We start from the raw sequence: 57,671 nt of genomic DNA on the forward strand, positions 1-57,671 counted from the left end.
GGTGGTGCACTTGATTCAAAAGAAGGCGAACCAGGACCACTTTATATACAAGGTGACCATGGACCGATTGAATTTAGAAAAATTACGATTACGGAAGGGGTTAAATAGTATTTAGTATTTAGTATTAAGTATTTAGTATTTAGTATTTAGTATTTAGTATTTAGTATTTAGTATTTAGTATTTAGTATTTAGTATTTAGTATTTAGACCTATGTCTTTTACATGGTCTGAAAATATAATAATGAAGGAGCTTGCTAGCAATGGCAGGCTCCTTTTTTGCTTTATGGTTCTTGGATAGAATTTTGGCTGAAAAATCTTTGAAATCGGGGAGATTTTGGGATTATTTATGGGGTCTTATTCGAGACTCATTCGAGGCATATTCGGAAAATTCCAGCCTGGCTAAAATTTTATTCAGGTCATATTCGAATGATCCTCGAACCATTCTCGAATATGCCTCGAATGAAGCCCATTAAAATGCTTGGAAAAATTGGGTTCTGCTGGATAGAATTATTACGTTCATAAGTGAATTGCTCAAACAGTATTTTGTATCTTTTGTTGTTAATATAGGCATAGCACATGTTTGCCTTAAATTCGAATAATGATGAATACTATCCCTTTATATATCATAATAGCTGTTACCTCAATATTTAATGCTATGGCCCAAAAACAAGATCCTAATCTGCAGGTGGTAGCTTCCTTTGGGAAATCGCAACCCATCGGTGTCTCTGTTTCTTCTGATAACCGAGTATTTGTTTCCTTTCCACATAAGGATCCCTATCTATTTGGATTGACCGAGATCGTCAATGGCGAACGCAAAGCCTTTCCAAATGCAGAATGGAATGCTGTGGAAGGCGACTATAAGGAGCATTTTGTCAATGTGCAAGATATCTATGTGGATACCGATGATCAATTGTGGGTTTTAGATTCCAAACCTGCTCCTTCAGGTTCCATCTTTGGAAAAGAGGGGGGAAGCGATAAGAAAGAAGGACAGTTTAAGCTGGTTCAGATAGATTTGAAGAGCAATCAGGTAAAGCAAGTATTTACGTTTGAAGATTTGGACAAGAGCAAATCGGGCTTAAATGATGTTCGTGTTGATACAGATAAAAAATTGGCTTACCTATCCGACCCTGGTCAGGCATCTGTAATCGTTCTAGATCTCCAGACCGGGAAAAGTAGAAAGCTCTTGAGCAATAGTAGCTTTACCTTGGCAAAACCAGATGTGGTTCTAGCTTATCATGGAAAGGAGATGCGGGATAAGGATGGTAATCCATTCAGATCAAATGTCAATGGTATTGCACTGACTAAGGACAATAAGTGGTTTTATTTTAAACCGATCAATGCGATGAACCTGTATAGGATTGAAACCAAGTACCTGGCGGATGCAAATCTGACTGATGAAGCCCTAAAATCCAAGGTGGAAGATATGGGTGAAGTCGGGATTACGCATGGTCTTGTCGCTGATCAGGAAGGAAACATCTATCTGACGACTTCCCTTGATTATTCCGTTCGTCGGTTGACTCCAGAAGGTAAATTGGAAATCGTGGTTCAGGATCCGCGCCTGCTTTGGCCAGATTCCTTAGGAGTTGGGTCGGATGGCTACCTGTATTTCTCATGTGCGCAAATGCAGTTGTTGCCGCAATGGAATGGAGGGAAGGATTTGGTACAATATCCTTATGAGGTCTATCGGGTAAAGGTCTTATAGCCCGATTACCACCACTACAATATCTTCATTGGCATAGGAGGGATGGAAATGACTGATGGCATTGGATTGCTTGTAGATCTTTAATTCCTCGTAAACTGCGTTTTTAAGGGCTCCTTTACCTTTTCCATGGATAAACTTGATTTCCGGATATCCCCAATAAATCGCAGCGTCTAGCTGTTCCCTAAGGTAATCTATCGTTTCTGCCAATAGTTCATCCAGTTCATAACTGTCCAAATCGGCCAAGAATGCTTCGGCATGCAGGTCGACAGTTTTGGGGGGCTTGGATAGGGACATTAAAGAGTATTTAGTATTTAGTATTTAGTATTTAGACATGAGATGTGAGATATGAGATTTGAGAAATATCCATTGTCCATCCCTAATTAGAGTTGACCGTTTTAATACTTATCACTTATTTCTTATCTCTTATTTCTTATGGGGCAAAGTTAAGGATTAATTGATGGATCTGCCGATTAAACTTGGTAACATGGCTTTGGCTTCGTCGATTTTTTGTTCCTGAAGGAGGGCAATGTAGGGTTCCAGTTTTTTGTAGGTGGCAGAGTTGGGTGAAAAATCCTTGAGATAGCTGTATGCTTCCTGGAAGTAGGGGGAGATCTGCTGACTTTCGATGGCCGGGGTATTGTCCATCCCGATGGTTAGCGTCGTGAAGTATTTCTCGTATTCTTTCTGTGCTTTTTCGCCGGCGATAGTACCTTTTGTCTTATTGGCGAAATCCTCATACCATACAGTTCGCTGTACCAATGATTGGAAAGGGATCGCAATGGCCGCATCGTCTGCATAGCCTTCCATATTATCACGGCCGATCTGTTGCAATAAGATTTCTAGGTCAGAAGTGATATAAGGGTAGAAGTTTTCCTGGAAATAGATTGGGTTAGCTTCTAGGTCGAACATCCCTTCTGTTTCGCGGACACGGAATCCGTTGCGGTTGATCTTGTCGTACGCTTGTTCCAGATCACTTGGAACGGCCGCTTTGCCGCCATCGAATTCAATGTTGACCAATGGGCGGTAGTTTGTTTCATCATCAAAAGCCGAGCGGTGCGCATACATGGATACCTTGTCGATATAGTCCATGATCAGGGCTACCCCTTTATCATTTTCTGGGCTTTCCTTCTTTTCAAAAAGTTCCTTGAATTTAGAGGTTGCTTTTCCCACGCTTTCAATGTCTGTGGAGTCGAGAGCCAAGATATAATCCTCCAAGGCCTCCGCTTTGGTCAGGTTGTATTCTTCGGGATTCTCCACCGTGGTACTGTCGGAGTTTTGTTGTTCCTTATTGTTGGAGACACAGGCCGTCAGGCATAGGGAGAAGATCAAGCAATTTCTAAAAATTTTTGTCATAATTTTTTTGATAATTATGTGTGATGGAAGATGAATTCCACCCCAAATATCGTATTTAAATCCTATTTATAAGTATAAACGTTCAAATGTGGGATAATGTGTCGAGGAATTTTTATTTTATTGGCATAATAATCAATTGGTTAATTTAATGTTGCTTTTATCATTTGGAATAATGTGGGGAAAGATTGTATATTTGTGCCACACAAGAAAAAAGGTGATACCTTCTGGCGGGGTGTAGCGTAGCCCGGTATCGCGCCACATTTGGGATGTGGAGGTCGTAGGTTCGAATCCTGCCACCCCGACTTCACGGGACAAAACAGAAATTTCTGCTTTTGTCCCGTTTTTTTTCGCACTCAACTTCCTGTTAATCAGATTGATGTATTGAATAAATTCATTACGTCTAGCGGTTCGAACTTGTCCATCAATAAAAACAATATTTTCAGGGAAAATTGAACCAATTTCTTTTCGTACTTCACCCAGACAATCATTATTTAAAGCTTTATTTATTTCATTAATCTTTATAATACCTTGTTTTATAATGTTTTGAATATCGTCAGTATCATAATTTACCCTTGTCAATTGTGCTTCTAGAACAGAAATTTTTGATGTATATGTTGATTTCATAACTCTATAATCATCAGCATCAATTTGACGTGTAGCTAAAAGGTCTCTCGTATGAGATATTCTTTCCTCATAATCCTTAATTTCTAACAGGATTTGTTTTTTTTCTGAGTGAACTTCGTTTGTCTGCTCCAAATAATTCTTAACAATAATCTCTTGATAAAATGCTGGGTCAGCTATTTTTGGTATGGAGTTTTTTAATTCTCCCAAAATTAGATCATTTACCTTTTCAGCATTAACCCGATGTGTACATCCACCTACACAATGATAATAAGCGTAATATTTATTACGACCTTTTGATTTACTACCTGTAAGGAGTTTTTCGCATTCTGGACATATCAAAAAGCCTCTCATCGGAAACTCATCATGAGTGGTGATTTTTGGACGATAGTTTCTACCTCTACCATCCAATATTTCTTGAACTTCATAGTAAAGGGATTCCGAGATTATTGCTTTGTGTTGGCCTTCTACAAACTTACTTTCTTCATCTTTAAATTGTGGAACAAAGATTTTTCCACAATACAATGGATTTCTAATTACTTGCCAAAATGCATTTTTACTGCATCTTAATCCTTTTTCTTTCGACATTTTCCAAACCTGCTCAGTATTATATGTTCCTTTTGAAATCTCCTGAAATGCCCATTTTAAAGTTGTTGCATCTGGTTCTTTTGGTGCAATATATTTTTTTCCGTTCTCCTCTGATTTATTCTCATAGGCTACGGGAGCTAATCCCATATATCGCCCTTCTTTTTTTGCTCGTCTCATACCATAAAAAACATTTAGGGCACGACGATCGTTCTCCACCTCTGGAGCTGCTAGGTAAAACGCCAGCATCATTTTGTTTTCTGGAATTGAAAGATCCAACGGCTGTTCGATGGCTTGAGGCTCAACCCCCAAAGCTCGAAGAACGTTAATCATTTGGTAAGCATCACCAGCATTCCGGCTAAATCGATCCCATTTGGTAAAAAGTATAAGATTAACATTGTTTTTTTTCTTTTTTAAAGTCAATACAATATTTTTCCATGCCGGTCTGTTAAAAGATTTCGCTGAGTGATCCTCGTAAATAACATTGCGAATCTGTATAGACTGATTGTTACAGTATTTTCGCAACATCTCTTCCTGATTTCTTTGTGAATATCCTTTGTCCGCTTGTTCATCGGTACTTACACGAATATATAAGTCTGCTATGTATGCCATCTTTTCAAGAAATTAACTCTTTAAACATTATCAAATTAAACCAATGTGACCTTCAATTTTAAATTTGTAATTGAGATGTATCTTGAAAATGTATCTCCATTATTCCACTTGTCTCTTGATGGCTGTATTTGGCTTTTAATGGCACTAATTTACAGCTTTGAATGATATAAAACCTTATAATTCAGTAATATTAGCTTGTTTTTTGAAAAAAAAAGAACAAAAAAAACTCCTAGCTTGTAGGAGTTTAATCTGTGACAATCCTGTCAGAAAAATTTATTTTTTTAGTCTTTTTTGACCCTATTTTTAGCTACAAATAGTTACAGTCTTAATCATTGTAATAATAGCTTAATTTTAATATGTTGTTTAGTTTAGAATACTCTATTCCATTTTCAAAAGGTTTAATTTTTTCAGGGAATAGCATATTAACTATTGCTCTGAAATCTTCGCTATTTCCATCTTTTAATACCTTGTCTAATTGTAAAAAAGTCTCTATACCCTGGTGTAATAACTTGTTGATATCTGGAACCTTTCCACCAAGGATAACTAATTTTTCATTCAATTGCTCTATTGATCCTTTATATTGCGCTTTTATATCATGATAGTCAGAAGCGTCTATTTTATCTGTAGCCAATAAATCCCTGATATGCGACATTCTATTTTCAAATTCTTTAATCTGTACTAGCGTCTGCTTTTTAGAAATCTGTATATCCTTGGTCAATTCGTAATAAGTTTCCTCCAGTATACTACTGTAAATGGTTATTATTTCTTTTTTAGGGGCATATTTGCGTAGTTCCAACTCAAAAAAGTGCATCAGCTTCTCTGTATTAATTCTGTACGAGCATCCTTGAAAACAATGATAATAAGTATAATATTTATGCCTGCCTTTTGATTTGCTACCGGTAAGCAATTTTCCACATTGAGGACAGATTACAAAACCTCTTAATGGAAAATCATTTCGACTTTCTATTTTTGGTCTGTACTTTCTACCACGACCATCTAAAATTTCCTGTACCTGTTCAAAAATATTGTCCGTGATAATAGCATCATGTTGCCCTTCAACAAAACAGCTTTCTTCATCCTTAAACGCCGGAATGAAGATTTTACCGCAGTAGATAGGATTTCTTATCACTTGCCAAAATGCATTTTTACTACATTTTAATCCTTTTTCTCTTGATTTTTTCCAGATTTGTTCTGTATTAAATACTCCTTTTGCTAGTTGTTCAAATGCCCACGCAAGGATTGTCGCATCAGGTTCTTTCGGGACAATATATTTATTGCCACTATCATCTACGCGATTTAAATATCCAACTGGAGCCAATCCCATATAACGTCCTTCTTTTTTTGCTCTCCTCATTCCATAAAAGACATTCAATGCCCTTCGGTCATTTTCAACTTCTGGAGCGGCCAAATAAAAGGCAAGCATCATTTTATTTTCTGGAATGGAAAGATCTAACGGTTGTTCAATTGCTTGTGGTTCTGCATTAAGATCACGTAGTTGATTTATCATTTGATAAGCGTCCCCAGCATTTCTACTAAACCGATCCCATTTTGTAAAAAGTATAAGGTCAATTTGGTTCTTACTCTTTTTTAAATTTTGAAGCAGTTTCTTCCATTCGGGTCTATTAAATGATTTAGCTGAATGATCTTCATAGATTACATTTCGTATTTCTATAGAGTGGTTATCACAGTATTTACGCAGCATTTCCTCCTGGTTGCGCTGCGAGTAACCTTTATCCGCCTGCTCATCTGTACTCACACGAACATATAAATCTGCTAACGGATCTCTACTACCATTCATATCTCCAGATATTTTCTAACAACAACACGAGCCAGCTTTCTTAGAAAAAACAATACCTGCGCGGCCTCATCTCTTTCCAATTCATTTTTACCATTTTTTAAAACTTTTGCAAGCTTTTCGGGAGTCACTTTTGTATTTTGAATGCTCTCTTTCATCTCCAAAAAATTTGATAATCATAGAAAGCTAAACTATCGAAGATTTACATGACATCTCTTTCAGTTGCTTCTATTGGCTTTCAAAGGTTGTTCTTGTCGTAATTGTACTTACTTAATGTTCCAATTCTGCTCATTTTTTTTATCTTTAATACATCATCTAAAAAAACTAAAAATGCCTATATGTAGATTATGTCAGGAACGGGAAGCAAATAAAAAAAACACACATTACCTTACCGATGCGATCATTCGTACCTGCCTAAATCTAGGTGGTGTAAATGATCGTGAAAAGGGATTGTATTTTGCCTTAGATAATTCTAATCCTTTTATAGATTTCAATTTCCAGCGACTGGATGAACTAACCCTTGAAAATACCATTGGAAGGAAACCAACGGAAGATGAAATAGAAAATGCAAAGTCGATTCCATTTTCTGTAGATTATATATTCTGTGGTCAATGCGAAAAGCTCTTTACCGACATTGAAAATCCCTTCATCAATAACATACTGCCACATTTTCGAAAAAATGATATCACTGGGCACGACAGATTGAACGAAGCAGATCTCATCACCATCAGGAATTTCTTCTATATACAGATTTACCGCAGTGCAGTTTGCGAAAATATACTGGATTTCCCTGAAGAGTTCGTTGAAAAACTGCGAACAATCATACTTGCTGAAGATGGGGATTCATCTATTCCATTATCGATTACATACCTGCAAACCTTGGGAGGCGATGCGAACTATACCCAGAATTACATCGGTTTTACCAGCGATAGAAATCCCTACATAATATTCATGAACGATTTTGTTATACAGGTCTATGAGAATACAGACAGTATCAAATTTTTGCCCTTTTATGGTTTAAATGAAGAAGAAAGCTACCAATCTTTTATTAACTATAAAGAAGAACACTTCACCTTCCATATATTCGATGATGCCAAAAGGAAAACTTTTCTGAACAATGTTATTGTGCATGAAAAAGTGCGTAAGACCATACAGCAGTACCGCGATATGTTCGATATGTTCTGGAGGAAACTTTTCGGAGTAGACGCACCTGTACAGCAAAAGGATCGATATATACAGAGCCTGATAAATGGCGACGAAAATAATCTGATTAAGTACACCAAAGACCAAGTCTTTAATTTTACTGTTAAATATATGGCGGTGCTGTTCAATGTCAAAGAATAATTATGTCCCAGCATAAATTAAAAAGATGAGTATATCAAAAAGGCATCATTACATTCCGCAATTTCTTATCAAACGTTTTGCCGATACAGAAAACATGCTCTATCTGTACGATAAAGAGAAAGGTGCATTTTCCAAGGAAAAAAGAAGTCCAAAATCAGTGTTTTTCGAGATGAATCGTAATACACTTGAAATAGCAGGAATACCGAATGACAACCTTGAAAAACTGTATGCAGAACTCGATGCTAAATTCGCAGCTGACCTTACGGCAATGGCACAGGAAGGCAGTATTACCATCGAAAGACTCACTTCACTACTTGTATTCGTATCCTCGCTTAAATGGCGCTTACCTGCTAACGACAGTCTTTTTGAAAAAGAAGATCAGAAACATTTATATGAAGAGCTTCCAATCACCATCACTGTGAAAAACCATGATGGCTCGGATAACACTGAGGCCATCCGACATCTGATAGAATCAGATACTTTCAAGCAGACAAAGCGCATCATATTTCCATTCCTGCCCTTTTATCAGGGAAAGGATTTGAGTCCTGAAAAAATATTACAAGTTCACAAAAACAGTTTTATAAATTCTAATGATCGTATAATATCCATCTTGGGAGATGCCCCCTTGATCGAAGATAGTAAATCAGCTATTGACAATTTTGGAAACTTTATATTGCCGTTGGGTAATGCTGAAACATTTATCTGTACAGACTCTCCACTTAAAAGGGTCAATAGTGTTGCGTTTTATGCCAGTAAGGATCTTGCTGTGTTCCACAATGCTCAAAAATACGTTGTATGCAGCAGTAAAGACCATCTGGTTGCTATAATAGAGACCTACAAAGAATTGGAACGGAACCACCAGACACATCTGATTACAGAACACATCTTTAAGTTCGTATAAATAGATTTTTAATTCTTCATACAAGCTAGGTCCAACCTAATAGCTTTTTTTATGCCTTTTCTTATCTTCTAAAGCACATTTTCCTGACTCCTTCCACAACAATAAAAGAGCTTTAGTCGACCCTCACTACAAAGAGTATAGCAAAATACCCTCAATTTCATTTCCTATCCTTTTCTATACCCTTTATCGGGCTATTGGAGCCCATTACAATAAGAAGTATAGCTTTAAAAATTCTGCACTGAAGGTGCATGTATTATGATCACACTGCACATTTCCTCAATGCTTTTCCATTGGCTTCCACATAGGTTTTATTCAAGAACCGGTATGCTGTTTTTGTTCCATTTCAAGAGCAAAGGTATGATCGTGTTCTTAACCCAGAAACAAGGTCATGCCCTTCGGGTTTGCCAAAAAATCTCCACCCATGCGGGTTGTATTTATTTGGCAAAACCTTGTTCCTGCTAAACACTAACCTTTTATGCTCGTGAAACGAAACAAAGCATACTCCGGCTCTTTAGACGAATAAAAAAAATGTCAGTAATTGAAAAATATAGCATTGGAAATGGAAAAAGTGAAACGAAACTTCAGCACCTCCTCTCATTGCCGAATAAATCTAAAAAAATCAAATCAGAAAAAAATTCATAACGCAAAAAAGTAGAAATCATGAACATCACAGGAAGATTGACAAGGGATGCGGAAGTACGCACAACGTCACAGGAAAAACAAGTAGTAAACTTTTCAGTAGCAACCAATGACAGCTACCGTAACAAACAGGGCGAACGCATAGAGCAGACAACCTATTTCGACTGCTCATACTGGATAAGTCCGAACGTAGCCAAGATACTCACCAAGGGTACTTTGGTGGAACTCACAGGCAGGGTAAGTGCAAGGGCGTGGACAGGAAATGACGGAGAAGCACACGCAGGACTGAATTTCCATACCTCAAACATCAAACTGCACGGCGGTGGCAAAAAATCAGAAACCGTACAGGCTACTGCACAAACAGGAAGCAACAGCACAGCAGGAAAAGGCACTGAGGACGACCTCCCATTTTAACAACTATTATTCAATCATTTTTTAACATCAAAATTTTATCAAAATGGCACATAATATCAATTTCAACGAGAGAACAGGACGTTATTCATTTTTTAGCGTACAGCAAAAAGCGTGGCACGGTTTAGGGCAAATCGTAGAGCAATATCCAACGAGTGAGGAAGCCATCAAACACGCAGGGTTAGATTACGAAGTCGTAAAATCCCCTCTGTTTACCAAAGGTTCGGGCATTATCGAAACCACAAAAGGTATAGAGATAGGCAGTAGCGAATTGGCAGTGCCCAACTATTTCGCCAACATACGCACCGACAACAATACTGTATTAGGTGTAGTCGGTAAGGATTACCATATCGTACAAAACCGTGAAGCCTTTAATTTCTTTGATGCGATTGTAGGCGGTGGCGAGGGTATTCTATACGAAACCGCAGGAGCATTGGGCAACGGAGAACGCATTTTTATCACAGCCAAACTGCCCGACTATATCCGTGTAGGCAATGGCGATGATGTAACGGAAAAATATATTTTCCTGACCACTTCGCACGATGGTAGCGGAAGCATCACAGCCGCATTTACCCCCGTGAGGATTGTATGCCAAAACACGCTGAATGCTTCGCTACGCAATATGACCAATGTAGTTCGCATCAAACATACTTCGGGAGCAAAACAGCGTATAGAGAACGCACACAAGATTATGGGACTTGCCAATACTTTGAGCAACCAATTAGAGGGCATTTTCAACGAATGGACAAAGGTAAAAGTATCAGACCAAGAGGTTAAAAAGCTAATCCAATTGGCACTTTGCCCGAACAAGGAAACGCTTGACCTTATCAAAAAAGGTGCGGAAGATGAAATTTCTACCGTATTTAAAAATACCGTAGAAGATGCCTTTGCCTACGCTATGATAAGCGATACACAGCAGATGGAAACCACGAAAGGCACATTGTTCGGAGCGTACAACGCTGTTACAGGCTACTATCAGAACGTAAGAAATTACAAGAATGATGAAGCCAAATTGCAGAGCATTGTATTGGGTGGTACTGCCCAAATCAAAACTCAAAAGGCTTTTGAATTATGTACCTCATTTGCTTTGGACGGTACGGAAATCCTCAACCTTAATTAGATAACAATAGGCTACCGCCTTAATCGGTGGTAGCCTACTATAAAACAAGGGATATGAAACCAACTACCATAGAGGAAGCCAAGAGCATGGCAAATGCCAAGAGTCTTGAGGAGCAATACAAAAATGAAGCGATATATATCATCTATTGTAACAGAACCAAACAATACTATGTAGATACCGACAGCCTTATACGGCTTTGGGAACTGCTTATAGGCTACTATGAAAATGGAGTTTTTACTGCTGAAAAATCACATACGTAGAATAATGAAAATAACGGATTTGCACGGTTGCGAAATTGAAGTAACCGACTTAAAGGAAGCTATCAAAATAGCTAAAAGGAACACAGGATACAGCCACGAAAACAAAAGTTTTTCCGACTTCGACAAAAGGCAAAAAGCCTATTGGACGGACATACACGAGAAACCGATGGTAATAAAAAAAGGATTAGACAACAATTAAAATTTCAGAGCGATGAATACCAATTTTTTCAATCAGATACAGCAGTTGGACTTTATAGGAGTATTGCAACTGAACATTTCAAAAGGAGCAGAAAGCAACCTAATCGTATCGGTACTGCTTAACAACGAGCAATGCGGAGATAATGCCAAAAACCTTATACCACCATTGACATTCAATGCCACGCCCCAAGAGTTTGACGAGGGATTTTTTCAGCAGATAACCGCACCAATCCAAACCATTTCGGGTGTAATGGTAGATATGGAAAAATTCGTAAAACAAATGGAAATTGTCAAACAGCAATCGGCAATGGAAAAAGAAAAAACAGAGAAAGCCAAAAAGGAAAAAGAAGCCAAAGACAAGAAGTTTAAAGACGGTATGGCAAAGGCTGACGAACTCGAAAAAGAGGGCAAATTCCGTGAAGCGTGGATGAAAGTTCCCGACATAACCGAGTTTCCCGAAAAAGCGGACGAGATACGAAAACGTAAAATGGAATTGTCAAACAAGTTCGTCACACCGAGCCTTTTCGGAGCGATGGAAGAACCGCAAGCCGAACCGACAAAAGTGGAAGAAGTTAGCGAAGATTATCCCATTGATGAAGCGGACGAAGAAGAATAAAGCGTTAATGCCAAAATCGACAAGTTATGTTATTAGCAACGCAATTAGAACGAGTGTTTATACTCAAAGATAAAGGACAAGACATCAGACTGACCGACCCCGAACCACGTTGGAGCGTGGAAGCCGTAATGAATTTTTACGCCAATATGTACCCGATACTCACAACGGCAAAAGCATCTGCACCACAGATAAAAGATGATGCAGTAGAGTACAAATTCGAGAGTGTAATGGGTACAAAAGGTTAAACCAAATACTTAAAGCAATGAACTATGCACAAACATATCCTATCGGGAACTATCAGCATTCCCGAACAGCAACGACAACGGCAATTGCACCGACAATTGAACGAGTTCGCCAATTGGATGCAAAAGCCAAAAGATGCAAACGAAGTGCGGAAAGACAAACGCAAATCAGTACCGATAGCAATGCTACCAATGGTTTTCTAAAGTGTACGTTTCTGCCAAAACTGAAAGAAACCAAAACCGTACAGGCTTGCAGGAAATCGGATAAAACGGAAAGGGATTTTTTTCAGTCCCTTTCTAAACTTGCCGAGCATTACCAAATTGAACCGATGCAGAGTAAACAATTTCCATATCCTTACAATATGGCATTGGCTATGTCGGATATGGAAGAAAAATTGAAACAAAAGGTTTTGGATTGGGAAGAAATTCGTTTGGTACAGGATAGTAAGAAAACTTATTTCGTAAGTGAGGAACGTTACAATACAAGCTCAACACTTTTTTATATTCCTATTGCTTCCTTATACCGAATGTTGCACAATCGCAAACAGAAAAGAAACGCCCATTTACTATTGTCCGTTTGTGCTTATTTGTATCATATAGCCGACATTCCATATTACAGACAACAGGACAGCTATTTGTATTGGATGTACGAAATGATGAACGATTGGGTTGAAATGGACGACCAAACCGAGCAAACAACCGTTTATCTTGCCGAGATAAAGCAAGCCGAATATATTGGGGATTTTATGGAACAGCGGATTTACAACCGCACTAATCTGACTGTATTTGAACAGCGTATCAATAGTTTTAAAGCCAAAGACGATTTTGATAATGAGTGCTTGACCGTAGCAAAAGAAGCCTTTGCCCTTTATCAGACCTATCCGAATGAAAATGTATTCCGTAATGCGAAACCCAACGGAGAAGCATCGGAAGAAGATATGGAGAACATTATCGGAATGGAAAAGTATATTTCATTCTATGCTGACCACAAAGGTTGGCTTAATGAAACACTTATAGAGTCGGTTAACAATGAAATGCAGGAGTACGGACAAATGGAAGAACCCATTATCCAAAAAATGTTTGACGGCAGAGATATAACCGCCAACAACCTTTGTTTTGAAAACCGACTGTTTACACTACTTCACAGTTTAAGCGACATTTTACATACCTTTTAAAATTGGAAATTATGGAAACGATTAACGACATAACACAGGACTTCGGTACATTGTACCACCCAAAATCGGCTTTGGTATTCTATGAAACCAAAGGAAGCAATACCGATGTATATGTAGAGCATTTTGATATGAACAAAAACGGTAATCCTATCAATGCCCACCCTTTGACGGTAAAAGAAGCAAATGTATTGGCAAAAGCACTCAATACCGAACAGGAAAAGAACAAAGCCTTTTTGAAGTCAAACGGAATTTTGCCGACCAACATTTTGCACATCAATCCCAATGCGGAAAAAGGCTCGGTTATTTGGTACACCAAAACACAGCAACGGCAAATGTATTTTGTGGACAGTTTGCAAATTCCAAACGGAATAGCACCAATACCGCCAATGCTTTGGAAAGCGAGTAAAAACGGTTTGAGCGTGTTTGCCCTTGCAAGCGACAAAAGACCAACAGAAAAGACAAAACTATACTATACGCCTTATTTCAATATCTATGAAGACGGCAAAGTCTGTATGGGTACGGTAAGCGTTGATATTAAAAACTCCGCTTCGGTAGAAGAATTTATACAGGCTTGGGAGTATTACTTTTTCAATTCCTATTTCAGCCATTTGTTAGGCAATCATAACCCGATAAAAGGCAATTGCGTAAACCTATGGAAAGACCTTGTAAACACAGATAAACCTTTTCCAAAAGAAGTATTGAAACCGAATAACAAAACCCTTAAAAATCTATTGTAATGGAAACAGTAAAAACAGCAGTTCATTTTACGGACAACTATTTGATAAGCCCGACCAACCCGATTGTAATCAATTTGATTGGTGCAGGTGGCACAGGCTCAAAAGTGCTGACCGCCTTAATGGAAATGAGCCACAGCCTAACAGAATTGGAACACGCAGGGTTGCAGGTGCGTTTATGGGACGATGATGTTATCACGGAAGCCAATTTGGGCAGACAGCGTTTTGCACCAAGTGAAACAGGCTTGTCCAAATCGGTAGCCTTGATAAACCGCGTTAATCGGTTTATGGGTACCAATTGGAAAGCCGAAACCCAAAAGTTTGAACGCAATAATTTTGGTGGATTGCCCGAAAATGCAAAAGCAACCATTTACATAACCTGCGTGGATAATGTACAAGCAAGGTTTGATATTGCCGAAATGCTCAAAGCGATGAGCAAACGCAGAGTTAACCGTGATGAACCAAAGTATTGGTTAGATTTTGGGAACAGCCAACAAACAGGACAAGTGATACTATCTACTATTGGAGAGATTAAACAACCCAACTCCGAAAAATTCCAAACGGTGGCAAGCCTGCCAATGGTTACGGATGAATTTGGCGAACTGCTAAAACAGTCCGAACAAACGGACGACACGCCAAGTTGCAGTTTAGCGGAAGCATTGGAAAAGCAGGATTTGTATATCAATGCAACATTGGCACAAATGGGTTGCTCTTTACTTTGGTCTATGTTACGCTATGGTATGACCGAAAACAGAGGTTTCTTTCTTAATCTGAAGAACTTCCAAACCCAACCCCTAAAAGTCGCCTGACAGCCAAAGTCGGGCGGCGAAAAGACGCATCCTTCCGTTGGTCGGAACCGCCTTTTCGCATTTAAAATCGGTGCAACCCCTTAGCCAAAATGTACCGTTTCATAAATTCCACTTTTTACATTTTATCAAACAGGTTGCGACACCATTGCACGGGATATTTAGTATCCCTTTCGTTGTTTTAGAGAACTTCTTTTCTTTTCACACAGCGACTAAAGAAAAGAAGCAAAAGAACGTCGCAGAATTAGTAGCTGAAGATTTTGATTTTGTGAAGGTCGAAGCATCACTTAAATTTGTTAAATTTGATACCGAGTAAATAGTGTATTTAAATTCTATCTATTTGAAATCCAATTATTATAAATCAGAACTACTGAAATGAATATTAACCACATTGATAATAAAACATTAAGTAAACTGCCCTGTGGTTCAGGTTGCGATATCAATTGCCTTCACATAAAAATTAATGATTTCATACCTATTGTTAAAGAGATAGAAACTAATATTTCTGATACAAGTTGGATAAATGATTTGGATGAAATTTCTAAAAAGGTTTTTAAAGCCAATGCTGAAAAAACCATAAATAAAATAGTAAATGAAATAATTGCGAAAGTATCAACTACGGTTAATACAGATATTGGTGAATACATTGTATCATATTCAGCCCAGCATGCATTAGAAGTCAATTTTTCTCACAAAAAAATTCCACTTGCAGAACTTTTGAAGGAAAAAATATCTGGTAATCCTGGTTTTGATTTCCACAGTATAAGCTCCGCTAATTTATTGATTTTTGGAGAAGCAAAGTTTAGTATTAATGATACCCCTAGACCTGAAGCATTAGTACAGATAAAGAAATTTATTAACGATCGAGATAATGGTGAGTTGCTTTGGTTACAACCTTTTTTAGACGAAACGACAAAAGCAAATATTATTAAAGATGAAAAGGGATATGCGGCGGCATTCTCTTTTAATAGTGAAAACATCATCACAATATTGAATAATGCTCTTGATTCCGATCCAATTAAAGAGATAATTAAACACAAAGAACTATATTTAATTGCAGTCGAATTATGTTAAGCAATATCTTATTCCAACAAAAAGTTGATGAACTAACTATCAAAGAAATTCTTTTTGACTTTCATAAAAATGGACCTGTAAATAACAGTCATTTGGAATCGCTTTCATATTTAAAAAAATATATACCGGAAGATTTTAGAAAATATGAAGGAAAACTGATGTTTCTTATGGGACTTTTCTACAAAACAAGCTCACCCAGTACCTTCATTGAAACAATATACAATGTATATGCTGAATCAATAATTGAGGAAACTGGACACAATTTCACACCTGTTCAAGCTGATGCATACAATTCAATAAAAAAATACACGAATTTTTCTTTTTCTGCTCCAACAAGTGCAGGAAAATCTTTTCTTTTTCAAGAATTGATAAAAGAATCTAAAGGAGATATCATCATTATACTCCCGTCAAGAGCATTGCTTTCAGAATACTTAATAAAAGTTAAAAAGCTGGTTCCTAAAGAAACATTAGTACTTCAATTCATCGAAATTGTTAATACAAAACGTACAAAGAATAGAATTTATATTATTACTCCCGAAAGAGGTGAAGAGATTTTTAGAAATATAAATAATCTAAATTTAGAACTCATACTATTAGACGAAGCACAAATTTCTGAAGAGGGAATTAGGGGAATGAAATTTGACTCATTAGTAAGAAGAATAGATAAAAAGCTAAATAATATCAAAAAAGTTTTTACTCATCCATTTGTTCTCAATCCGGACGCACAATTTAAAAAGCATAATATTACAAATAACATAGATTCAGAAATATACAATCAAAAGACAGTAGGGAAAATATACATTGAGCATTCTGATAATGTTTTTAAATATTTTTCGCCTTTCGATGATAGAATAAAAGGAAAAGTCATAGATGATAATATTGTTAAAGAAATCATTAAAGATAATGGAACAGCTTTAATATATATATCTAAGTCAAAAATATACGACGGAAGTTTTATTGAGACTTTTGCAGAATATATTGAATTATGTCCAGAAGTTACAGATGAAAAGAGTTTATTTTACATTACTAAACTTGAAGAATTTTTAGGGACAAAAGATGATAGAGAAAAAAACTCAATATTAATATACTTGATGAAAAGAGGTATAGTTATTCATCATGGTTCAATACCTCTGAAAGCACGGTTAATAATAGAAGAATTTGTAAATGGTCATCACGCAAAAATTTGCTTTTCAACGTCAACTTTGATTCAGGGTATCAACATGCCGTTTGATATTGTTTGGATTAATAATTTTTCGTTTACAGGCAACGAAGATCAAAAGACACTTAATCTCAAAAATTTAATAGGTAGAGCAGGCAGAACAACCTTAGAAAATGATCATTTCGATTATGGATATGTAATAATTGAAAAGAAAAATAAAAAACTTTTTATAGAAAGGCTTAATAAAGAATCAACATTAACAACTACTTCTAATTTAGATAACCCAACAGACCCTCATAACGAAGATTTTATAGACATTGTGGATGCAATTAAAAACGACACTTTTAATGCTGACTTACAGCTTACAGAAAGCCAGATTGATAGAATACAAAGTGCTAATCTCGATGATGAAATATCTTTTATTTTAGATAATTTTCTAAATAAACAATTAGAGCCATTGACTGTAAAAGAGTATTATGCGTTAAAAAATGATCGAAGAAAAAGAATCAAATTGTCATTTGAGAATATATACAAGGCACACCTTCGGCGTACAGAATTATCTAATGGAGAGAAGAATGTACTTAGTACCTCAATACCTATATTATTATGGCAGATTCAGGGTAAGTCCTTTGCAGAAATTATTTCATTGAGACATGCTTTCCTTTCTGAAAAGGATTACAGAAGAAAACTTAGAAGGCAATTATTAAAAAAAGAAATAACTCCAAAAGAATTTAGGCTACTATTATCAAAGAAAAAGGTAAGATTTTCTTGCATTGCAGAACCCTTACCAAACAAATCATTTAAACGCCCAGTCCCATTATTTTCACAGGACACCAGTATAGTTGATATTGATTTTGATAAGATAATTTACGATACATATGACTATATAGATAAAGTATTGTCGTTATCCATAAAAGATCCAGTGTCAAGTGCTTTTATACTCTATTACCAAAAAACTAATGACATTAGAGCTAAAGTATTAAGTAATTACGTGAAATATGGCACAAACAATGAAACTGAAATTTGGCTAATTAAATACGGATTTAGTTTCGATGAGATTGAAGAACTTCTCCAACACATTGAAAAAATAGATGAAACGGAAATTGTGTTTAAGGATAGTATAAACGAATATATTCAGGATACTGATAATTTTAAGCTAATTGAAAGATACTTATAATAGTTATTATCTACCCATTATAGAACGATTAATAATTCTTTTAAAATCATCAACATCACTACCTACCAGTAAACAACTAGAAAAACCAATATCTAAAAGAGCTTTGCCTACTTTCTCATTGTCAATATCACTATGAGAAAGTAGTTTGACTGTAGGATATTCTAATCTTAATTTTTGAAGTTGTGACAATATTTTATGCTCGTAAAAATCAAGGTCAACAATGCAAACTTTAGGATATTCTTTCGCAGTAGATAATTGATACAATCCATCTTCGATAGTTTCGGATCGAAATGTGATTTCAAATCCTAAAGCTGTGAGACTATCACATACTAAATCCAATATCGGACTTTTCTCATTGATAAAAGCGAGTGTTATTTTTTGTTGTGCTGTACCAGTTTCCATATCTATATGTGTATAAAATTAATGGAGTGCCTGCACAAAAAAGAAGCGTAGGCCACTACAACTTACCGCACATTGAGGTACTGGTATACCCGACAACGAATAAGCGAGCGCCCACGCCTATAGCATGAGCGTTCTTCCTTATCGTCCCGTTGTCTAAAAATTACCAGTTTTCAATGTGGAACTTAAAGTAAAAACACTTTAAGATTTTCTATATTTTACTAAGCAAATATACTAAAGTCGTTTTGATAGAACAGCAAATTCTTTCTGAAATTGACTATAACTTTTTAGAATAGGCACTCACGTAATTCTGTTCTAAGACATTCATTAAATCCGTTTCCTTGTAAATTATCTTACCTCCAATCTGTATGTAGGGCAAAATTTGGTCATCCCTGTATTGCTGTAAAGTCCGTTTACTGATGTGAAGCAATTTGCATACTTCTTCTCCGGAAAGATAGATTTCACCATTCATCACAGGGCGATAATTTTTCAGTATTTCTTCAATCCGATTTCTTAGTTGTGTTATCATTTCCTGATGAACAATGATTTCTTCGGCTTCATTCGTTAGTAAATTCATCACTATCTGTTTTATGGGTTTGTTCCGCTTCAAGCAAAGCCCTTACATCTGAAAGTTTAAAGTAGTTTTTACGATTTAGTCTGGAATACGGCAACAAACCTTTACTCTTGTAGGTTTGCAAAGTCCGTTTAGTAATATTCATCATCAAACACACTTCCTGATTATCGAGCCATTGTTCCTCTTTAAAGATTGGACTATATTTCTGTACAGCACTTTCGGTCAGTTCCAAAAGTTCTTTTAAATCACCTTTCATTCCGTCCAATACGGATTTTTGTATTGCAATAACTTCCATTTTTACTCATTTTTTCTGTGGAAGTTTAAGTTAAAAAGGCTTTTAATGGAATTACTTGATGTTGTAGTTGTTGGCTTTGAAAGGTACTATTTGGCAGTTTACTTTTATCTAAATAAAAAATCGGATAACCTTTTGGACTATCCGATTTGCTTTTAAATTTTATTTTTAAATGATTGTTAGGATTGGGTAGGTTGCTCTGTTTTGATCTCGTCTTTTTCCATATCTTTTTTCTCACGAGAATAAACCCATAACGACAAAAGTCCGAAAATTATCAGTCCGTAAGCTACCCATTTACCAACCCTTTCAATCAATTTAATGAAAACCGAACTTTCATAAGATGAGAAACCCTCTGCTCCCATAGGTCCACGCCTATAAAACTTTCTACGGTTAATCCAGTAACGAAGCCCTAAGCCTGAAAACAAAAATATTATACCGATGACTAATGATGCAACCATATCACAGCTACTTAAATATGAACTTTATGAATTTACAAAAAATATTCTCTCGAACTATCAAAAAAATGAAGTCCTGCTATTCAAAACAGGACTTCTTTCTCTTTAATCGCTACTATTGAACTGAAAGCTCAATTGCTTTTCATTACCGAAGTTGTCCGAAATCCAGACCTCAAAGGATTGAGATACCGTTGATGTCGAAGTATAGTACAATCGAAACTGCTCTCCTTTTAATTGGTACAGATCATTGGGTAAGTACGGAGGTTCATCGTAATACTTTAATGTTCCTGTACCGTCAAATTGGAAATAACGAATGTAATACTGCGTATTGCTGTAATTACCTGCGGTTCGCTGTATAGCTATCCTGATTTCTACCGTCTGTCCATTGGATACATCTTTAGGCACAGGCATTACATTTACCTCAAAAGGAAAATCATTTTGTATCTCGAGTTCATCATCTTTGCTGCAAGACACCAGAGTAACAGAAACTGTAAGGATTGCTATAAGTACATAAATTGGCAATAGTCCTATTCTGAATTTATTAAAAATTGCTGTCATCGTTTTTACATTTTAAAAGTTAAACCTTAATCCCAACCCTGCGGATGGACGGAACTGTTCCAGATCGGTACCCCACAAAACCTTTGTACGTCCTTGCAGAACTAATACAAAGCGGTCTGAGAGATATGTTTCAAAAGTCAATCGTCCGCCAGCTCCATAGAGGAAGTTGTCCTCGCTCAGTATCTTTGCTCCGTCATACAACATCGCTTCACCACGGTTGATGGTTTCGTAACCAACCACACCTGTTATTCCGAAGTTTAGTGTGATGTTCTTACGAGTATCGCCCAACAGGAAGAAACTATAACCACCTTCGGCTGTATAGGTTTCCTGCGGAATGCGGATAGTTTTGTAGTCGTGGAATTGGTGTGTATATTCCAATGCCCAAAGTTGGTAGTTTCCGTTTTTGCCATTCACGGTCATACCGATATTGATGTAGTAGTCATTCCCAATTTTATCATCGGATAATATACCAACATTTACTTCCAATCCTTTCTGCTTAGGCAACATTCGCTGTGCCTGACTGGTGGTGATGCCCAACATTATGAGCATCACGGTATAGATATACTTTTTCATTTTATTGCTATATTTAAAAGTGTTATTAAAATTTCAGGTGCATATCGTTAATCAAACGAGCTTTGATCAAATCCGAATTTTCCACCTGAAGCGTTTGCTGTCTACCACCGTTTTTCTCAAAAATTTCAATCAGTAAAACCTTGTCATCGGTAATGGTAAACTGGTCTAACAGGAACACATTTTGTTCGGTGGTCTGTCCTGAAATTTCCGTAAGCGGTTTGTAGGTACGAAGTGGTATCATCGGGCGTTCCTGTACTACGGTACGTTTGGCAACCTTTTTATCAACCACTTTGAAATTGACAAAATCAATCTGAAAGGGCACATTGGTACGGTTTCTTAATTCCGTATGGAAATAGTATTTACCATTGTGTATATAAATTCCTTTAAGAATAAACTGTATGCCGAAGCTCTTAGCCCCGATATGCTTTACAATTCGCTTGTCTTTCTTGTAAATTGTTTCTAACAGCAAGCCTGCCAATGAAGGGGAATTGTTGCCCAATTCTTCAAAAAGCACATCATTTCCATTGGCTTTATCTACTGCTTTTTGCATCGTAAGTAAATCGTAACTTAATGCCTCCGGGTAAGAGCTGTAATACACATTGAAGCTGTAAAAACGACCGTCATTTGTGATAACCGAAAAATTGGTTTCCGGCTCAAAATCCCTTACTGATGCTTTTACACGTAATACGTTTTCCGCATCTTCTGCTTTTCCAGCAATGAGGTATTCACTTCCCAAATCCACATAACGAATGGCGGTCGGAAATATCAAATGCGAAGTTTTATCGTAGGTGACCTCCATTTTATAAGGTTCTATCTTACCCAATTCAAGTTTTGTTCTTACACTATCCTGTGCATAAGATTGTACAGCAAAGCCGAGTATCAGGGCAAATGCCCAAAAAGTTTTTAAATGATTTTTCATCTTATTTAATATTATTGTTAATGGAGATGAAGCTTGTCCTAAAGGACAGGTTTCATTGTCTTATTTATTTGATTTCAACATTATTTTTTAGATACGAGGAAGACCTGATGACCCGTTTTTAGGGTAACTTTTGGTGTTCTTACTTTTTTGGCGAAATAGCCAGAAATTCCCTGTACCACGCCACGGCTTAAATCAGCTGCCACCTGCTGTCCGGCATTTTGCGTGAGCATCAGACTGGTTCCACCTGTCTGGCTCATATTGCCAGCCATTTCGGTAAGGGCGTTTATTTCGGGCGAATACGGAACGTATAAACCTTGCTGTCCGTCCAGATCATAAATGGTTATATCTACCGGAATGATATTGCCTTCTAATTCGATAGAGGTAATCTTCAACTGTAAACGTCCCCCTTGAAATTTGCCGTTAGCGGTTACAATCGTTCCTTTTGGAATGGTACGGCTGGGTGTCTGAGCAGGTTCCAATAAACGCAAGCGAACACCAGTTTCACCTATAACCGTCTGTGTTTCGTGTACGCTGGCTTTGATACTGTTTTTTGGTTGTACCACCTGCTCCGTAGAACCTGCGGTATAAAACCCACGGTTTCTGGTCTGGCTCCAATTGTCTAAAAATTCTGCATCGGAAGGCTCACGGTACAAAGCAGAAACGGTACTTTTTCTTGCAGGCGTAAATGCCACAAAATGCTCTTTTTGATTAACAGCAGAAGTATTGGATGCAGTATTGTTATTGGCAGCAGGAGCAGCTTCTCCTGTACTTGTGGTACCTTGTGGAAGATACTTTGCCGCCATCTGATAAGATTTCTCCATCAATGCCAATTGATCATCTACTGTTGTAGCACGAGGCACATCTTTTTCGGCCAATTGCTCTTTTAGCTCATCCAGTTGCCTGCGGAGTTCCATTGTTTCCGAATTATTATCCTGATAGAATGAACCCAACGTACTTTGTGCGTTACGGTAGCTGTTTAAGGTAGAGTTTCCCGATCTACCCGAATTTCTTCCGGAACCATACCCATAGCTTGCTTCTTCTTCAGGTACTTCATCATCTATACTTTGTGAGGTGTCCGTATTCCAGTAATCTGAAAGTGTTGTCAGGCTATTACGTTTTTCCCGATCCTTCTGTTCTAACATCTCCTGTTCGTATGCCTTTTGCTTGTCTGATTGCAATCCTGCTTCCGTAGCCTGTGGAACAGCATCGTTCAATCCAATGTTTTCCATCTCATTTTTATCTTCAGATGGTTTAAATATGAGGTACATACACCCCACGAAGACAATGCCCATCAAGCCGAATATGAGTGGCTTTTTAAGCCTTTCGGCTTTTGTTTGTGTACTGTCCTGCAGCACATCAGCAGTTTCTTTCGGATTACCTTCCGTTACCCGAACAACCGTCTTTTTATTCTCATTTTCTTTCATAAATCTTATTTTTTAAAATGGTTGATATACTGTCCTGCAAGCTTGCAGGACTTTCCTTTTTTTTGAGGACAGGGTTTTCGATGTGCTCAATTTTTAGATTGTTTTCAGACTTTCCTGTATCGTACCAAACCTTGGCAATGACCCCTGCGGTAAGCATCAGATAACCCATAAAAAAGTAGAGGGTATATTTATGCTGCTTGCGTATAGGAAGCTCCCGCCAGCGATCGTCCAATTGGTCAAAGTACCTGTCCATCTTTGCTCTTAATTTTTTCATACTTTAATGATTATCGGTTATCGCATTCTGAACCGTCTATTTTGGTTAGACAACTGCTCCTTAGGCTTTTCGGATACTTGTGCAATGGCTTCTTTTCTTGTCGGAACCGAATTTATAGAGAGGTCTGTCAATTTCGATTGCTTCAATATTTGCCCATACTGATCTATTCTGTCAATGTTCATTTTCTGAACATCGAAAAGACCGTTTTCAAACTTTACCCACATATTGCATTCAACCTTTGGCTTATCATCGCCATTCCATTCCAGATAGGTTTTTAGCATCATAATGTTAGACAACATCGGTTTGTCAGTTCCGTTATTACAAGCCTCCAAAAACCTGCTGATGCTATCTTTTAGCTTGTCGGCATAAGACGCTTCTGTTTGGAAATAACCGTCATATCCTTTATCCGTTAAGGTTTTTGCGAATGTGTCTAAATCAAGTAACTGTTTCATAATTTCTGTTTTTAGCGTTCAATCACTTCGATATCCCTGTTTTCCGTTACTGCAAACTTTTCAATGTTAAACCCTTGTGGATTGTTGTCTGAACGGACGGAGTTAACCAGGTAACAGGAGGTAATCAGGTTACGACGGGTGACGTTGCTCGAACGGATAATGAACTGTTTGGCGTAGGTTTTTACCGAATACGGATAAGTGTCGAAATTGCAGACCACACTATCCACTTCAATACGTTGCTGTACATTACCTGATATGATACGATTGTAATAGCCCTTTTCCGAAAGGTCTTTGTAATAATCAAAAGCACTTTTGTCAGCCAGATTAAATGCCCGTTTCATATTGCTTTCAATTGCATTTTTATCGGGAGCCAATGTGAAGAACAGTTCGTGAAAACGACGAATGTGTTCTCTTGCTTCCACAGGTCGGTTAATACTGGCATCCTGTGAAAGAGCCAGCATTAATGATTTTCCATTGTCCAGCACATAAACCTTTTGTCGTTGTTCTTCTGCAAAGCGGTAGGACTGCCACACAGCATATCCCACCACGCTGATGCAGAGAACCGCAAATGCAATGGCATATAATCTTATCTGCTTAAAGCTGTTTTCTATATTTCTTAGCGTTTTAAATTCCATTTTTTAGATGATTTGATTGTTTATTTTCCCATTAATTTTCCACCGATATTCCCAACAGTTGAACCTGCGCCAGCTCCAGCAATGTTTCCGGCTTTCATAGCCGTTGAGTTTACATTTCGAGTAAAGTTTCCTGCGCCACCTGCCTGAATGATCCATCCTGTTACCGTTGGTATGGTAAAGTATCCTACAATACCAATAATCATAAAAATGATATACACCGTATTTGAGGTATCAGGGATGTAATTTGGATCGGATAACATTTCAATGTCCTTTTCCAGTATCAATGATTGTATCCTTGCTAACATGGAACTGAACAAATCTGAAACAGGTAGCCAGAGGTAAACACTAACATACCTTGTGAGCCATTGGGTAAGGGTGGATTGAAAACCATCCCAGACGGATATAGCAAAAGCAATTGGCCCGAGTATGGATAGGACAATCAGAAAAAAAGTACGTATGGTATCAATGACCAAAGCCGCTGCCTGAAAGAGTATTTCCAATAGATTGCGAAACCAGTCTTTTATAGCTTTTTCGATTTGATAAGCACCTCTGTCCATATACATTCCTGCCATTGTTCCAATGTCGGAGGGCGACCAGCCTAATTCTTCCAATTTTTTATCAAATTCCTCATCGGATACCATATAAGCGGTTTCGGGATTTCTGACCATTGCCTCATATTCCAATTGGTCTTTCTGCTGTTGAAGTTTATTCAAATCAAGCACCTGGTCCTCAAGTATGCTATGTGTTCCCGTAACTACAGGACTTAACACCCCATTAATAGTTCCCAATACAATGGTTGGAAAAAACATAATACAAAGTCCTAAAGCGAACGGACGTAAGAGCGGAAACACATCAATAGGTTCGGCACGACTTAATGCCTGCCAAACCTTTAATGCTACATAGAACAAGGCTCCCAATCCTGCCAGACCTTTTGCTACTGCTGCCATATCGCCTGCAAGCGGCATCATATCATCGTACAGCGAGCGTAAAACTTCATGAAGATTATTCCATTCCATTGTTACCAGTATTTTTGATTAGAAGTTCCATAGAGATCAAGCACTCTTTTGGCATCGTTTTTCTTTTTCGCTCTCAGGTAGCTTACAGAAATGTTCTTATTCGTGTAATAGCGAACTAGACTGTGGTAGTCTTTTACTTCTTTATACACGCGGTCGATGATGTCCATACGCTCTTTGTCATTCAGCGAAAGACTGGATGAGGTTACGATTTGCTTTAATTCCTTCAACAGTTCGGTACTTTCGTTTAGTAAGGCTGAATAGCCATTGCCAATGGCGACCAATTCTTGTGGAGTGAAATTTGGATCGTTCATCATTTTACTAAAATTCTGTACGTACATTTCAGAAACATCACCCACCAACAAAACAGTCTGTTGTACTTTGCGGGCATCTTTTACCAAATTGTTGATGGCTTTCAGCTTGTCGTAATACTCTTTCCCTTGCTTATAGACTTTTTCAACCTCTTTGAAATTCTTGACCACATTGCTTACTGTGGAAGAAGTTTGGACGATTTCATTAGCAGAATTAAGAATACCCGATGCGAGATTTGCTGGATCGGTTACGACAAATTGTGCTTTTGCAGACGGTGCTACGGCAAGCATCAATGCCGTACACACCATAAAAAGGATCTTTTTCATTTTTTTGAAATTTTTAAATGATTAATAATTATTGATTGGCGTTATCACGCCTTTGCATGGCGATGTGCTTAATGGCGAGTTCGACGTTCCCATCGAGTTCTGATGCGAGTTGCATCACTTCCATTTTTTCGGTTTCTTCCGTGGTATAAGCGAGATATTCCTCCAAACTCACTTCGGTGGCATAGACTGCCGAGTGCGTACCACCTAAGCCAATCCAAACTTCTTTGTACAATCGGTTTGGGTCGTTGTTCATATTGATGGATAATACTTGTCCTTTCTCTTTGTCCGTGAGACCTAGCATCGCCTGTATATCATCAAACTTGTTCATATACTTGCGCTGGTCTAAGAGTATCTTGCAATCGGAGTTATTGATGATACTTTCCTTTACAATAGGTGATTGAATGATGTCATCCACCTCCTGTGTTACCACAATAGCTTCCCCGAAAAACTTCCTAACCGTTTTAAACAAATACTTGATATATTCCGCCATTCCTTCTTTGGCAATAGCTTTCCAGGCTTCTTCAATTAAAATCAGCTTGCGGACACCTTTCAATCGGCGCATTTTGTTGATGAATACCTCCATAATAATGATGGTCACAATTGGAAATAGGATTTTGTGGTCTTTTATCGCATCAATCTCAAACACGATAAACCGTTTTGACAATAGGTCTAATTGCTTGTCCGAATTCAGCAGATAGTCGTATTCTCCGCCTTTGTAGTACGGTTCCAATACATTAAGAAAATTGGCAATATCAAAGTCTTTTTCACGAACCTGTTTTTCTTCCAATACCGTACGGTAATCGCCTTTTACATATTCATAAAAACCATTAAATGACGGAAAAACACCCTCGTTTTTGATACGTTCGATATAGCCGGACACGGCATTGGAAAGTGCCACTTCTTCTGACCTCGTAGGTGGTTCATCATCACGTTTCCAAAGGGTTAATATCAACGTTTTGATACTCTCACGCTTCTCAATATCGAAAACGCCGTCGTCGGTATAAAAAGGGTTGAATGCTATGGGGTTGTCTTCGGTATAAGTGAAATACACACCGTCTTCGCCTTTGGTTTTTCCTTTGATGAGTTCACACAATCCCTGATAGGAATTACCTGTGTCCACCAACAATACGTGAGCACCCTGCTCGTAGTATTGGCGTACCATATGATTGGTGAAAAACGATTTTCCAGAGCCTGATGGACCCAAGATAAACTTGTTCCGGTTCGTTATAATCCCACGCTTCATCGGTAAATCCGAAATATCCAAATGGATAGGTTTTCCCGTCAATCTATCCGCCATTTTTATCCCGAATGGGGATGGCGAATTGTGGTAATTGGTTTCTTCGGTAAAGAAGCATAGAGCAGGCGCTATGAATGTGTAAAAACTTTCTTCGCTCGGAAAATCCCCGGCATTGCCCGGCATTCCTGCCCAATAAAGCGTTGCAACGTCCGTCGTATTGTGTCGGGGCTTACACTCCATTAAAGCCAATGCGCTGCCACAATCGTTTTTCAACTGTTTGAGTTCAGCAGGGTCTTCCGACCACGCCATAATGTTGAAGTGTGAGCGTATGGAAGAAAGCCCGAATGAATGTGCTTCGTTCAAATATTTTTCGATCCATTCTTTGTTAATCTGGTTTGCCCGACTGTACCGAGCCAAAGAGTGCATATTCCGTGCGGACTTCTCAAACTTTTGGAGATTAGCTTCGCTATTATCCAAAAATAAATATTGGTTGTAAATATGATTACAGCTTAACAACAATCCCACAGGAGCAGCGAAAGACAAACGGCAATCGCTTCGGTCGGTCGATAGTTTCTCAAAACGGGTATCTGCTGAAACCGCTGTAGGCAAGTCATCTGTATCGGACAAGGTGTGCAGACTTAATCTTTTGTTTCCAATACGGACTTCCTCAGCCCCAAGCGCAATGTCTTGCATCGGTGTACCGACTTCTCTAGAAAGGGTAAGGTATTGTTCCAGCAATCCTTGCTTTTCATCCGTGCCGATAATGTCATCTTCGGTGAGGCGTTTTAGGCTTACAAAACCACTATCGTTCACGATACGCTCAAACTGCGCCACGGTTTCCATAAAATGGTGGATCGCTTCCTTATCCCTGATTTCTTTCGGGATCAACGTGCCTTTGCAAAGCGAACTAAAGTTACTCTGCATCCGCATCCGATCTTTGGTGGTTTTGGTTAGGAAGAGGTAGCAGTAATGGTTTAGAAACGGTCGCTCGTTGAAATGGCGTTGATAGGATTTAGCTAAAAAACTTTGATCTTCCTTTGCTAAATCAGGTGCGTAGTTCTCTTTGATGTACCAATCCTGTTTGTGGATAACCGTAAAATCTGGCAAGGTCTTGATCGCTTTATGCCAAGCAGAATGAATGGCTTCATATTCCGCAGATGCGACCGTGAACAGTTCGGGTAAACGCACTTCAAAACAGGCGGTAATGTCTGCATCTTTGGAAAGAATGCAATTGTTTTCTACAGCCAGCAAAGGAAATTTATTTTCCAATGTGGTCGTTTTTGATACATTTCTCATACGGCATTCGATTTAGGAGTGAATTTTAAATAGCGGTGTACAGGCTTGCGACAGATGATGTAGCGAGGATGCCTTTTTCTTGCTCCCACTTTCATTAATCCGTGTTCGCCGTATTTCCTGTTCAATGAAAAGGTTTGCCACACAATCAGTGATGCACCGCCTGCTCCCAGAAACAAGCAGATGTAGGAATTGACCCCAGCCATATACAGTATCATCACGAAGATGAGCGTACCTAGCAATCCACCTGCGAAAATGAAGAGGTATTGTGCTTTCAGTCCTTTAAACTCTACTGTTCTTCCAATCCCTTTATTGATGTTATAAATACTCATAGGACAAAGGATTACAGGAAGAATGAACGAAGGATGGTAGCCGCAACGATTAAAAAGATACAAGCTCCAAACCACGATGCTGCCGTTTTACTTGTGTCTGGGTCGCCCGAACTAAATTTGTTGTACACCTTAACACCTCCAATTAGCCCAACAACGGCACCGATGGCATAAATTAATTGAGTTGCAGGGTCGAAATAAGAGGTGACCATTTGGGTAGCTTCGGTGATACCTGCTGTACCGTTTCCTTGTGCGAATGCACCCATTCCTGATAGCATTGCAACGACTGCCATCAAAACTTTTTTTCTTTGTTTTTTCATAATTGAAACACATTAAATTGTTATTGTCTTCCCGCTTCTTGCGAGCTTCGTGACAAAGGTGTTTCAGAAATCAAAGCGTTCTAACAAAGTGGCAGTGAGAGGAATTGTTTGGCTGTGGGTGGCTGAATTGCTAAAGAAAATAGAGAGGTGTTGACAGGAAGAGAGAGGTTTTTACTATCTTCGTAAAATGAAATCCTTGTCGTACATATTAGCATTAATGGTTTTGGTCTTATCGACCTTGCCAAGCTTTATGGAAGATAAATGTTTTGACCTAGTGAATCAAACAACAAATAGTCAAGAACAAGATAGCGACGATTGCGGTATGGAATGTTGCTCGCCTTTTTCTAAATGCAATACCTGTACTGGATTTGTAATTACTTCCTTTTATGCTTTAACATCCAATTATGTCCAACAACCTAAAAAGAAATTAGGTGTAATAACAGCGTCAGCTGTTTCAGACTTCCTCTCTTCCATTTGGCAACCCCCTAAGATTAATTAATGTTTTTAGTGTCTTCGGCACAATAACAGATTACGGTGCTACAAACCGTCAATTCTCATTTTTCAAACATTAATGTTTTTTTATACAATGAAAAAAATAGTCTTTGTGTCATTTTTTATGACACTAAATCTCTGTGTATTTGCACAAAACACTTTAAATGCTGTTATTAGAAACAGTGAAAACAAAAATCTTTTGATTGGAGTGACAGCATCTATAAAAGGAACCTCGCTTGCCGCTACATCAAACGAAAACGGTCTCATCATAATAGAAAATATTCCTGATGGGATACAGGAAATACATTTTAGCTATATCGGTTTTAACGACTATATAGATACATTGGAATTTCCATTAGCTGACAACAGTCCTATTGAAATCTTACTCAAAGAAAGTTCAGAGGAGTTAGAGGAAGTTGTCATTTCATCCACAAGAAGCACAAGGAGTATACAAAATATCCCTACCCGTATTGAATTTATTGGAAGTGAAGAACTGGGCGAAAAAGGGAACATGAAACCGGGAGATATTCGTATGCTTTTAGCGGAAAGCACAGGTATTCACGTACAAACCACTTCGCCTACCAGTGCCAATGCAAGTATTCGTATTCAGGGACTTGATGGAAGATATACACAAATCCTGAAAGACGGTTTCCCCATTTATTCAGGTGCTTCAAGTGGATTGGGTTTGTTACAGATACCACCACTTGACCTCAAACAAGTAGAAGTCATCAAAGGCTCTACATCTACACTATATGGAGGCGGAGCAATAGCTGGACTGGTCAATCTGATTTCCAAAACGCCGACCTATGAGAGAGATTTAGGTTTTCACCTCAATGGAACATCCGGCAGGGGTTTGGATATAAACGGCTTTTATGGACAAAGGTTTAATAAAATTGGAACAACTATATTTGCTTCCCATAACCGTAACGCAGCTTATGATCCTGCTAAGAACGGACTATCCGCTATTCCACAATTCGAACGCTATGTACTGAATCCGAAGCTCTTCGTTTATTTCAATGAAAAGACGAAACTGAACTTCGGTATCAACACAACGATCGAGAGCCGTTTGGGAGGTGATATGCTTTACATCAAAGGAAATGGAGATAATACAAACCAATATTTTGAGGAAAATAAAACACAACGCTATTCCACACAATTTGTTTTCGACCATATCATCAATGAAAACAGTACTGTTCAAGTCAAAAATAGTGTAAGTTATTTTAACCGAAATACTACCATTCCAAACTATCAGTTTGAGGGAACACAAACAGCAAGTTTTACCGAAGCCAACTACACCAACAGTACTGAAAAATCGGAATGGGTCACAGGTATTAATATTTGGACGGATAATTTCAAAGAAAAGCAGATTATGGCATCTCCGTTGAGAGATTATAATCAGACTACATTCGGTGCTTTTGTACAAAATTCTTTTAATGCTACGGATTGGTTTCAATTGGAAACAGGTTTTAGAACGGATTATGTTGTGGATTATGGGGTGGTATTCTTACCGAGAGTTTCAGCTCTATTCCACATTGCCGAGGGCTTAACTTCACGAGTTGGTGGTGGATTTGGCTATAAAACACCTACCATTTTTACGGAAGAAAGCGAACGCCTACAATATCAAAATGTAATGCCCATTGACGACAAGACCAATAAATTGGAAAAAAGTTATGGAGCAAATGCAGACATCAATTACCGCACCTACATTGGGGAAGATTGGTCATTTAGCATAAATCAATTGTTCTTTTACACCTATTTGGATAATCCCTTGTTACTTGAAAACTCCTCTGTAAATCTGTATCAGTTTGTTAATTCTCCTGGCTACATCCATACCAAAGGAACAGAAACCAATATTAAAATTGGTTATGATGACCTGAAATTGTTTTTGGGTTATACCTATACAGATGCCCGATTACACCATAATGGAACGACTGTAGAAAGCCCTTTAACACCAAAACACCGCATTAATTCCATCCTGATGTATGAAATAGAAGACAAATGGAAAATTGGTCTGGAAGCCTATTATTTCAGTCGCCAAAAACTGAATAATGGAACTACGGGCAAAGATTACTTTATTACTGGATTTATGGCTGAAAAGATTTGGGAAAGATTTTCTCTGTACATCAACTTTGAAAACTTCCTCGACACCCGACAAACACGCTTTGACAGCATTTATACAGGAACAATAACCAATCCAGTTTTTAAAGACATTTATGCACCTTTGGACGGATTTGTGATTAACGGAGGAATAAAATTTAAGCTTTAAAATAAATGGAAAAAACCATATTCAATATAACTAAAATGGATTGCCCAAGCGAGGAGCAATTAATCCGTATGAAACTGCAAGACTTTGATACGGTAAAAGGATTGGAATTCGATATAGCCAATAGAAAATTAGACGTTTATCACGATGGAAACCCAGAGCCAATTTTTTTGGCTCTGGGAACACTGAATCTAAATACGACATTGGTTTCAACCGAAAAAAGTAATTTCGTTGTTGAAACAGATACAAGCAACAAGCAACGGAAATTACTTTGGATCGTATTGATTATCAACTTCCTGTTCTTTGGATTGGAAATGTTATTCGGTGTTTTTTCAGGCTCAATGGGGTTGGTAGCCGATAGTTTGGATATGCTTGCCGACAGTGCCGTTTACGCATTGGCATTAATCGCCGTGGGTGGAACAATCGCTTTAAAAAACAACATCGCCAGATTTGCAGGATACTTCCAAGTCTTACTGGCCATTATAGGTTTCGTTGAAGTAATCAGACGTTGTATGGGAATTGAAGCTATGCCCGATTTCAAGACAATGATTGTCGTTTCAGTTTTAGCATTGATTGCAAACGTATTTTGCCTTTATCTTTTACAAAAGAACAAAAGTAAAGAAGCGCATATGCAGGCTTCGATGATATTCACATCAAATGATGTCATTATCAATTCGGGAGTTATTGTTGCTGGTCTTTTAGTTAATTGGCTCAATTCAAGTTATCCAGATTTGATTATTGGAGCTATTGTATTTGTAATTGTAGCAAGAGGGGCTTACAGAATATTGAAGTTGGCAAAGTAAATGTAAAAATAAGTTGAGCCTGAAATTTAGTTTTTCAGGCTCAATTAAAATAATTCCGTTTCAGACAAACTCCCCAATATCAAAATCATCTAAATCATTGTTCCGCAAAGTGGAAGAACTGATTTCCGTTTCAGATGAGAGTGAGCTATCCAATAGCTTGGCAATTTTACTGGATGCACCCGCTATAGAATTTTCCAGCAGACTAAATAATTCGGTTCCCTGTATTTTCTGAACGATTGCTATCGCTGTTTCCTTTTGAGATGACTCCAGTTTTTCTTGGTGAAGCAACATCCCCACGGAGCTTAGTTCTTCAAAGGTAACCCCTTGGGCAAAACCATTATCGCCACCAGATATTCCGTACCTGTTCCATTCTTCTTCCTCTTCTTCAAAATCAGGTTGATTGCTAAAAACTTCATCCAGCTCTTCCTGCGGAATCTGAATACTCCTGTTTTCATTTTCGTCGTATTCAATGTCTAAATTATCGGGATTTACCTCTGGTTCCTCAATCTGGCGTTCATTGGCAGTGTTTGGCACTGAAAGGCGTTCTACGGGTTTGGGCTGTCCCATAATATCGGGCAGATCCGGATTGACTTTCTTTTGCGGAGGTTTTTGTTTTGACCTTTTCTTAATGATAATCTTATCCTGCAAAAGCAGGACAATGACGATCAGCAGGCATATTACTATTACAATTTCCATAACTATAAAATTGGTTTAAAACGTTCGTTGAAATAATCTGTAATATCGTCCCCGTACTCTCTAAAATGGTGTTCAAGAATGTTGTCGATATAAGAATAGAGTGTAGTCTTTTCTTCTCTTGTTAATTGTACTATACGTAACAACCTTTCGTGATATTCTGGACGAATGTAAACGACCTTTCCGTTTCGACCTGAAGGAAAACGATTGACCAGAAATGTCTCCTCATAATCCACCTTCTTTAGGGAGCTATTGCGGGCTTTTGGTTTTGTTTCCTTCTGTATTTTCTGTTGTTGAATAACTTCGGGTATAGTAACAGATTGATTACCACTCATGATATTCATGATTAATTCTTCATCAACATCGGGCTTATCAAAATCTTTTCTTCTCTTATCTGTTGACATACTTAACTATTTTAGAGATTAACAATTTTTAAAAATTCTTCAATAAATAAATCCAGTCTCGTTACTTTCATTAGTTGAGGTTCGGCAGGTAACAGACTTGACCGAAATACACTGTTCGGTGTATCGTCCGTCTCTTTTCTGAAACGTTTACTATCCATTATCCGAGAATTCATCACAGATAAATCGAGTTCGTTAATAACGCTTTGATAAACCTCGTATATTCCTGTTTTCTCTCGACCATCTACCTGATTCCAAAACATCCACATTTTCTGATCTTCATTACTCTCCTCCGTTTCGGGCAAGCCAAGGAATGCTTTAGTAAAGCTCAGTGTACTTTCCATAACTAGACGGTCAGCACTAATTGGAGAAAAAATAAAATCCATTGTTCTTAAGGTCGTGAGCACACCTTTTGTATTAGCTGTTCCGGGAAGATCAAAAAAAGTTATATCAGGCTCTATTGCAGATTGATTTACGTATTCTAAAGCCTTTGACAAGGCATCCTCCGGTTTACAACTGATAATCGGATATGCTTTTTTATTGATACTTTGATACAACTTCATTGCAGCTCTTTTGTGGTAATCATTCTGCATAATAGTTTTCAAATCCCTTTCCCTCATATTGGCTAAGCTGTGTTGTGGGAAATCACAATCCATTACAAGGACATTAAAACCTAAACGATAATGCAATACACTTGAAAGTAATGCGGTCATAGTAGATTTTCCAACACCGCCTTTAGGCGTTGAAAAACTAATTTTTAAAGTTTTCTTTTTTGTTTCCATTATTTAAAGATTTATTGTTACACATTTTATTTGTTTGGCAGGTTTGAATATTGGTTTATTTAAATAGTACCTATTTCCTATATGCCTGTATTCCCCTTTTGGAAATTTTCTTGATTGTTATTTGCTTTTATTACCGCTTGGTGGGTAATCATTTTTAGTAACTGGAAAACCTTACAACTTGTAAATTGCTTTACCGCTTTTATGCTTTTACAGTTTTATGTTTTTAAAACCCTATGCTTTTATTCCAAAATTTCTGTACTAAAACCCAATTTATTTTTTATCCTCATTACATTTTTTATTACCTGCATTAAAACTATACGGCAAATAAAGCGATTGAATCGGCTCGTTATTGATGGGTGGTAGTCTTTGGCACCCAAAGGCAGTGTTTGGCTATGTGTCTGATTGTGATGCTCTCATAAGTAGTGTCTTACTTTGTATATAGAATTTTATTAACAGATTTATGCAAAGGCATCTTGAGGAACTGGACAAAAGCAGAACGGCATCAAGCCGTTTATCCCTGCTACATTTAATCCGTCCCGAAGGGCGGATTTTTGTGTTCACCAGAACACGGCAAGTTGTGTTTTGAGGCACTCGAAACCGAGTTAGTGCCTCAAAACAACTTGCCCTGCCGGGGGCTGAAAAACACCTTCCGAAGTCAGGGTTTTGTGTAAATTAAAAATGGATTAGTGATGAACGAGAACAGTAACAGAAAACAGAATAAGGGCGGACGGACACCAAAAACCGACCCGAGCATCCACCGCCACGTTTTCCGTCTTACGGACGAAGAAAACGCCAAACTTTTATCGCTTTTTGAAGCATCGGGAATGCCCAATAAAGCAAAGTTTATCATTTCCCTGTTGTTCAGTAAGGAAATGAAATCGGTTAAGATTGATAAAGGGACGGTTGATTTTTATATGCGATTGACTTCGTTTCACAGCCAGTTTCGTTCCGTAGGCGTGAATTATAATCAGATTGTAAAACTGTTGTACAAGCATTTTTCCGAGAAAAAAGCCGCAGCATTTCTCTACAAATTGGAAAAACAGACGGCTGAAATGGCGATGCTATGTCAAAAAATCATTCAGATAAGTGAGGAATTTGAAGCAAAACATCTGAAAAAACAGCGTTAGACCTGCATAAGCTATCCATCAAAAAATAAAAAAATAGCTTATGCACGCTTCATTACCATTAATGAAAATAAAAAAAACAATGAAAAATGATAGCAAAAATTGGCAGAAGCGGAAATTTATACGGTGCATTGGCGTACAATCAGCTCAAAGTAGAGAATGAAAACGGACAGATTTTGTTTGCTAATAAGATGATTGAAACTGTTAACGGTCATTATTCGGTTGCACAATTAGCCCAATCTTTTGCTCCTTACCTCATCGCCAACCGCAATACGGAAAAGCATACGTTGCATATTTCGCTCAATCCCGACCCAAATGACAAAGTAAGCGATGATAAATTCAGGGAAATGGCAGAGCAGTATATGCGTGAAATGGGCTATGGCGAACAGCCTTTTGTGGTCTTCAAACATACCGATATTGACCGCAGCCATATTCATATTGTTTCGGTTTGTGTGGACGAGCAGGGCAAAAAGATTTCAGACAAATTCGAGAAAATGCGGTCTATGAATATATGCCGTGAACTGGAAAAACAACACGGACTGATACCCGCAACAGATAAGGAGCATAAGCAGAACGATAAAATTTTCCGTCCGGTAGATTATCGGGCTGGCGATGTAAAAAGCCAAATCGCTTCGGTAGTCCGCCACCTGCCTAACTATTATCAATACCAAACTTTGGGAGAATACAATGCCTTGCTTTCCCTTTTCAATATTACCACCGAAAAAGTGGAGGGCGAATTGCAGGGAAAGATGCGGCAGGGTTTATTATACATTCCTTTAAATGAAAAGGGAGAAAGAGCCGGGCATCCGTTCAAGGCTTCTTTGTTTGGTAAAAACGCAGGGCTTCCGGCTTTGGAATTTCATTTTGCGAAAAGCAAAGAGGCTTTAAAAGACCACCCGACAAAACCAACCATTAAAGCTGCCGTTACCATTGCCCTGCAATCAACAAGTAATGAGCAGGCTTTTAAAAAACAGTTAGGCGAACAGGGTATTAACGTAGTGATGCGTAGAAATGATACAGGTCGTATTTACGGAATGACGTTTATAGACCACAATTCCAAAACGGTCTGGAACGGTTCACGATTAGCAAAAGAGCTTTCTGCCAATACCTTTAATGATTATTGGAACAATAACATCAAACCGGAGATTAAAGATACAGTTGTACAACAACCTAAAATATCCATATCAAATGATGCGGATCTTCCTGCGGAAGAACCACATCATTTGTTCGACTTCCTGAATACTTTTGAAAAACACGAAGACGGTTTGATTGAAGCATTAGGCGGTTTGCTTCCCGAAGCACAGGGCGAAGATTATGAGGAACAGGATTTTGCCAATAAAATGAAGAAGAAAAGAAAACGTCAAAGAGGTCAGAAATAGCAATCTGGAGTTGCTACCTTTGAGTGGAGACAGATTTGAAAAATAGATTTAAATTTGTTAACAGATGAAAAGAGTATTTGACGATTCCTTTAAGAAAATGGCAGTAGAACTTTCTTATAGCAAAGGATCGGTATTAGAAGCAGCAAAAGAACTGGATATGGATGCCAGTAGGTTGAGTAAATGGCGGATGGATCCCAGATATAATGGTGGTACCGTATTGCCTAAAAACGACAAATTGAGTCCTGAAGAGCAAGAAATCAGGGAACTAAAGAAGAGATTACGGGATGCGGAATTAGAGAACGCAATCTTAAAAAAGGCGGTGGCCATCTTTTCCAAGGGAGACTGAGAAAATATGAGTTCATACGTGAACATATAAATACTTTTCCAGTTGAAAAGATGTGCAATACGATCCAAGTTAGCAGTAGCGGATTTTATAAGTGGCTTATCAAACCACAGAGTATGAGGGAGAAAAGGACAGCTGAACTGTCTACTCTGATAAAACAGGAATATGATAACAGCCATCAGATATATGGAAGCCCCCGCATTACCCAGGAACTGAAGAAAAAGAACAAGCAGGTATCCCGGTCATATGTAGCGCGCTTAATGAAGAAATTGAATTTAAGAAGCAAGATACGAAGGAAATATAAGGTGACCACCGATTCCAACCATAAGTACGGGGTAGCTGAAAATCTCCTTGGTAGAGATTTTTCAGCGTGTACATTATCCCAAAAATGGGTTGGTGATATTACCTATATAAAGACTGCTTCCGGGTGGACTTACCTTACTACTGTTATTGATCTGGCTGACCGGAAAGTGGTTGGATGGTCATTTAGCAATGACATGACTGCAGGTAATACCACTGTTAGGGCATTGACAATGGCTATAAAAAACAGGGGGATAAAAACGGGATTGATATTTCATTCCGATAGAGGGATTCAGTATGCATGTGATGAGTTCAAGCTTATCCTAAATAAAAACGGTATAAAACAGAGCATGAGCCGTAAAGGTAACTGCTGGGACAACGCTGTAGCTGAAAGCTTTTTCAAAACACTAAAAACAGAATGTATATACCATCATAAATTTGCCAACAGGGAGATTGCAAAGCTAGAGGTGTTCAGGTACATCGAAGGATTTTACCACGCCAAAAGGATACATTCTGCAATTGGATATAGAACGCCAAATGAAATGGAAATGTTCTACCGATCAAAACAGAGATTAGCAGCATAAAAAGTCTCCACTTTTAAGTTGCAATTCCAATCAGCCAAACACAGCCACGCACCGCCATTGACTGCCACATTAATATAGTCACTCCTTGTAGCCTTTAAATTCACGCCCGAACATTAATAATTAAAATAATGCAGGGAGAAGACGAGTTACGAGGGCTTGCCAAGATTATGGCTTTTATGCGGGCAGTAAGTATCCTTTTGGTACTGATGCACCTTTATTGGTTTTGCTACGGTTTCTTTATGGAACGTGGCTGGATATTAGAAATAATCAACAAAATTTTAGGGAACTTCAACCGAACGGCGGGTTTATTTGAACACAACTTATATACCAAAGTTTTTTCATTGGTATTGCTGGCTCTAAGCTGTTTGGGGACTAAGGGAGTTAAGGACGAAAAAATAACCTGGTCTAAAATATATGTGGCTTTGGGCATTGGCTTTATCCTGTTCTTTCTGAATGCCCCTTTATTAAAGCTGTCGTTAAACACCGCTACATTTCTTTATATCCTTACCACAGGTTTAGGCTATATCGCTCTGATGGTCGCTGGAGTTTGGATGAGCCGCCTGCTCCGTACCAATTTGATGGACGATGTTTTCAACAACGAAAACGAAAGTTTTATGCAGGAAACAAAGCTGATGGAAAACGAGTATTCTGTCAATCTTCCCACGAAGTTTTATTATAAGAACAAATGGAATGACGGTTGGATAAATATCGTCAATCCATTTCGGGCAACGATTGTGTTGGGTACTCCGGGTTCAGGAAAATCGTATGCCATCGTAAACAATTACATCAAGCAGCAGATTGAGAAAGGTTTCAGTATGTACATCTACGATTTCAAGTTTGACGACCTTTCTACCATTGCCTACAATCATTTGCTGAAGCATCAGGATAAGTATAAAGTACAGCCAAAATTCTATGTGATAAATTTCGACGACCCACGCAAGAGCCACCGTTGCAATCCGCTTAATCCCGTCTTTATGACGGACATTTCAGATGCTTACGAAGCTGCTTATACCATAATGCTGAACCTCAACCGTAGCTGGATACAGAAACAGGGCGATTTTTTCGTGGAAAGCCCAATTATTCTGTTGGCAGCCATAATCTGGTATCTGAAAATTTATGAAAACGGAAAGCATTGTACATTCCCACACGCTATCGAATTGCTGAATAAAAAGTATTCGGAGGTATTTACTATCCTTACTTCATATCCCGATTTGGAAAATTATTTATCGCCCTTTATGGATGCGTGGCAAGGCGGAGCACAAGACCAATTACAGGGACAGATTGCTTCGGCAAAAATTCCATTATCAAGAATGATTAGCCCACAGCTATATTGGGTTATGACAGGCGATGATTTTTCATTGGACATCAACAATCCTAAAGAGCCAAAGATATTATGTGTTGGTAATAATCCCGACCGTCAAAATATTTATTCGGCGGCGTTAGGCTTATACAATTCGAGAATTGTAAAGCTCATCAATAAAAAGGGGCAATTAAAGAGTTCGGTTATCATTGATGAGCTACCCACAATTTATTTTAGGGGACTGGATAATCTTATCGCAACTGCGAGAAGTAATAAGGTGGCAGTTTGCTTGGGCTTTCAGGATTTTTCGCAATTAATAAGAGATTACGGAGATAAGGAGGCAAAGGTTATCCAAAATACGGTAGGTAATATTTTCAGTGGTCAGGTTGTCGGCGAAACGGCAAAGAGCCTTTCGGAACGCTTTGGAAAAGTATTGCAGAAACGTCAAAGTATGACCATCAACCGCAACGATAAATCTACTTCCATATCCACACAGTTGGACAGCCTTATTCCGGCTTCCAAAATTTCAACTTTAACACAGGGTATGTTTGTCGGTTCTGTTTCTGACAATTTTGATGAACGTATCGAGCAAAAGATATTTCACGCTGAAATCGTGGTGGATAATGAAAAGGTTGCATCCGAAACGAAAGCCTATCAAAAGATACCGCAAATCCTTTCTTTTGTAGATGAACAGGGCGAGGATAAAATGAAACAGCAAGTTGAAAGCAATTACCGTCAGATAAAACAAGACATTGTACAAATTATCGAAAAAGAATTGGAGCGTATCAGTAATGATCCGAACTTACAACATTTGGTGCAATAGAGGAAGCAAGTTTTAATTACCTCCCTTTTTTTATTTATTATACTATAAAACTCCTCGTGGCAAATGAATACCCTTAGTCCGTACAATACTCTCCGAAATATTGGGAATTTCTTTCTGTTTTTCGACTTGTTCCGCAGGTTCTTCTTTTGCTTCCGGCATAATAGACAACTGTATTTTTCGCTCAACGGAAGCCAGTTCCGTTTTGAGTTCGCTCAATCGGTTTTCTTTAGACCACGCACCATTTATCACTTCCTGAAGAACAGGTAAATCTTTTTGAATTTGCGCAATTTTCTTTTGCTCCTGCTTGATATAGCCGGGCAATTTTTCCAATGCCCTCAAAAAATTCATTGATGCGGTTTCAGGTTCTTTCGCCATTATGCCATTGTTGTAGGTATATTTGATATTGCCCTCTCCCTGCACCAAAAAACGGTTTACCTTAATATCTACACCCTCTTTTTCGGACATTTCGGTTTTTACCAACAGCGTAAATCCGTACAACGTACCGATTTCTTCATACTGACCTCCGGTGCGGGCTTTGTCCGCAAGCTGGTTAACCTTTGCGCCAATTTGTTTTATATCAGCGTTGGGCGGTAAACCGTCCAACTGTACAGGATTTGCGATAGTGCCATCCGAACGCTTTTGTATGCGTTCTTGCAGGTTATTCCAATCAAGGCTCATTCTGTTTAAGCGTGATTGTGCACTGTCCAGCAGTTCCGTAAAGTCTTGCAGCTTGTATTTGGCACTGAATTTAGAACGGTTAAACGTCTGTTTTTCACTTTCCAATCCTGCAATCTGTTTTTCTAATTTAGCTTTATCCAACAGGTCGGTATTTCCCGACAGGATAGCTACATATTCCGAAAAGTTCATTCCCGATTTTTCGTCCATACTGCCCTCGTCAATGGTTCGTTTACCGAGATTGTTGGTTTTTAATTGGTCTATAAAAAGTTGTTTGTTGTACAATAGGTTGAACTTGTAGCTATCCAATGATTTTTCTACGGCATAAATAATCACATCTACTTTGTTATCGGCAAAGAACTTGGCAATCTCATTGCCTTTTCGGACAGCCCTACCGTCACGTTGGGCAAGGTCGCTTGGTCGCCACGGCGTATCCAGATGATGAACGGCAACAGCTCTTTTCTGTGCGTTTACGCCTGTTCCCAACATACTTGTAGAACCGAACAGCACACGGATTTTACCCTCGTTCATCCCGTTGATAAGCTCCTTGCGTTGCTTGTCATTTTTTGCTTCCTGTATAAAACGGACTTCGTTTGCAGGGATACCGTGGTCTTCCACGAGCTTGCGTTTAATTTCAGCGTACACATTCCATTCGCCCGGCTTGTAGGTTCCCAGATCGGAGAAAACAAACTGCGTTCCTTTCTGTGCATTGTATTGGTTATAATATTTGGCAATGTTTGCCGCACAATGCGAAGCCTTATTATCGGGATGGTCTTCGTACCTAGCGCTTACCATACGTATATCGAGCGACATCTTACGGGCATAATCCGTAGCGATGAGCATCTTTGCTTTTTCTTCACTTGGACTTAGTGGCGGTCTTCCGAGTAATTCGCCTCTGCCTGACTTTGCAAACTCCATCAGCTTTTGGATAAATTCAGCTTGGTCGGGAGTTGGCGGTATATTATACAATATCTCGTTCTTTTCAGGGCGGTCAATGCCTATATCTTTTGCCGTTCGGTAATCCGTGATTTCAGAATAGAATTGGGCAAGCTCCGGCACTTTGATGAAGTATCGGAAGCGTTCTTTTGCCACAATATTGTTAGCGACTGAAAACTCATAATCGGTCGTTTTCCTCGCATAGATGGCTGCCCACGCATCAAAAGAATGGATGCCTTGTTTTTCCATTGCTCTTGGTCGCAGGTATTTGAACAGCAGGTACAGTTCCGTTAATGAGTTGCTGATGGTCGTTCCCGAAAGAAAAGTTGCCCCCATATCCGCATTGGTACGTTCCTGAATGGTACGGATAGCAAAGAGTAGGTTCATCGCTTTTTGGCTTCCGTCCACATTGCCCAATCCGGCAACCCGTGTATGCCTTGTGTTGAACATCAGGTTTTTGAATTGGTGGCTTTCATCTACAAACAAATGGTCAATGCCCATCATCTTAAAATCCACCACATCATCTTTGCGGTTCTCAATATCGTGCCCGAGGGTTTTGAGCTTGACTTCGAGGTTTTCTTTACGCTTGATTACTCCGGCAAGCATCCCTCTGGTAACTTCCTTGCCTTGCGATTGCAGGGCATCGAGGTTACGCTCCACACTGTCCAATTCTGTTTCGAGTATTTTTTTTTGAATTTCGGGCGATTGCGGTATCATTCCGAATTGGTCGTGTGTCAGTATCACACAATCCCAATCGTTGTTTTTAATATCGCCGAAAATTCGCAGGCGTTTTTGGGGCGTAAAATCTTCTTTGCCAGGAAACAGGATTTTTGCGTGTGGATAGGCAGTGCGGTAGGCTTCGGCAATTTCGTGAACATTGCTTTTCAGCCCGATAACCATCGGTTTGTGTGCCAGTCCCAAACGCTTCATTTCCTGTGCTGCGGTACACATCACAAGGGTTTTTCCCGCACCTACTTCGTGGTCGCAGATAGCACCGTTGTTCAGCTTTATCATCCAAACGGTGTCCTTTTGGCTGGAATACAAATCTTCAATGCCCAATGCCTTACGGTCTAATCCCGGAAAGTCCTGATGCGTTCCTTCATAGTTCGGTCTAACGAAGCAGTTAAATGTATCGTTATATTGGTCGGTCAGCCTGTTTTTAAACTCATCGTTTTGGGCGTGAAGCCAATTGGTAAATTCGGTACGGATTTCGTCAATCTTGGTGTTCGCCATTTGTATGGCTTCCATATCCCGTACTTTGACCTCTTTATCATCAATAGTGATTTTCTTGGTAATATCAGGCGTGGTATTTACCAATGCGTGTTTGAGAAGAGCAATCCCGTCAAACGTCCGGCTTTCGGCTTTGACGGCATATTTTTCCCATATATGCAAATTCTTCTGTCCACAGCTTACGGAAAAATCATCCCCGCTTTCTGAATAATGGATGCGTACATCCGTATCGAACAAATGCGAGGCAAAGCGGGCATAAATGCCTGTGGGTATCCAGCGTTCGCCCAAATTAAAATCGAGTTCCTCAAACTCAATTCGTCTTGGTCGGGCTTCTTCTAATACGCTAAGACTTGCTTTGGCTTCCGCATCATCGGGATTGCTTTCGAGGTAGGTTTGTACCTCTTGGGCTTTTTCTACTACGTTCCCTGCAATCCAGCGTTCGGCTATTTCGTATTCCTTTTGCAAGGGATTGTAAAAAATACGACCGTGTAAGGCTTCTTTCAAAGCCTCGTCAGGCATATGGCTGATTTCGGACATATAGTCCAAATCCACGTTTCCGTATTTGTTCAGCGATGCCGCTAACGCTTCTTCGGGATTGTCCGTTGCTATGGTTACGGTGGAGAAACTTACAGGACGGCTGAATACATCCGCTTTGTGTATCACACCGCCAACAACACGCTCCAAATAAGGGATTTCCTTACCTGCACTATCTGTCTTAATCAGTTTGATATTATCGGCACTATTGAGATTACCGTACCTTTTGACAAAGGCATCGTATAAGCGGTTTAGATTTTCCCGTTCTTCTTTGTATTCGGTCTGAAACTTTGCCTCTTTATTGTAAAGCTCTTGGTAAACATCCCGTACAGCAATGTAGGCTTCGGCTCTTGCTTTCTGCAAGGATGGCAATTGCAATGGATGGAAAACTGCCGTACCGTCTGAAGTATCTACATCTTGCAGATGACCAACCCAATCGTTATCCACGACAAGGCAATCGTTGCGGTGGAACGATTGCAGTTCGCCACTATACGGAGCAGGTTCAGGAATGGTGTCGGGAACGGCTGGCTTATCCGCTTGGCCATTCCCGTTAATGCCCGAAAACAAGTCGCCGATAGCTTCCTGTTTTTTGCTATTGGATGATACATTTCCATTGACTGCCCTATTGGTAACAGGAGGCGTGTAGGGTTGCTGCATCGCACTACTGAACAGGTCTGTCTGGCGACCTATCGAACGGCTGCTTTTATTAGCGCCTTGTCTTTTCGATGTTGTAGCCCTTTTGGGAGGAGCAAGCACTGCTACGGGTTCGTCTGTATTTTCAAACAGGTCGAAGATGGTTAACTGTTTTAATTCCTGTGGGCTTTCCTGTCTTATAGCAGGTGTTGTAAAATGTTGTGTTTCGGGTTGAATAATTACAGGCTCAACAACCGGAGGCGTAACCGTTGATATTGTGGGAATTTGTACAATGGGTTCATCGTTCCGTTCGCCTCTGTATAAACCCAAATTCAAGTGCCTTCCAAAATCATCGGAAAGCATTTTTTTGAGGTCTTTGGCAATTCCGGCAACACCGTCTTTGTGTGTGTAAATTAAAGCAGGTTGTCCGTAAGGGTCGGTATCTAATTTGCTGTCGGTATGCACAATCCTTGTGCTGTCCTGAAAGAAAGCATTGCCTGGTGTATTGTATGCTGTTTGCCTGCTTTGGCAAAACAGATCTTCCGCTTCGCTCAGACCTTGTTTTGCCTTATTCTTTTGCAGGATAATCAAATCACTGCCAACTTCTGTTCCGGCATATTCCGTAAAAAGGTTATTTGGTAAGCGAATAGCTGATACCAAATTATTATCCTGCATCAACGCCCTGCGTATTGGTTCGTTCTTCGGACTGTTGAGGATACCTTGCGAAGTGATATAAACCAATACACCGCCCTCACGGAGCATATCAGTACCTTTCAGAAAGAAGTAATTATGTATGCTTCGGGCAGCCTGTACTTTTGCACTGTCCTTGCTTCGGGAATAGGAAAGGTCGAAAACGGAAGTATCGCCAAATGGAATATTACTGGCTATTACATCATAGCTGTTTTGTTCCTTTTCGGGTATTTCTTCAAAACCGCTTACACGGATATTGCTTTCGGGATAAAGTTGTTTTAAAATCTTGCCTGTCAGCAAATCCTTTTCGTAAGCGGTAACACTGGCTTTCTGATTTTCTGAAAAAGATTGTATGAATGAGCCGATACCTGCGGAGGGTTCGAGGAATTTATCAATGTTCAGACCGCTATCACGCAAGGCTGCGGAAACCGCATCTATTACCTGTGGCGGTGTATAAAAAGCCGTCAGTACGGAGCTTTTCATACTATCCACATACTTGCGGTATTGCTTATCGCCTTCGGAATTTTCTTTGAGTAGTTGGTGGAGTTCCCGCGTAATCGGGAAAAGGTCGTGTTCTGTTTTTCTCCAATGATTGATGTCTATATCGTTCGCTATGGGGTTCAGCACGAATTTAAGACCGCCAAATCCGCTGTATTGCATCATTAGCAGTCTTTCGCCTACGGTGGCTTGTCGTTTCTCCTTTTCCAGTTTAAAAGCAATTCGCAGACTATCAATGTTCTGTTGGAGATGTTGCTTTTTACTGAAGCCCATTTTCGGCTATCCATATTGCGATGGTTCCCGTTATTTCGGTATAGAGCAGGTCAAACTCATAACCGTATGCGAAATCATCGGTTAGTTCATAGCGGGAGAAAACAGGCTCACAAACAGGGGACATTTTCAGGGCGAACGGTCGCAATTCCTCGTCTGCCATTATGGTATCAAACTCATTGCATACGACTTGGAAAACCGTATCGAATTTGGAAAAATGCAAGTCCTCAAAAAGAATGTAATTGGCTATTTCGTTGCATTGCTCAACTGCATTTCCCGAACGAAAAGCACCCTCGTAGGCATTGGCAGCCCACGAAGAACGTTGCTCAATAAATTTTTGGTCGTTTGCCTTTTCGGGGAAGCTGGTGTTTAATAATTCTTGCAGTCGTAACCTGAAATACGACAGGTCTTTTTGTTGTGTATTCATACTATAATTTTGTTTAGAATTTTACTTGAACCCTAAAATTATGGCAGTAGAGAAGCCCCTTTGCAGAAGTGGCAGGGTTTGGCTTTAAGAGGCGGGATTTGGCGTATAGGTGTAGATTAAGGAGAAAGATTTTGTATTTTTGAATATTTATATGCAATTATAAATGGCTAACGAACTGGAGAAGGCAATCACAATAAAAGCTGCAATAGACAAAATAGATGCAGGTGATTTTTTATTACCGTCTATTCAACGACGATTTGTGTGGAATACAGAACAAATAGAATTATTATTTGACTCTATTATGCAAGACTATCCGATTAACACATTTATGTTTTGGAGAGTAAATAGCGCTGAAATTAAAAACCAGTTTCGTTTCTATGACTTTCTAAAGAAATATATTGGTTACAAAGGAGGTAATAATGAAGAGAGAAAAACGAAAGGTTATAAAGACTTTGACTCTGTAATTGACGGTCAGCAAAGGCTTAACAGTCTTTATATTGGTTTAAAAGGAAGTTACGCATACAAACAATATGTTTACAGGAAGAAAATATACTATAATGATGAAAGTAGTTACCCAACAAGAAAGCTCTACTTGGATTTATTAAGCCCAATTGAAACAGATGAACAAAAGAAAAAATACGATTTTCAATTTTTAATACACAATGAACATAAAAAAGAAAACGAACAAACATCAAAACAAGTAACTGATGAATTTGGAAACCAAGAGACTGTTGATTGTTATTGGTTTGAAATCGGAAAAATTTTAGAATTTAAAAATGAGCATAGTATTGTTTCATTCCTTACACAAGAGAAGTTAGACTTGTCAGGTTTTCCTGGGGAAACGTTATTAAGACTTTTTAAATTAGTAAACGAGAAAACTCTGATTAACTACTATTTAGAGCAAGAGCAAGATTTCGATAAAATCTTGTTTGAATTCATTAGAACAAATTCAGGTGGGACAAAACTCTCTTTTGCAGATTTATTGATGTCTATTATAACGGCTTCTTGGGAAATAGGACTATCAACTAAAGGAGCAAGAGAAGAATTAGATGATGTTATAAGGGAAGTCAGAGAATTTGGCTTTGAAATAGACCAAGACTTTATATTAAAAACTTGTCTTGTTTTGGTTTCACAAGATATTCGATTCGCTCTTAAAAATTTTGGAGCAGAAACGATAGTAAATATCAAAACGGATTGGAGTAAAATAACATTATCAATAAAAGCTACATTTGAATTAATTAAATCGTTCTCTTTTAATAACCATTCCTTACGAGCAAAAAACTCTGCGATACCAGTTATTTACTACCTATTTAAAACAAATCAATATACAGAGATAAACAAGGAGAATAGACATAAAGAAAATAGAGAACAAATAAAAACATTTCTTCACAGTTCGCTATTAAACAAATTATTTGGTGGTAGTTCAGACGGTTTCCAAATCAAACTTAGAAAAGTTATATCTGAAAACATCAATGGTAATTTCCCCCTATCAGAGATTAAAGATGCGTTTAAAGGAACAAATCGTAGTTTTAATATTGATGATGAAAAAATTAGCAGCATTCTAAGAACTTCTTACGACAGTTTAGATAGCTTTTATATTCTTTCATTGCTATTTCCAAAATTCAATTTTGAATTTAAAAACCCAAATATTGACCATCTTCATGCCAAAAGCCAATTTAGAGCTGAAAATTACGGTCATTTACTGAATCAAGGAGACATAGATTTTTACAACAACTACCATAACTCTGTTTTGAATTTAGCACTTCTCTCTGAAGAACAGAATAAATCAAAGACAAAAAGTGAGCTGAAAGCTTGGATCGAAAAAGAAGAAGAATTTAATAAAGACATTCGAAATACATTACTAATTCCTGAGAATACTGACATAGGATTTACAAATTTTATTGATTTTATAAACAAAAGAGAAATTTTATTAACCAGTTTATTAAAGGCAAAACTGAAATAAAAAAGTACCGAAATAATCACTATATGATAGACGGCGGCATAACAAACGAAGAAGATTTTGATGACTTGGAGGATATAAGTTTTTCAGAATTGAGCAAATTTGACTTAACGAAACTTGACGAAAATGTTTCTTATAATATATTTGAGGATAACTTTCCGCAATGCACAATAACACGCATTAATGATAAATTACTTATCAGAATCGAGGAGCATATTTATACAAAGTATTGGTTTCATAAATACCACGCATCTGTTTTTGCAACAGCAATGATGAAAGCTATAAAACGACTTCAACTTGAAGGTATTCCATTCTCTGACGAGGAACTTGATGATGAAGATGAAGTGCACATTTTTGTTAGGTGGACATTAACTGAACCTTCAAATATTGACAACAAAACCTTATCAGAAAACATAAATATAGCATTTGATAGCGTTTTTGAGCGTGCCAATTCAATGCTTGAAAATTCTGATAGTGTTTTAATACTTGGGAAAGATACTGGTGAAGGACTTGACTTATTGAAACGTATTCAAATTCATCTTGATAATCTGGGCTTCTATACCTATATAATTAAAGAGCAACCAGACATTATTGGAGAAAGTGTAATACAGAAAGTTTTGAGATTTGGACTATCATCAAGGTTCGTAATTATTGAAAATAGCGAACCCACGGGTCATTTATATGAATTTCCACACATCACGAAATTTGCAGAGTTAACATCCATTGTTTTGCAAAGACAAGGAGAAGGTTCAACTTGGATGTTTGAAGACCTTTACCACAGGCTACAAAACATTAAAAAATTTGAATACACGAATGAAACACTTGAAGACGAAATAAATCTTGGAATAGAGTGGGCGAACAGTTATTTGTCAACTTTTGGAAAGTTTCAAAAGGAGAAATTGCCGTGGTTTAAATAAAAAATCGAGTGGCGATACACCGTCTTTGACATTCCATAAATAAACCCTCTAAAATTTTCAGAGGGTTTATTGTTTATTCAAAATTAGTAACATCCTACCAACTTCAATATCCATTCGTGAAAAGGCAAACCATTTCTTGCCCAGGTCTTTGAGGGAAGCCCCGATATGGTAGAGTTCTGTATCGTCAATAATCAAAAAGCGGTCATGAGCATCAGAAAGAATCTCAATTTCTATGGGAGGATATTGGCTGTTGTACCGTTGTATATCCAGCCGTAACTGATTGCTGATATTTTTGGTATAGATAGTTGCAATTACATTAGCATTCCGTTTTCCCAATAAGATTAGCACCGTATCGTCCACATAATTATCAAGCAGGATAATGGAGCTTTCGGCACTTCGGATAATATCGGAAACAAAGGTATAGGCATCAAAAACCTGCCCATTGTAGAAGATACCTTTGTCGCTGTGGAGCTTGTCGCTTTCCAAAGCCTTGAAAATCTCTTCAAATTTTTGGTCTGCTTCTAATTGCTTTAGCTCAATTTTATCCAAACGATGGAACAAAGAAGCATTGCTGATAAGCATTCTACGCATCTCTACAAATGCTTCCATAATCTCAACACTGACCTTGACGGCAATTTCAGAGCGTAGTACAGCAGAAGCCATTGCCACCCCTTGTTCTGTAAAAACATAGGCTAAATAACGTCTTCCGCCGTAGCCCAAACTTGAGGTTCCAAATTGGAACCTCAAGTTTTCAACTTCCTCTTCGGTCAGTTGAAAACAAAAAGAAGCAGGAAACCTTTCTATATTTCTTTTTACTGCTTTGTTGAGGTTCTTTGTTTCCACCTGGTATAAGGAAGCGAGGTCGCTATCCAGCATCACTTGCTTGTCACGTATTGTATAAATCAGGTTTTTGATTTCTTCGGGAGAGATAAGAGGTTTATTTTCCATTACTTTTTGTAGCTTTTGTTTTTTTCAAATTCAAAAGAGGTTTTGTAATCTTCATTCAACACGATATAAGCATCGAATTTCTTTCCGGCTTTGCTTTTCATTCCTTTGATGAGTGAAGTTTTCCTTTTACTGACAAGGCTTTCAATATCGGCTATGCCGATTTGTACACCGCACACATTACGGAACTGTACCCAGCTACAAACTTCATCAGGACACTTGACAATCTTATCCCGAATAATGAGTTGATGGCTTTTGCATTTCGGACAAACCAATTTAGATAGGTTGTTATTGGCAATGGAAGCTTGCAACAATTCATTGGTAATAGATGAAGCATAATTTTCCATTTCCTTTTGAAATACCCCTGCATCAACTTCGTTGTTTTCGATTTTCTGCAAAGTGAGTTCCCATTCGGCAGTCATTGCCACATCTGCAATTTTCCGGTCTTTGACCAATTCATATACCTGCAATCCCTTTTCTGTTGGTATCAAAGATTTCTTTTCCCTTTGGATATAATTGCGGGTAAACAGTGTTTCGATTATTGCTGCCCTTGTAGCCGGAGTGCCGATACCGATATGTTGTAAAGCCTTGCGTTCGTCTTCATTTTCGATTTCCTTTCCGGCAGTTTCCATTGCGGACAATAGCCCTGCTTCGGTATAAAGTACAGGAGGTTTGGTTTTCTTATCTAAAACGGTAGCTTCCTTTATTTTGAGTTCATCGCCTTTTTTCAGTTCGGGTAAATCCTGTACAGGTTCGGCGTTATCATCGGAAAAATTGCCTTTTATGGAGCGCCATCCCACTTCAATAATCTTACAGCCTTTTACTGTAAAATCGTAATGCAACACCTGTAAACCGACATCGGTTATCTCTTTGATACAGGCCCCGGAAAGGGCTTCGAGCAATCGAAAGGCAATCATATCATAAACGGCATTTTCCTTTGCGTTCAGGGCTGACGGGATTTTATCCGTAATCAATAATCCATGATGGTCGGTAACACGCAAATCGTTCACTATACGTTTATTGAAACGCCCCCATTTCATTTTGGTTACGGCTTGTTTGCAGGTTTCCCTATCCTGCAAAGCCCTCACGAGGTTTGGAATTTCTGCCCACACATCTTCAGGAATATATTTGCTTCCTGTACGTGGGTAAGTGATAAACTTCTTTTCGTAAAGGCTTTGGGCAATATTGAGGGTTTCTTCGGCAGAAAGGTTGAGTTTTTTGTTCGCTTCTTTTTGCAATCCTGTAAGGTCGAACAATAAGGGCGGTTGCTCTGTAACGCTTTTGGTTTCAACCGATGTAACTGTTGCCGTATCGCTTCGCTGAATGGCTTTCAGCGTATCATCGGCAAGTTTTTGGTCTTCCCATTTGGTTTTGGAAATGCTTTTAAAATCTATCAACTCTTTGTTGTGCGATAACTGTATCTGCCAATATTGCTGCACCGAGAAATTCTTGTTTTCCAGATAACGCCTGCATATCAAAGCGAGTGTAGGTGTCTGCACCCTGCCGAGCGAATAGATGCCGTTGCCTGCGACAATGCTCAACGCCTGTGTAGCATTGATGCCCACGAGCCAATCGGCACGGCTTCTGCCTTGTGCCGCCCGATACAATCCGTCAAATGCTGCTCCGTCTTTAAGATTATCAAAGCCCTGTTTTATGGCTTTTTCGGTAAGCGAGCTTATCCATAATCTTTGGAAAGGTTTGTTGCATTTGAGGTATTCATAAATGTACCGAAAGATGAGTTCGCCCTCTCGACCTGCATCGGTAGCAACAATAATGCTATCACTACGGTTGAAAAGCTCTTCGATTACTTTCAGTTGCTTTAATGCTCCTGTATCGGTTGTATAACCTTTGTCTTTTTTTACTTTCCGGACGGTCAGCAAAAAAGGGTTGGGAAGTATCGGCAAAGCTGTTTTGTCAAATCCCGAAATCCCATAATCTTCGGGCATTCCCAATCCTATTAAATGACCGAATGCCCACGTAACAAAATAGCCGTTACCTGTCAGGTAGCCGTCCTTTTTATCGGATGCTCCCACAAGTCCGGCTATCTCTCTTGCTACGCTTGGTTTTTCTGCAATAATTGTTTTCATACTTTACTAAACTTTTCTGCCTTTGGATTTTGCAGGCGTTTGGGGCTTTTCTTGTTGCTCCTGCTGTTGTTTGTTTTTCGGTCTTTGTTGCCCCGACTTCAAAGGCTCGTTGATGTTTTTGGTCGCTTCGTTGGTTTTCCCTTCTGAATTGACCGCAGTTTGTGTTTTATGGGCTTCGGTAGGTTTTGCCTGGGCTTTGAGCTTGTCGGGATTTTGGAACGAGAAATCTGTTTTTCCCGTTTCTTTGTTGAGTGTGATATAGCCCTGATATTTTTGTCCTTTTTTATCCACCAAACCATCTACATAAACAGTTAGTCCGGCTTTGAACTTATTGTACTGCTCATCATCCAATTCTTTACCTCTAAAAATTCTTGGTGCTTCCTGCGACTGATTTTGCTGGCTTTTTTGTTGGTTGTTTTGCGACTGCTGATTGTTGCCCGTTCTGTCAAACAGGAACTCTACATAGCGTTTGTCTGCATTGAACTGTACCGTTGCCGAAAATTCTGTTCCTTTTTTAGAAATCATACCCTCTAATTGAAGCGGTTTACCCTCCATTAAAGTTTGCTTTTGTTCATCGTTCAATTTCACACCTTTTATTTCATCGGGAATTTTTATGAAATCCGTTCGCAGTGCAATAACATCGTTTGTTAACCTGTCTATACTGATAATGGACGGCATCAGTTCGCCCGTTTTGGTATTGGTCAAATCAACCACACGCCCCATATTACCCGTTTCGAGCAGGTTCTTTCTGTCGTCGTCCGTAAACTTGTGTCCGAAAAATTCAAAGTTGAGGTTAGGCTCTTTACGGATACCGTTCAATGCCGGAACTACTCTTCCGTCTTCGGTAGCCTGCAAAGACAAACGGACATCTGTACGAAGAATGGCTGTACCGAAATTAACGCTCACAGGTATAAGCTCATTGGTTTTGTAGCCTTTTAATAAGGGTTCAAGGAGGTTTCTTTTTTCAAGGTATTCCTTGCTTAATCCGAGATTGTTCATTGTGTCCCAATCAATCTGTTCCGGTTTGTAGCGGTATTGGCTTGTTTCCGGTGTTGTTTGTGCTGTTTCCATATTATTTTGATTTTCTTGTTTTTTATCCTGTTGAGGCTCGGTTTTCACCTCGTGTTCTTTCATCACTTTTTCGCCTTCGAGAGTTGGCTTATCTACCTGCTTCTGCATTTCCTGTGCTTTATCCACAGCGATAGGTGCATGCACTTTGAAGAATGAGAAATTGGTAGGGTTCTTTAGTTGGCTAAAAAAATTGGAGAAGAAGTTGGAAAAGAAATCGCCACTCTTGTCCACACGCATAAATTGGTTCTGGTTTTTCTTCGTGGGGTCAACGGTTTCCATTTTGCCGTTTTCATCAATGCTCTTTACGGCTTGGATTTTCATTTTTTCTTTATCCAGCACCAGCAGTATGTCCGATAACTGTTCGGGAGTTTCCTGTTTGTTTGTAGTTTCTTCGCTCATAATCTGAAAATTTTAAAGTTCAAATGCCGAAAATAGGAGAAGCGTGTACTGCATCGACCGAAGTGGCACTCAAAGGCGGTGTTTGTCACTTATTGGCGTTCATTTATTAAAACTTTCCCTTATAAACTGATGTACATCAGATAGCTTGTAATACAATTTACCGCTTATTGTATAATAGGGCAGTTTGCCGATGGAACGGTACCGTTGCAGGGAACGGTTACTGATTTTGAGCATTTGAAGCAAATCCTGATTATCGAGCAGTTCTTCGCCGTCTATGCTGTTACGTTTCTTTTGCAAATCATCTATGTTATCGCCCAGCATATCAAGGCGACCTATCAGGCGTTCCATCCACGCCAAAAATTCCATTCTGTCAATATTCATAGGAACATATTGTTAAGGGTTCGTACCTATTTTTTATCTGCATTTAATTTTCTGCCTTTTTCGATATAGCTTTTGCCTTTTGCCATAAGCTCCTGTACAAATTCATCACTGCTTTGCACCGCATTGGCATTGAGCATATCCTTAATTGCTCCAATGGTGTAGAAATACTGACCGTAGATTTTTGAATAAGCTATCTCGCCTTTGGTTCGCATACGCCACAGTGTTTTTTCACTGATGTGGAGATACTGGCAGACTTCGTGGTTGTTGAGCCACAAGCTATCGTAGCTTGTATCTTCCAGTTTGAGGATATATTCGCTAATGGCTTTCAACCTTTCATTGAGGTGCTTCCACACTTCTTCGTCAACTGTTATAATATTCATAGCACTGTTGTTTAATGTTCACAGGGCAAAATTCAGTAGTGTGGAAGTATTTGTCTGCCAATGCGTACCCATTGGTTTGGCACTTTTTTTGAAAATTTTTGCAATGAGAAAAACCCTTGATTGATAATGGTTTTAGCGTGCTTCGGGTATTTTATGAGAGCCTTATGCCCATATTTGCCAATTGGCAGATATGGGCAAAAAAAAAGCAGTACATTTTGGGTACTGCTTTTAATCATCTTTGCTGATATGGCTAAAGGTCTTTATCCATATATTCTTCGAGCGAAATTTTGAGTTGGTCTAAAAACGCAGTGCGTGAACCTGTTCTTGTTTTCATGCGATGGAATGCGTGATGCAGGTCGCCGAGTGGAATACGAAAAAGTATCTGGAACATTAGGCTAATTTTACGGATACCAATCTTACCGTGAGAAATCACGCCAGCGGCATGCAGCGCATATACCAATTCGATTAGTGCATTTTTACTATCTGTCCAAAATACATCTTTGGAGTTCTCCGGTTTTTGTAAAATTATGTCTGGGTTTTCATCAGGATTGATTTTTGTCAGAAGATATGAATAAAGCAATTCGTTCGCAATAATTCTGGCGATCTTATAGTCAAAGAAAGTCGAGAATGATGGATCAATTTCAAATACAATACTATTCAGGCCATCATGGTAGTTTATGTTGCCACGCCTGAAATAAGTTTCATCCCGATCCGTCCGTCCAGACCGATAATATCTGTAAAAATCAGAATTACATATATGCTCAATATACTCCCTTTTTAAACTTGCCAATTGGGCTGAAAAATAACCAAAATACAATTTACCATTGCTTACAGGGCATGTAGTTTCTATTCTGTAAACCTTATTATAATAAATAAGCTTTCCTAATATTTGAGGTTTAATAGTACGGAAGAAATGGATCTCTTCAGCATTGTTCTGAAATCCATCTTCGACGATGAATTTCTTAATAGAGAATAATAGATCCTGAAGATAAAGGGTCATTTCATATGCCTCGTCAATCGTTCGCTTGTTTTGTAATGCAATCTTATCTTCCTTATTATGTATTTCTAAAATAATGTTGTGTAGAGAGTATTTCATAGCAGATGTTTTAGTGAGATTAGGGATTTTTTTACATTTGCAAATGTTTTAAATGACAAACTTTCACATTAAATCTCATAATATTACCCAAGCACGAACCAACTTGGGCTATATTTTCCACCCATTACGCTTGAGTATATATTTACAGGAAGGGAAAAATTGGCAACACATCGGGAAGTTGAGACTAGTATTTAATCTCCTGACATGACTAAATTTGTACTATAAATATAGTACATGTCTTTGTGCTAGATATGTGTGTAAATCTGTCAAAAACAATTAAATTTAACATCCGGTTTTTGAGGGCAACTTTGAACAAGCAGGTAAAATTTAAATAAGAGATAAGTATATGAAAGTTTATGACGCACTCTATCTGGACATTTTAATAATTGGAAGGGCTAATGTAGAAACAGGTCTTTCCTACAAAATTCTTAGAAAGCAGTTAGAACTAAAGGGATATGATTTCGGTAATGAATACATTGAAACCGCCGTTAAGGTATGGTATTACGATAGTTTTCATCATGCTGAAGCTAGCCATGGAAATATAAAGTTTGAGGATTTAGATAATCACCTTGGATGTAACTTCGTAATGAAGGGCGACGCTTGTTTGAAACTGCTTTCTCATAAAAAATCAGAATTTAACAACAAGCTTACCTTATATTCTGTAGTACTGGCCGGCATCGCTTTAATAGCTTCAATTGTAGCAATAATTGTCGGTATTGTCTATTACTAGCTTTCGTGTACTTAGCGGTGAACACAGCTTCAAACATGCAGGGCTATGATTTAAACATGAAACGAGGTCAGGATGGTTAATTTTTAAAGTAGGCTTATGAATAAAATAGGTTTTGGCGGCGGTTGCCATTGGTGCACTGAGGCTATATTTCAATCTCTTCACGGGGTAGAGCAAGTCGAGCAAGGCTGGATAACTTCGACGCCCCCCTTTGATACATATTCAGAAGGCGTAATTGTCCATTATGGTAGTGATATTCCTCTTGATAGGCTAATAGAGGTACATCTACTTTCACACAGTAGTACTAGCCTTCATAGTATGCGTAAAAAATACAGATCTGCTGTATATTATTTTAATGTAGAAGACAAACGTGTCATTGAAGAGGCAATTCGACGAATAGAATTAGACAGTGAAACATGTTATATAACTCAAGCTCTGCCTTTTGTTACTTTCAAGGAGAATACGAAAAATTACCTAAATTACTACAAAAAAAACAAGCAGGCTCCATTCTGTCGAACCTATATAGATCCTAAGTTGAAAGTTTTAAGAGAAAAATTTGGGCGGCAGCTCAAAAATGATTTTTAAAAGGGAAAAATTGCCACAACAAAGGGTGAAACTGC

General features: G+C 38.6%; 57 protein-coding genes, 1 tRNA gene and 1 pseudogene (1 of these 59 only partly in view). 27 read left to right on the plus strand and 32 right to left on the minus strand.

Annotated features, from left to right (window positions below):
* Together ACWICE_RS07075 and ACWICE_RS07080 are read left to right on the plus strand one after the other, a co-directional pair.
* Positions 1 to 108, plus strand: the 3' end of a protein-coding gene (locus tag ACWICE_RS07075) for a 3-keto-disaccharide hydrolase (protein ID WP_454297932.1). It extends 912 nt beyond the left edge of the window; only the last 108 of its 1,020 coding nucleotides appear in the window; the start codon falls outside the window, past its left edge; it ends in the stop codon at positions 106 to 108.
* Between the two features lie 546 nt (positions 109 to 654).
* Positions 655 to 1,701, plus strand: a complete 1,047-nt coding sequence (locus ACWICE_RS07080; RefSeq protein WP_454297933.1) for an L-dopachrome tautomerase-related protein — start codon at positions 655 to 657, stop codon at positions 1,699 to 1,701.
* Here the strand turns inward: ACWICE_RS07080 and ACWICE_RS07085 are convergent.
* Together ACWICE_RS07085 and ACWICE_RS07090 are read right to left on the minus strand one after the other, a co-directional pair.
* The gene (locus ACWICE_RS07085; RefSeq protein ID WP_254528207.1) at positions 1,696 to 1,995 is read right to left on the minus strand and encodes a Smr/MutS family protein; all 300 of its coding nucleotides are present in this window, start codon (positions 1,993 to 1,995) and stop codon (positions 1,696 to 1,698) included. The two genes, ACWICE_RS07080 and ACWICE_RS07085, sit on opposite strands and share 6 nt — an antisense overlap.
* 156 nt (positions 1,996 to 2,151) lie before the next feature.
* Positions 2,152 to 3,054: a hypothetical protein gene (locus tag ACWICE_RS07090; RefSeq protein ID WP_185218648.1), complete on the minus strand. Its 903-nt coding sequence runs from the start codon at positions 3,052 to 3,054 to the stop codon at positions 2,152 to 2,154.
* 228 nt (positions 3,055 to 3,282) lie between these two features.
* Between ACWICE_RS07090 and ACWICE_RS07095 the strand changes: the two genes are divergently transcribed.
* Positions 3,283 to 3,356, plus strand: a tRNA-Pro gene (locus ACWICE_RS07095).
* 577 nt (positions 3,357 to 3,933) lie between these two features.
* On the opposite strand, the pseudogene ACWICE_RS07100 reads toward ACWICE_RS07095, so the two are convergent.
* The 3 genes and pseudogenes from ACWICE_RS07100 to ACWICE_RS07110 all read right to left on the minus strand — a co-directional run.
* Positions 3,934 to 4,872, minus strand: a pseudogene (locus ACWICE_RS07100) (recombinase family protein); the annotation flags it as partial.
* 325 nt (positions 4,873 to 5,197) lie between these two features.
* The gene (locus ACWICE_RS07105; protein ID WP_454297934.1) at positions 5,198 to 6,670 is read right to left on the minus strand and encodes a recombinase family protein; all 1,473 of its coding nucleotides are present in this window, start codon (positions 6,668 to 6,670) and stop codon (positions 5,198 to 5,200) included.
* Positions 6,667 to 6,825, minus strand: coding sequence for a hypothetical protein (locus tag ACWICE_RS07110; RefSeq protein ID WP_454297935.1), 159 nt, complete (start codon positions 6,823 to 6,825; stop codon positions 6,667 to 6,669). Before ACWICE_RS07110 ends, ACWICE_RS07105 begins: the two co-directional genes overlap by 4 nt.
* Before the next feature lie 172 nt (positions 6,826 to 6,997).
* On the opposite strand from ACWICE_RS07110, the gene ACWICE_RS07115 reads away from it, so the two are divergent.
* From ACWICE_RS07115 to ACWICE_RS07175, 13 genes are all read left to right on the plus strand, one after another.
* Positions 6,998 to 8,011, plus strand: coding sequence for a hypothetical protein (locus tag ACWICE_RS07115; protein ID WP_454297936.1), 1,014 nt, complete (start codon positions 6,998 to 7,000; stop codon positions 8,009 to 8,011).
* 25 nt (positions 8,012 to 8,036) lie between these two features.
* Entirely contained in the window at positions 8,037 to 8,912 is an 876-nt protein-coding gene (locus ACWICE_RS07120) for a DUF4238 domain-containing protein (RefSeq protein WP_454297937.1), read from the plus strand.
* Between the two features lie 660 nt (positions 8,913 to 9,572).
* Positions 9,573 to 9,965: a single-stranded DNA-binding protein gene (locus tag ACWICE_RS07125; protein WP_454297938.1), complete on the plus strand. Its 393-nt coding sequence runs from the start codon at positions 9,573 to 9,575 to the stop codon at positions 9,963 to 9,965.
* A gap of 43 nt (positions 9,966 to 10,008) precedes the next feature.
* Positions 10,009 to 11,082, plus strand: coding sequence for a DUF932 domain-containing protein (locus ACWICE_RS07130; RefSeq protein WP_454297939.1), 1,074 nt, complete (start codon positions 10,009 to 10,011; stop codon positions 11,080 to 11,082).
* Positions 11,083 to 11,135: 53 nt separating this feature from the next.
* The gene (locus ACWICE_RS07135) at positions 11,136 to 11,342 is read left to right on the plus strand and encodes a DNA-binding protein (protein WP_454297940.1); all 207 of its coding nucleotides are present in this window, start codon (positions 11,136 to 11,138) and stop codon (positions 11,340 to 11,342) included.
* Positions 11,343 to 11,346: 4 nt separating this feature from the next.
* Positions 11,347 to 11,541, plus strand: a complete 195-nt coding sequence (locus ACWICE_RS07140; RefSeq protein WP_454297941.1) for a hypothetical protein — start codon at positions 11,347 to 11,349, stop codon at positions 11,539 to 11,541.
* A gap of 12 nt (positions 11,542 to 11,553) precedes the next feature.
* Entirely contained in the window at positions 11,554 to 12,156 is a 603-nt protein-coding gene (locus ACWICE_RS07145) for a PRTRC system protein E (protein WP_454297942.1), read from the plus strand.
* 26 nt (positions 12,157 to 12,182) lie between these two features.
* Complete coding sequence (locus ACWICE_RS07150; protein ID WP_002978317.1) at positions 12,183 to 12,401, plus strand: PRTRC system protein C; 219 nt, start codon at positions 12,183 to 12,185, stop codon at positions 12,399 to 12,401.
* 17 nt (positions 12,402 to 12,418) lie between these two features.
* A complete protein-coding gene (locus ACWICE_RS07155; RefSeq protein WP_454297943.1) occupies positions 12,419 to 13,573 on the plus strand; it encodes a hypothetical protein in 1,155 nt (384 codons plus the stop codon).
* Positions 13,574 to 13,584: 11 nt separating this feature from the next.
* Positions 13,585 to 14,310, plus strand: a complete 726-nt coding sequence (locus ACWICE_RS07160; RefSeq protein WP_454297944.1) for a PRTRC system protein B — start codon at positions 13,585 to 13,587, stop codon at positions 14,308 to 14,310.
* Positions 14,310 to 15,116 (plus strand): PRTRC system ThiF family protein, encoded by an 807-nt coding sequence (locus ACWICE_RS07165; RefSeq protein WP_454297945.1) that lies wholly within the window; start codon positions 14,310 to 14,312, stop codon positions 15,114 to 15,116. Before ACWICE_RS07160 ends, ACWICE_RS07165 begins: the two co-directional genes overlap by 1 nt.
* A gap of 372 nt (positions 15,117 to 15,488) precedes the next feature.
* The gene (locus ACWICE_RS07170; protein ID WP_454297946.1) at positions 15,489 to 16,187 is read left to right on the plus strand and encodes a hypothetical protein; all 699 of its coding nucleotides are present in this window, start codon (positions 15,489 to 15,491) and stop codon (positions 16,185 to 16,187) included.
* Positions 16,181 to 18,523, plus strand: coding sequence for a DEAD/DEAH box helicase (locus ACWICE_RS07175; RefSeq protein ID WP_454297947.1), 2,343 nt, complete (start codon positions 16,181 to 16,183; stop codon positions 18,521 to 18,523). Before ACWICE_RS07170 ends, ACWICE_RS07175 begins: the two co-directional genes overlap by 7 nt.
* A gap of 6 nt (positions 18,524 to 18,529) precedes the next feature.
* On the opposite strand, the gene ACWICE_RS07180 is transcribed toward ACWICE_RS07175, so the two are convergent.
* The 16 genes from ACWICE_RS07180 to ACWICE_RS07255 form a co-directional block, all read right to left on the minus strand.
* Positions 18,530 to 18,925 carry a DNA-binding response regulator gene (locus ACWICE_RS07180; protein ID WP_454297948.1) on the minus strand — a complete coding sequence of 132 codons (396 nt, stop codon included), beginning with the start codon at positions 18,923 to 18,925 and terminating at the stop codon, positions 18,530 to 18,532.
* 274 nt (positions 18,926 to 19,199) lie between these two features.
* Entirely contained in the window at positions 19,200 to 19,499 is a 300-nt protein-coding gene (locus ACWICE_RS07185) for a helix-turn-helix domain-containing protein (protein ID WP_454297949.1), read from the minus strand.
* On the minus strand, positions 19,480 to 19,791 hold the full coding sequence (locus ACWICE_RS07190) for a helix-turn-helix domain-containing protein (RefSeq protein WP_454297950.1): 312 nt from the start codon (positions 19,789 to 19,791) through the stop codon (positions 19,480 to 19,482). The genes ACWICE_RS07185 and ACWICE_RS07190 overlap by 20 nt, the downstream gene beginning before the upstream one ends.
* A 176-nt stretch (positions 19,792 to 19,967) precedes the next feature.
* A complete protein-coding gene (locus ACWICE_RS07195; protein ID WP_454297951.1) occupies positions 19,968 to 20,246 on the minus strand; it encodes a molybdenum ABC transporter permease in 279 nt (92 codons plus the stop codon).
* Between the two features lie 102 nt (positions 20,247 to 20,348).
* Entirely contained in the window at positions 20,349 to 20,801 is a 453-nt protein-coding gene (locus ACWICE_RS07200; RefSeq protein WP_454297952.1) for a DUF3872 domain-containing protein, read from the minus strand.
* A gap of 12 nt (positions 20,802 to 20,813) precedes the next feature.
* Positions 20,814 to 21,374 carry a conjugal transfer protein TraO gene (locus tag ACWICE_RS07205; protein WP_454297953.1) on the minus strand — a complete coding sequence of 187 codons (561 nt, stop codon included), beginning with the start codon at positions 21,372 to 21,374 and terminating at the stop codon, positions 20,814 to 20,816.
* 25 nt (positions 21,375 to 21,399) lie between these two features.
* On the minus strand, positions 21,400 to 22,293 hold the full coding sequence (gene traN / locus ACWICE_RS07210) for a conjugative transposon protein TraN (protein WP_454297954.1): 894 nt from the start codon (positions 22,291 to 22,293) through the stop codon (positions 21,400 to 21,402).
* Positions 22,294 to 22,373: 80 nt separating this feature from the next.
* Positions 22,374 to 23,717, minus strand: coding sequence for a conjugative transposon protein TraM (gene traM, locus ACWICE_RS07215; protein ID WP_454297955.1), 1,344 nt, complete (start codon positions 23,715 to 23,717; stop codon positions 22,374 to 22,376).
* Positions 23,704 to 23,991 (minus strand): nitrogen regulatory IIA protein, encoded by a 288-nt coding sequence (locus ACWICE_RS07220; RefSeq protein ID WP_454297956.1) that lies wholly within the window; start codon positions 23,989 to 23,991, stop codon positions 23,704 to 23,706. Before ACWICE_RS07220 ends, traM begins: the two co-directional genes overlap by 14 nt.
* Positions 23,992 to 24,008: 17 nt before the next feature.
* Complete coding sequence (locus tag ACWICE_RS07225; RefSeq protein ID WP_454297957.1) at positions 24,009 to 24,443, minus strand: hypothetical protein; 435 nt, start codon at positions 24,441 to 24,443, stop codon at positions 24,009 to 24,011.
* Positions 24,444 to 24,454: 11 nt separating this feature from the next.
* Positions 24,455 to 25,078 (minus strand): conjugative transposon protein TraK, encoded by a 624-nt coding sequence (gene traK, locus ACWICE_RS07230; RefSeq protein WP_454297958.1) that lies wholly within the window; start codon positions 25,076 to 25,078, stop codon positions 24,455 to 24,457.
* Positions 25,079 to 25,098: 20 nt separating this feature from the next.
* On the minus strand, positions 25,099 to 26,094 hold the full coding sequence (gene traJ, locus ACWICE_RS07235) for a conjugative transposon protein TraJ (protein ID WP_454297959.1): 996 nt from the start codon (positions 26,092 to 26,094) through the stop codon (positions 25,099 to 25,101).
* Between the two features lie 2 nt (positions 26,095 to 26,096).
* A complete protein-coding gene (locus tag ACWICE_RS07240) occupies positions 26,097 to 26,729 on the minus strand; it encodes a DUF4141 domain-containing protein (RefSeq protein ID WP_286651240.1) in 633 nt (210 codons plus the stop codon).
* 28 nt (positions 26,730 to 26,757) lie between these two features.
* Positions 26,758 to 29,262 carry a TraG family conjugative transposon ATPase gene (locus ACWICE_RS07245; RefSeq protein ID WP_454297960.1) on the minus strand — a complete coding sequence of 835 codons (2,505 nt, stop codon included), beginning with the start codon at positions 29,260 to 29,262 and terminating at the stop codon, positions 26,758 to 26,760.
* Positions 29,259 to 29,591 (minus strand): DUF4133 domain-containing protein, encoded by a 333-nt coding sequence (locus ACWICE_RS07250; RefSeq protein ID WP_115170697.1) that lies wholly within the window; start codon positions 29,589 to 29,591, stop codon positions 29,259 to 29,261. The genes ACWICE_RS07245 and ACWICE_RS07250 overlap by 4 nt, the downstream gene beginning before the upstream one ends.
* A gap of 11 nt (positions 29,592 to 29,602) precedes the next feature.
* A complete protein-coding gene (locus ACWICE_RS07255) occupies positions 29,603 to 29,908 on the minus strand; it encodes a DUF4134 domain-containing protein (protein ID WP_115170698.1) in 306 nt (101 codons plus the stop codon).
* 616 nt (positions 29,909 to 30,524) lie between these two features.
* Between ACWICE_RS07255 and ACWICE_RS07260 the strand changes: the two genes are divergently transcribed.
* Both ACWICE_RS07260 and ACWICE_RS07265 read left to right on the plus strand, forming a co-directional pair.
* Positions 30,525 to 32,666 carry a TonB-dependent receptor gene (locus tag ACWICE_RS07260; RefSeq protein WP_454297961.1) on the plus strand — a complete coding sequence of 714 codons (2,142 nt, stop codon included), beginning with the start codon at positions 30,525 to 30,527 and terminating at the stop codon, positions 32,664 to 32,666.
* Positions 32,667 to 32,671: 5 nt separating this feature from the next.
* Positions 32,672 to 33,466, plus strand: a complete 795-nt coding sequence (locus ACWICE_RS07265) for a cation transporter (protein WP_454297962.1) — start codon at positions 32,672 to 32,674, stop codon at positions 33,464 to 33,466.
* Positions 33,467 to 33,526: 60 nt separating this feature from the next.
* Here ACWICE_RS07265 and ACWICE_RS07270 read toward each other — a convergent pair whose 3' ends face one another.
* From ACWICE_RS07270 to ACWICE_RS07280, 3 genes are read right to left on the minus strand one after another with little or no spacing between them, the layout of a single operon-like run.
* The gene (locus tag ACWICE_RS07270) at positions 33,527 to 34,162 is read right to left on the minus strand and encodes a conjugal transfer protein TraD (protein WP_454297963.1); all 636 of its coding nucleotides are present in this window, start codon (positions 34,160 to 34,162) and stop codon (positions 33,527 to 33,529) included.
* Between the two features lie 2 nt (positions 34,163 to 34,164).
* The gene (locus ACWICE_RS07275; protein ID WP_002993187.1) at positions 34,165 to 34,563 is read right to left on the minus strand and encodes a DUF3408 domain-containing protein; all 399 of its coding nucleotides are present in this window, start codon (positions 34,561 to 34,563) and stop codon (positions 34,165 to 34,167) included.
* An 11-nt stretch (positions 34,564 to 34,574) separates the two neighbouring features.
* Positions 34,575 to 35,342: a ParA family protein gene (locus tag ACWICE_RS07280; RefSeq protein WP_454297964.1), complete on the minus strand. Its 768-nt coding sequence runs from the start codon at positions 35,340 to 35,342 to the stop codon at positions 34,575 to 34,577.
* A gap of 689 nt (positions 35,343 to 36,031) precedes the next feature.
* On the opposite strand from ACWICE_RS07280, the gene mobA reads away from it, so the two are divergent.
* The 5 genes from mobA to mobC all read left to right on the plus strand — a co-directional run bounded on the left by mobA (position 36,032) and on the right by mobC (position 41,195).
* Positions 36,032 to 36,469 carry a conjugal transfer protein MobA gene (mobA, locus tag ACWICE_RS07285; RefSeq protein WP_332452387.1) on the plus strand — a complete coding sequence of 146 codons (438 nt, stop codon included), beginning with the start codon at positions 36,032 to 36,034 and terminating at the stop codon, positions 36,467 to 36,469.
* Positions 36,470 to 36,555: 86 nt separating this feature from the next.
* Positions 36,556 to 37,845: a conjugal transfer protein MobB gene (gene mobB, locus ACWICE_RS07290; RefSeq protein ID WP_332452386.1), complete on the plus strand. Its 1,290-nt coding sequence runs from the start codon at positions 36,556 to 36,558 to the stop codon at positions 37,843 to 37,845.
* A 64-nt stretch (positions 37,846 to 37,909) separates the two neighbouring features.
* Positions 37,910 to 38,191, plus strand: coding sequence for a transposase (locus ACWICE_RS07295; protein ID WP_454297965.1), 282 nt, complete (start codon positions 37,910 to 37,912; stop codon positions 38,189 to 38,191).
* Positions 38,192 to 38,205: 14 nt separating this feature from the next.
* On the plus strand, positions 38,206 to 39,072 hold the full coding sequence (locus ACWICE_RS07300; protein WP_454298158.1) for an IS3 family transposase: 867 nt from the start codon (positions 38,206 to 38,208) through the stop codon (positions 39,070 to 39,072).
* 128 nt (positions 39,073 to 39,200) lie between these two features.
* A complete protein-coding gene (mobC, locus tag ACWICE_RS07305) occupies positions 39,201 to 41,195 on the plus strand; it encodes a conjugal transfer protein MobC (RefSeq protein WP_332452385.1) in 1,995 nt (664 codons plus the stop codon).
* Positions 41,196 to 41,237: 42 nt separating this feature from the next.
* Here the strand turns inward: mobC and ACWICE_RS07310 are convergent, their stop codons facing one another.
* Both ACWICE_RS07310 and ACWICE_RS07315 read right to left on the minus strand, forming a co-directional pair.
* Positions 41,238 to 46,664: an N-6 DNA methylase gene (locus ACWICE_RS07310; RefSeq protein WP_454297966.1), complete on the minus strand. Its 5,427-nt coding sequence runs from the start codon at positions 46,662 to 46,664 to the stop codon at positions 41,238 to 41,240.
* Positions 46,651 to 47,088 carry a DUF1896 domain-containing protein gene (locus ACWICE_RS07315; RefSeq protein WP_454297967.1) on the minus strand — a complete coding sequence of 146 codons (438 nt, stop codon included), beginning with the start codon at positions 47,086 to 47,088 and terminating at the stop codon, positions 46,651 to 46,653. Before ACWICE_RS07315 ends, ACWICE_RS07310 begins: the two co-directional genes overlap by 14 nt.
* Positions 47,089 to 47,251: 163 nt before the next feature.
* Here ACWICE_RS07315 and ACWICE_RS07320 point away from each other — a divergent pair, with 163 nt between their 5' ends.
* Both ACWICE_RS07320 and ACWICE_RS07325 read left to right on the plus strand, forming a co-directional pair.
* A complete protein-coding gene (locus ACWICE_RS07320; RefSeq protein WP_273075153.1) occupies positions 47,252 to 49,051 on the plus strand; it encodes a DUF262 domain-containing protein in 1,800 nt (599 codons plus the stop codon).
* A 23-nt stretch (positions 49,052 to 49,074) separates the two neighbouring features.
* Positions 49,075 to 49,965, plus strand: coding sequence for a hypothetical protein (locus tag ACWICE_RS07325; protein WP_273075156.1), 891 nt, complete (start codon positions 49,075 to 49,077; stop codon positions 49,963 to 49,965).
* A gap of 66 nt (positions 49,966 to 50,031) precedes the next feature.
* Here ACWICE_RS07325 and ACWICE_RS07330 read toward each other — a convergent pair whose 3' ends face one another.
* The 6 genes from ACWICE_RS07330 to ACWICE_RS07355 all read right to left on the minus strand — a co-directional run bounded on the left by ACWICE_RS07330 (position 50,032) and on the right by ACWICE_RS07355 (position 56,324).
* Complete coding sequence (locus ACWICE_RS07330) at positions 50,032 to 50,913, minus strand: ORF6N domain-containing protein (RefSeq protein ID WP_454297968.1); 882 nt, start codon at positions 50,911 to 50,913, stop codon at positions 50,032 to 50,034.
* Positions 50,913 to 52,997: a DNA topoisomerase 3 gene (locus tag ACWICE_RS07335; protein ID WP_454297969.1), complete on the minus strand. Its 2,085-nt coding sequence runs from the start codon at positions 52,995 to 52,997 to the stop codon at positions 50,913 to 50,915. The genes ACWICE_RS07330 and ACWICE_RS07335 overlap by 1 nt, the downstream gene beginning before the upstream one ends.
* A 6-nt stretch (positions 52,998 to 53,003) precedes the next feature.
* On the minus strand, positions 53,004 to 54,467 hold the full coding sequence (locus ACWICE_RS07340) for a DUF3945 domain-containing protein (protein ID WP_454297970.1): 1,464 nt from the start codon (positions 54,465 to 54,467) through the stop codon (positions 53,004 to 53,006).
* 99 nt (positions 54,468 to 54,566) lie between these two features.
* Positions 54,567 to 54,848: a helix-turn-helix domain-containing protein gene (locus ACWICE_RS07345; protein WP_454297971.1), complete on the minus strand. Its 282-nt coding sequence runs from the start codon at positions 54,846 to 54,848 to the stop codon at positions 54,567 to 54,569.
* Positions 54,849 to 54,874: 26 nt separating this feature from the next.
* Entirely contained in the window at positions 54,875 to 55,228 is a 354-nt protein-coding gene (locus ACWICE_RS07350; protein WP_454297972.1) for a helix-turn-helix domain-containing protein, read from the minus strand.
* A 250-nt stretch (positions 55,229 to 55,478) separates the two neighbouring features.
* Positions 55,479 to 56,324, minus strand: a complete 846-nt coding sequence (locus ACWICE_RS07355; protein ID WP_250686303.1) for an RteC domain-containing protein — start codon at positions 56,322 to 56,324, stop codon at positions 55,479 to 55,481.
* 346 nt (positions 56,325 to 56,670) lie between these two features.
* On the opposite strand from ACWICE_RS07355, the gene ACWICE_RS07360 reads away from it, so the two are divergent.
* A complete protein-coding gene (locus ACWICE_RS07360) occupies positions 56,671 to 57,054 on the plus strand; it encodes a hypothetical protein (protein ID WP_250686304.1) in 384 nt (127 codons plus the stop codon).
* Between the two features lie 96 nt (positions 57,055 to 57,150).
* Complete coding sequence (locus ACWICE_RS07365; RefSeq protein ID WP_250686305.1) at positions 57,151 to 57,636, plus strand: peptide-methionine (S)-S-oxide reductase; 486 nt, start codon at positions 57,151 to 57,153, stop codon at positions 57,634 to 57,636.
* Positions 57,637 to 57,671 lie beyond the last annotated feature (35 nt).

The sequence above is a fragment of the Sphingobacterium sp. NPDC055346 genome, assembly GCF_053645235.1.

Bases quoted from the DNA above. Each gene is read 5' to 3' on its own strand.
- ACWICE_RS07080 (WP_454297933.1), top strand. From the start codon at position 655: ATGGCCCAAAAACAAGATCCTAATCTGCAGGTGGTAGCTTCCTTTGGG.
- ACWICE_RS07085 (WP_254528207.1), bottom strand. From the start codon at position 1,995: ATGTCCCTATCCAAGCCCCCCAAAACTGTCGACCTGCATGCCGAAGCA.
- ACWICE_RS07090 (WP_185218648.1), bottom strand. From the start codon at position 3,054: ATGACAAAAATTTTTAGAAATTGCTTGATCTTCTCCCTATGCCTGACG.
- ACWICE_RS07105 (WP_454297934.1), bottom strand. From the start codon at position 6,670: ATGAATGGTAGTAGAGATCCGTTAGCAGATTTATATGTTCGTGTGAGT.
- ACWICE_RS07110 (WP_454297935.1), bottom strand. From the start codon at position 6,825: ATGAAAGAGAGCATTCAAAATACAAAAGTGACTCCCGAAAAGCTTGCA.
- ACWICE_RS07115 (WP_454297936.1), top strand. From the start codon at position 6,998: ATGCCTATATGTAGATTATGTCAGGAACGGGAAGCAAATAAAAAAAAC.
- ACWICE_RS07120 (WP_454297937.1), top strand. From the start codon at position 8,037: ATGAGTATATCAAAAAGGCATCATTACATTCCGCAATTTCTTATCAAA.
- ACWICE_RS07125 (WP_454297938.1), top strand. From the start codon at position 9,573: ATGAACATCACAGGAAGATTGACAAGGGATGCGGAAGTACGCACAACG.
- ACWICE_RS07130 (WP_454297939.1), top strand. From the start codon at position 10,009: ATGGCACATAATATCAATTTCAACGAGAGAACAGGACGTTATTCATTT.
- ACWICE_RS07135 (WP_454297940.1), top strand. From the start codon at position 11,136: ATGAAACCAACTACCATAGAGGAAGCCAAGAGCATGGCAAATGCCAAG.
- ACWICE_RS07140 (WP_454297941.1), top strand. From the start codon at position 11,347: ATGAAAATAACGGATTTGCACGGTTGCGAAATTGAAGTAACCGACTTA.
- ACWICE_RS07145 (WP_454297942.1), top strand. From the start codon at position 11,554: ATGAATACCAATTTTTTCAATCAGATACAGCAGTTGGACTTTATAGGA.
- ACWICE_RS07150 (WP_002978317.1), top strand. From the start codon at position 12,183: ATGTTATTAGCAACGCAATTAGAACGAGTGTTTATACTCAAAGATAAA.
- ACWICE_RS07155 (WP_454297943.1), top strand. From the start codon at position 12,419: ATGAACTATGCACAAACATATCCTATCGGGAACTATCAGCATTCCCGA.
- ACWICE_RS07160 (WP_454297944.1), top strand. From the start codon at position 13,585: ATGGAAACGATTAACGACATAACACAGGACTTCGGTACATTGTACCAC.
- ACWICE_RS07165 (WP_454297945.1), top strand. From the start codon at position 14,310: ATGGAAACAGTAAAAACAGCAGTTCATTTTACGGACAACTATTTGATA.
- ACWICE_RS07170 (WP_454297946.1), top strand. From the start codon at position 15,489: ATGAATATTAACCACATTGATAATAAAACATTAAGTAAACTGCCCTGT.
- ACWICE_RS07175 (WP_454297947.1), top strand. From the start codon at position 16,181: ATGTTAAGCAATATCTTATTCCAACAAAAAGTTGATGAACTAACTATC.
- ACWICE_RS07180 (WP_454297948.1), bottom strand. From the start codon at position 18,925: ATGGAAACTGGTACAGCACAACAAAAAATAACACTCGCTTTTATCAAT.
- ACWICE_RS07185 (WP_454297949.1), bottom strand. From the start codon at position 19,499: ATGAATTTACTAACGAATGAAGCCGAAGAAATCATTGTTCATCAGGAA.
- ACWICE_RS07190 (WP_454297950.1), bottom strand. From the start codon at position 19,791: ATGGAAGTTATTGCAATACAAAAATCCGTATTGGACGGAATGAAAGGT.
- ACWICE_RS07195 (WP_454297951.1), bottom strand. From the start codon at position 20,246: ATGGTTGCATCATTAGTCATCGGTATAATATTTTTGTTTTCAGGCTTA.
- ACWICE_RS07200 (WP_454297952.1), bottom strand. From the start codon at position 20,801: ATGACAGCAATTTTTAATAAATTCAGAATAGGACTATTGCCAATTTAT.
- ACWICE_RS07205 (WP_454297953.1), bottom strand. From the start codon at position 21,374: ATGAAAAAGTATATCTATACCGTGATGCTCATAATGTTGGGCATCACC.
- traN (WP_454297954.1), bottom strand. From the start codon at position 22,293: ATGAAAAATCATTTAAAAACTTTTTGGGCATTTGCCCTGATACTCGGC.
- traM (WP_454297955.1), bottom strand. From the start codon at position 23,717: ATGAAAGAAAATGAGAATAAAAAGACGGTTGTTCGGGTAACGGAAGGT.
- ACWICE_RS07220 (WP_454297956.1), bottom strand. From the start codon at position 23,991: ATGAAAAAATTAAGAGCAAAGATGGACAGGTACTTTGACCAATTGGAC.
- ACWICE_RS07225 (WP_454297957.1), bottom strand. From the start codon at position 24,443: ATGAAACAGTTACTTGATTTAGACACATTCGCAAAAACCTTAACGGAT.
- traK (WP_454297958.1), bottom strand. From the start codon at position 25,078: ATGGAATTTAAAACGCTAAGAAATATAGAAAACAGCTTTAAGCAGATA.
- traJ (WP_454297959.1), bottom strand. From the start codon at position 26,094: ATGGAATGGAATAATCTTCATGAAGTTTTACGCTCGCTGTACGATGAT.
- ACWICE_RS07240 (WP_286651240.1), bottom strand. From the start codon at position 26,729: ATGAAAAAGATCCTTTTTATGGTGTGTACGGCATTGATGCTTGCCGTA.
- ACWICE_RS07245 (WP_454297960.1), bottom strand. From the start codon at position 29,262: ATGAGAAATGTATCAAAAACGACCACATTGGAAAATAAATTTCCTTTG.
- ACWICE_RS07250 (WP_115170697.1), bottom strand. From the start codon at position 29,591: ATGAGTATTTATAACATCAATAAAGGGATTGGAAGAACAGTAGAGTTT.
- ACWICE_RS07255 (WP_115170698.1), bottom strand. From the start codon at position 29,908: ATGAAAAAACAAAGAAAAAAAGTTTTGATGGCAGTCGTTGCAATGCTA.
- ACWICE_RS07260 (WP_454297961.1), top strand. From the start codon at position 30,525: ATGACACTAAATCTCTGTGTATTTGCACAAAACACTTTAAATGCTGTT.
- ACWICE_RS07265 (WP_454297962.1), top strand. From the start codon at position 32,672: ATGGAAAAAACCATATTCAATATAACTAAAATGGATTGCCCAAGCGAG.
- ACWICE_RS07270 (WP_454297963.1), bottom strand. From the start codon at position 34,162: ATGGAAATTGTAATAGTAATATGCCTGCTGATCGTCATTGTCCTGCTT.
- ACWICE_RS07275 (WP_002993187.1), bottom strand. From the start codon at position 34,563: ATGTCAACAGATAAGAGAAGAAAAGATTTTGATAAGCCCGATGTTGAT.
- ACWICE_RS07280 (WP_454297964.1), bottom strand. From the start codon at position 35,342: ATGGAAACAAAAAAGAAAACTTTAAAAATTAGTTTTTCAACGCCTAAA.
- mobA (WP_332452387.1), top strand. From the start codon at position 36,032: ATGAACGAGAACAGTAACAGAAAACAGAATAAGGGCGGACGGACACCA.
- mobB (WP_332452386.1), top strand. From the start codon at position 36,556: ATGATAGCAAAAATTGGCAGAAGCGGAAATTTATACGGTGCATTGGCG.
- ACWICE_RS07295 (WP_454297965.1), top strand. From the start codon at position 37,910: ATGAAAAGAGTATTTGACGATTCCTTTAAGAAAATGGCAGTAGAACTT.
- mobC (WP_332452385.1), top strand. From the start codon at position 39,201: ATGCAGGGAGAAGACGAGTTACGAGGGCTTGCCAAGATTATGGCTTTT.
- ACWICE_RS07310 (WP_454297966.1), bottom strand. From the start codon at position 46,664: ATGGGCTTCAGTAAAAAGCAACATCTCCAACAGAACATTGATAGTCTG.
- ACWICE_RS07315 (WP_454297967.1), bottom strand. From the start codon at position 47,088: ATGAATACACAACAAAAAGACCTGTCGTATTTCAGGTTACGACTGCAA.
- ACWICE_RS07320 (WP_273075153.1), top strand. From the start codon at position 47,252: ATGGCTAACGAACTGGAGAAGGCAATCACAATAAAAGCTGCAATAGAC.
- ACWICE_RS07325 (WP_273075156.1), top strand. From the start codon at position 49,075: ATGATAGACGGCGGCATAACAAACGAAGAAGATTTTGATGACTTGGAG.
- ACWICE_RS07330 (WP_454297968.1), bottom strand. From the start codon at position 50,913: ATGGAAAATAAACCTCTTATCTCTCCCGAAGAAATCAAAAACCTGATT.
- ACWICE_RS07335 (WP_454297969.1), bottom strand. From the start codon at position 52,997: ATGAAAACAATTATTGCAGAAAAACCAAGCGTAGCAAGAGAGATAGCC.
- ACWICE_RS07340 (WP_454297970.1), bottom strand. From the start codon at position 54,467: ATGAGCGAAGAAACTACAAACAAACAGGAAACTCCCGAACAGTTATCG.
- ACWICE_RS07345 (WP_454297971.1), bottom strand. From the start codon at position 54,848: ATGAATATTGACAGAATGGAATTTTTGGCGTGGATGGAACGCCTGATA.
- ACWICE_RS07350 (WP_454297972.1), bottom strand. From the start codon at position 55,228: ATGAATATTATAACAGTTGACGAAGAAGTGTGGAAGCACCTCAATGAA.
- ACWICE_RS07355 (WP_250686303.1), bottom strand. From the start codon at position 56,324: ATGAAATACTCTCTACACAACATTATTTTAGAAATACATAATAAGGAA.
- ACWICE_RS07360 (WP_250686304.1), top strand. From the start codon at position 56,671: ATGAAAGTTTATGACGCACTCTATCTGGACATTTTAATAATTGGAAGG.
- ACWICE_RS07365 (WP_250686305.1), top strand. From the start codon at position 57,151: ATGAATAAAATAGGTTTTGGCGGCGGTTGCCATTGGTGCACTGAGGCT.